Annotated in this window: 40 protein-coding genes and 1 tRNA gene; 20 read left to right on the top strand and 21 right to left on the bottom strand. The window is 70.8% G+C overall.

Annotated features, from left to right (window positions below):
* The 6 genes from MU407_RS07635 to MU407_RS07610 form a co-directional block, all read left to right on the top strand.
* On the top strand, positions 1–947 hold a 947-nt coding region (locus MU407_RS07635; RefSeq protein WP_246956546.1), incomplete at its 5' end, for an HNH endonuclease signature motif containing protein.
* Positions 948–1,035: 88 nt separating this feature from the next.
* Entirely contained in the window at positions 1,036–2,748 is a 1,713-nt protein-coding gene (locus MU407_RS07630) for an inorganic phosphate transporter (RefSeq protein ID WP_246956544.1), read from the top strand.
* A gap of 273 nt (positions 2,749–3,021) precedes the next feature.
* Positions 3,022–4,638 carry an inorganic phosphate transporter gene (locus MU407_RS07625; RefSeq protein ID WP_246956542.1) on the top strand — a complete coding sequence of 539 codons (1,617 nt, stop codon included), beginning with the start codon at positions 3,022–3,024 and terminating at the stop codon, positions 4,636–4,638.
* An 81-nt stretch (positions 4,639–4,719) separates the two neighbouring features.
* Entirely contained in the window at positions 4,720–5,769 is a 1,050-nt protein-coding gene (locus MU407_RS07620) for a ribonuclease HI family protein (protein WP_246956540.1), read from the top strand.
* Entirely contained in the window at positions 5,766–6,548 is a 783-nt protein-coding gene (locus MU407_RS07615) for a hypothetical protein (protein ID WP_246956537.1), read from the top strand. The genes MU407_RS07620 and MU407_RS07615 overlap by 4 nt, the downstream gene beginning before the upstream one ends.
* Positions 6,549–6,753: 205 nt before the next feature.
* Positions 6,754–7,353 carry a DUF4031 domain-containing protein gene (locus MU407_RS07610; protein WP_246956535.1) on the top strand — a complete coding sequence of 200 codons (600 nt, stop codon included), beginning with the start codon at positions 6,754–6,756 and terminating at the stop codon, positions 7,351–7,353.
* Here the strand turns inward: MU407_RS07610 and MU407_RS07605 are convergent.
* The 5 genes from MU407_RS07605 to MU407_RS07585 form a co-directional block, all read right to left on the bottom strand.
* Positions 7,295–8,887, bottom strand: a complete 1,593-nt coding sequence (locus tag MU407_RS07605; protein ID WP_102236142.1) for a HAMP domain-containing sensor histidine kinase — start codon at positions 8,885–8,887, stop codon at positions 7,295–7,297. The genes MU407_RS07610 and MU407_RS07605 overlap by 59 nt on opposite strands.
* Positions 8,888–8,891: 4 nt before the next feature.
* Positions 8,892–9,611: a response regulator transcription factor gene (locus MU407_RS07600; protein ID WP_102236141.1), complete on the bottom strand. Its 720-nt coding sequence runs from the start codon at positions 9,609–9,611 to the stop codon at positions 8,892–8,894.
* 73 nt (positions 9,612–9,684) lie between these two features.
* Positions 9,685–10,143: a lipopolysaccharide assembly protein LapA domain-containing protein gene (locus MU407_RS07595; RefSeq protein ID WP_246956533.1), complete on the bottom strand. Its 459-nt coding sequence runs from the start codon at positions 10,141–10,143 to the stop codon at positions 9,685–9,687.
* An 81-nt stretch (positions 10,144–10,224) separates the two neighbouring features.
* Positions 10,225–11,886, bottom strand: coding sequence for a DNA repair helicase XPB (locus MU407_RS07590; RefSeq protein ID WP_246956531.1), 1,662 nt, complete (start codon positions 11,884–11,886; stop codon positions 10,225–10,227).
* A gap of 4 nt (positions 11,887–11,890) precedes the next feature.
* Positions 11,891–12,658, bottom strand: a complete 768-nt coding sequence (locus MU407_RS07585) for a hypothetical protein (protein ID WP_146007727.1) — start codon at positions 12,656–12,658, stop codon at positions 11,891–11,893.
* A gap of 162 nt (positions 12,659–12,820) precedes the next feature.
* Here MU407_RS07585 and gndA point away from each other — a divergent pair, with 162 nt between their 5' ends.
* Complete coding sequence (gene gndA / locus MU407_RS07580; protein ID WP_246956529.1) at positions 12,821–14,365, top strand: NADP-dependent phosphogluconate dehydrogenase; 1,545 nt, start codon at positions 12,821–12,823, stop codon at positions 14,363–14,365.
* A 72-nt stretch (positions 14,366–14,437) separates the two neighbouring features.
* Here gndA and MU407_RS07575 read toward each other — a convergent pair whose 3' ends face one another.
* Together MU407_RS07575 and MU407_RS07570 are read right to left on the bottom strand one after the other, a co-directional pair.
* Positions 14,438–14,707, bottom strand: a complete 270-nt coding sequence (locus tag MU407_RS07575; RefSeq protein ID WP_102236136.1) for a hypothetical protein — start codon at positions 14,705–14,707, stop codon at positions 14,438–14,440.
* A gap of 150 nt (positions 14,708–14,857) precedes the next feature.
* A complete protein-coding gene (locus MU407_RS07570) occupies positions 14,858–17,017 on the bottom strand; it encodes a helicase-associated domain-containing protein (protein WP_246956527.1) in 2,160 nt (719 codons plus the stop codon).
* A 61-nt stretch (positions 17,018–17,078) separates the two neighbouring features.
* Here MU407_RS07570 and MU407_RS07565 point away from each other — a divergent pair.
* From MU407_RS07565 to MU407_RS07555, 3 genes are all read left to right on the top strand, one after another.
* A tRNA-Leu gene (locus tag MU407_RS07565) sits at positions 17,079–17,152 on the top strand.
* A 68-nt stretch (positions 17,153–17,220) separates the two neighbouring features.
* Entirely contained in the window at positions 17,221–17,964 is a 744-nt protein-coding gene (locus MU407_RS07560) for a YggS family pyridoxal phosphate-dependent enzyme (RefSeq protein WP_246956525.1), read from the top strand.
* A gap of 109 nt (positions 17,965–18,073) precedes the next feature.
* Positions 18,074–18,961, top strand: coding sequence for a Bax inhibitor-1/YccA family protein (locus MU407_RS07555; RefSeq protein ID WP_102236132.1), 888 nt, complete (start codon positions 18,074–18,076; stop codon positions 18,959–18,961).
* A 38-nt stretch (positions 18,962–18,999) separates the two neighbouring features.
* On the opposite strand, the gene MU407_RS07550 is transcribed toward MU407_RS07555, so the two are convergent.
* On the bottom strand, positions 19,000–19,812 hold the full coding sequence (locus MU407_RS07550) for a hypothetical protein (RefSeq protein WP_102236131.1): 813 nt from the start codon (positions 19,810–19,812) through the stop codon (positions 19,000–19,002).
* 30 nt (positions 19,813–19,842) lie between these two features.
* Complete coding sequence (locus tag MU407_RS07545; protein ID WP_233190727.1) at positions 19,843–20,736, bottom strand: hypothetical protein; 894 nt, start codon at positions 20,734–20,736, stop codon at positions 19,843–19,845.
* 134 nt (positions 20,737–20,870) lie between these two features.
* On the opposite strand from MU407_RS07545, the gene MU407_RS07540 reads away from it, so the two are divergent.
* On the top strand, positions 20,871–21,749 hold the full coding sequence (locus MU407_RS07540; protein ID WP_102236130.1) for a hydroxymethylpyrimidine/phosphomethylpyrimidine kinase: 879 nt from the start codon (positions 20,871–20,873) through the stop codon (positions 21,747–21,749).
* A 3-nt stretch (positions 21,750–21,752) separates the two neighbouring features.
* Here MU407_RS07540 and MU407_RS07535 read toward each other — a convergent pair whose 3' ends face one another.
* Positions 21,753–22,967 (bottom strand): glycoside hydrolase family 3 N-terminal domain-containing protein, encoded by a 1,215-nt coding sequence (locus MU407_RS07535; RefSeq protein ID WP_102236129.1) that lies wholly within the window; start codon positions 22,965–22,967, stop codon positions 21,753–21,755.
* A gap of 54 nt (positions 22,968–23,021) precedes the next feature.
* On the opposite strand from MU407_RS07535, the gene MU407_RS07530 reads away from it, so the two are divergent.
* The 3 genes from MU407_RS07530 to MU407_RS07520 are packed head-to-tail and all read left to right on the top strand — an operon-like array spanning position 23,022 to position 27,165.
* Entirely contained in the window at positions 23,022–23,591 is a 570-nt protein-coding gene (locus MU407_RS07530; protein WP_102236128.1) for a hypothetical protein, read from the top strand.
* Positions 23,588–25,741 carry a prolyl oligopeptidase family serine peptidase gene (locus tag MU407_RS07525; RefSeq protein ID WP_246956523.1) on the top strand — a complete coding sequence of 718 codons (2,154 nt, stop codon included), beginning with the start codon at positions 23,588–23,590 and terminating at the stop codon, positions 25,739–25,741. Before MU407_RS07530 ends, MU407_RS07525 begins: the two co-directional genes overlap by 4 nt.
* Positions 25,741–27,165: an alpha/beta fold hydrolase gene (locus MU407_RS07520; RefSeq protein ID WP_246956521.1), complete on the top strand. Its 1,425-nt coding sequence runs from the start codon at positions 25,741–25,743 to the stop codon at positions 27,163–27,165. The genes MU407_RS07525 and MU407_RS07520 overlap by 1 nt, the downstream gene beginning before the upstream one ends.
* A gap of 21 nt (positions 27,166–27,186) precedes the next feature.
* Here the strand turns inward: MU407_RS07520 and MU407_RS07515 are convergent, their stop codons facing one another.
* The 9 genes from MU407_RS07515 to MU407_RS07475 all read right to left on the bottom strand — a co-directional run bounded on the left by MU407_RS07515 (position 27,187) and on the right by MU407_RS07475 (position 36,050).
* The gene (locus MU407_RS07515; RefSeq protein ID WP_246956519.1) at positions 27,187–28,605 is read right to left on the bottom strand and encodes a DUF2079 domain-containing protein; all 1,419 of its coding nucleotides are present in this window, start codon (positions 28,603–28,605) and stop codon (positions 27,187–27,189) included.
* Positions 28,606–28,610: 5 nt separating this feature from the next.
* Positions 28,611–29,771, bottom strand: a complete 1,161-nt coding sequence (locus MU407_RS07510) for a sialidase family protein (protein WP_246956517.1) — start codon at positions 29,769–29,771, stop codon at positions 28,611–28,613.
* 74 nt (positions 29,772–29,845) lie between these two features.
* Positions 29,846–30,553, bottom strand: a complete 708-nt coding sequence (gene msrA / locus MU407_RS07505; RefSeq protein ID WP_246956515.1) for a peptide-methionine (S)-S-oxide reductase MsrA — start codon at positions 30,551–30,553, stop codon at positions 29,846–29,848.
* 36 nt (positions 30,554–30,589) lie between these two features.
* Complete coding sequence (locus MU407_RS07500; protein WP_246956513.1) at positions 30,590–31,150, bottom strand: hypothetical protein; 561 nt, start codon at positions 31,148–31,150, stop codon at positions 30,590–30,592.
* The gene (locus MU407_RS07495; protein WP_158239407.1) at positions 31,150–32,454 is read right to left on the bottom strand and encodes a DUF58 domain-containing protein; all 1,305 of its coding nucleotides are present in this window, start codon (positions 32,452–32,454) and stop codon (positions 31,150–31,152) included. Before MU407_RS07495 ends, MU407_RS07500 begins: the two co-directional genes overlap by 1 nt.
* Before the next feature lie 36 nt (positions 32,455–32,490).
* A complete protein-coding gene (locus tag MU407_RS07490) occupies positions 32,491–33,528 on the bottom strand; it encodes a MoxR family ATPase (protein WP_246956511.1) in 1,038 nt (345 codons plus the stop codon).
* Positions 33,525–34,034: a hypothetical protein gene (locus MU407_RS07485; protein ID WP_102236121.1), complete on the bottom strand. Its 510-nt coding sequence runs from the start codon at positions 34,032–34,034 to the stop codon at positions 33,525–33,527. The genes MU407_RS07490 and MU407_RS07485 overlap by 4 nt, the downstream gene beginning before the upstream one ends.
* Positions 34,031–34,774, bottom strand: a complete 744-nt coding sequence (locus MU407_RS07480) for a DUF4129 domain-containing protein (RefSeq protein WP_246956509.1) — start codon at positions 34,772–34,774, stop codon at positions 34,031–34,033. The genes MU407_RS07485 and MU407_RS07480 overlap by 4 nt, the downstream gene beginning before the upstream one ends.
* Positions 34,775–34,787: 13 nt before the next feature.
* Positions 34,788–36,050: an SAM-dependent methyltransferase gene (locus MU407_RS07475; protein ID WP_246956507.1), complete on the bottom strand. Its 1,263-nt coding sequence runs from the start codon at positions 36,048–36,050 to the stop codon at positions 34,788–34,790.
* 101 nt (positions 36,051–36,151) lie between these two features.
* Here MU407_RS07475 and MU407_RS07470 point away from each other — a divergent pair, with 101 nt between their 5' ends.
* Positions 36,152–37,372, top strand: coding sequence for a molybdopterin molybdotransferase MoeA (locus MU407_RS07470; protein WP_246956505.1), 1,221 nt, complete (start codon positions 36,152–36,154; stop codon positions 37,370–37,372).
* Positions 37,373–37,397: 25 nt separating this feature from the next.
* Here MU407_RS07470 and MU407_RS07465 read toward each other — a convergent pair whose 3' ends face one another.
* Positions 37,398–37,697: a hypothetical protein gene (locus tag MU407_RS07465; RefSeq protein ID WP_102236117.1), complete on the bottom strand. Its 300-nt coding sequence runs from the start codon at positions 37,695–37,697 to the stop codon at positions 37,398–37,400.
* A 141-nt stretch (positions 37,698–37,838) separates the two neighbouring features.
* Here MU407_RS07465 and MU407_RS07460 point away from each other — a divergent pair, with 141 nt between their 5' ends.
* The 5 genes from MU407_RS07460 to MU407_RS07440 all read left to right on the top strand — a co-directional run bounded on the left by MU407_RS07460 (position 37,839) and on the right by MU407_RS07440 (position 44,998).
* Positions 37,839–38,831 (top strand): ABC transporter permease, encoded by a 993-nt coding sequence (locus tag MU407_RS07460; RefSeq protein WP_233190723.1) that lies wholly within the window; start codon positions 37,839–37,841, stop codon positions 38,829–38,831.
* 4 nt (positions 38,832–38,835) lie between these two features.
* A complete protein-coding gene (locus MU407_RS07455; protein ID WP_233190721.1) occupies positions 38,836–39,927 on the top strand; it encodes an ABC transporter permease in 1,092 nt (363 codons plus the stop codon).
* 8 nt (positions 39,928–39,935) lie between these two features.
* Entirely contained in the window at positions 39,936–41,999 is a 2,064-nt protein-coding gene (locus MU407_RS07450) for an ABC transporter ATP-binding protein (RefSeq protein WP_102236116.1), read from the top strand.
* Between the two features lie 44 nt (positions 42,000–42,043).
* Positions 42,044–43,774 carry an ABC transporter family substrate-binding protein gene (locus MU407_RS07445; RefSeq protein WP_102236115.1) on the top strand — a complete coding sequence of 577 codons (1,731 nt, stop codon included), beginning with the start codon at positions 42,044–42,046 and terminating at the stop codon, positions 43,772–43,774.
* 123 nt (positions 43,775–43,897) lie between these two features.
* A complete protein-coding gene (locus tag MU407_RS07440) occupies positions 43,898–44,998 on the top strand; it encodes a ThiF family adenylyltransferase (RefSeq protein WP_246956503.1) in 1,101 nt (366 codons plus the stop codon).
* Positions 44,999–45,047: 49 nt separating this feature from the next.
* On the opposite strand, the gene MU407_RS07435 is transcribed toward MU407_RS07440, so the two are convergent.
* Positions 45,048–45,334 (bottom strand): MoaD/ThiS family protein (locus tag MU407_RS07435; RefSeq protein ID WP_281507763.1); only part of this gene is annotated, 287 nt, incomplete at its 5' end.

Genomic DNA, 45,334 nt, shown 5'->3' with positions numbered 1-45,334 from the left:
TGTTCACCTCCCCAGACATGGACGGCACCGCGTGCCTGCAGGTCACCGGCCCCGTCCCGGAGATCACCGCGCTCGGCCACCGACTCGACGCCGCCGCGAGGGCCGTCCAGATGGCGCAGCGCCAGGCCCTGGCCGCGGACGAATCTGACCTCCCGTTCGATGTGTTCGGCACCGTTGCGGAGACCGGCAGGCCTATGAGTCTCGCGGCGCTGCGTTACGCGATCCTGACCCGGACCGCGTTCGGGACCGAGGGTATTGAGGTGCCGGAGTCGGGGTTCCGTATCAACGTGACCGTGCCCGTGATGACGCTGCTCGGTCAGTCCGAGGCTCCGGGTGAGGTGGATGGGGCGCATCCGATCCCGCCCGCCATGGCCCGGGATCTCGTGGTGAACGCCCCGGTGTTCCACCGGGTGCTGACCGATCCCGTGGACGGTTCGTTCCTGCCGCGGGCAGCGAAGACCTATCAGGTGAGTCGGTCGATGCAGGAGTTGCTGCGGCAGATCGACCCGATCTGCGCAGTCCCCGGCTGCAGCACCATCGTCACCACCAGCGGCGAAAGTGACCACATCGAAGAATTCGACCACCAGCATCCAGACCGGGGTGGCCCCACGAGCCCCCAGAACCTCCACCGGCTCTGCTACAGCCACCACCGGCTCAAAACCCTCGGGCTCATCGACCCGATCCGCGACCCCAACACCGGAGTGACCACGTGGACTGCCCGAACCCGCGGACGCAGCCGCCCCTTGACCGAGACCACACGCAACACCGACCTCGTCACCCGCGAGCTCGGCGACCACCTGCGCGTCGCCTGGAACTCCTACCTCGAACGCGAGGAAGACGCCCACCGCCGAGCACGGGGTGAAGCGTTAGACGAAGAGAGCGAGCCAGCCGCAGACCCACCCAGCCCCGCCGCCACGCTCTACGACCCCGAGAATCCGCCCTACTGACGGTTCCTCCCGGGCGCCGCGCGCAACACCCAGTCGGCTTATTCGCCTCACATTCACCGGCGCGCCACCCGGCGCTAAGGTGTTCCTCGTGTCTGCCTCCGCACCGCCCGAGCACACGTCCGCCACCGCGTCCGAGGACCCGGCCCCGTCCGGAGCTGTATCGGACCGGACCTGGCATCTCACCTTCGCAGTCCTGCTCGCGGTCAGCGTCATCGCCTTCACCCTGTGGGCCCACGGCCAGCTGCCCGGGTCGGCACCTCGGGTGGTCCTCCTCCTCACCGTCGTGTTCGGCCTGTTCATGGCCTTCAACATCGGCGGCAACGACGTCGCCAACTCCTTCGGCACCTCTGTCGGCGCCGGCACCCTCACCATGAAGCAGGCGCTGCTGGTCGCCGCCGTCTTCGAGGTCGGCGGCGCGGTCATCGCCGGGGGCGCTGTCACCGAGACGGTCCGCAGCGGCATCGTCAACCTCGAGGTCCTCCACCTGTCCGCGCCGGACTTCGCCATCATCATGATGTCCGCGCTGCTCGGCGCCGCCATCTGGCTGCTCATCGCCACCCGCCGCGGCTGGCCCGTCTCCACCACCCACTCGATCGTCGGCGGCATCGTCGGCGGTTCCCTGTCCCTCGGATTCCTGACCGGTCAGGGCGGTCTCGAGATGGTGCAGTGGGGGAAGATCGGCCAGATCGTCAGCTCCTGGTTCCTCTCCCCGCTGCTCGGCGGGATCATCGCCTATCTCCTCTACACCGTCATCAAGCGCGGGATCCTGCGCTACGACGCGATGGCGGAGGAGAACCTCGACGCGATCGGCCGCGAACGCAAGAACGGAGCCCAGGGTCCCCGGCCCGCCTTCGAGCGCCTCGGCGAGATCCAGCACCGCACCTCCTCGGCGACCCGCGCCGACCTCATCGAAGATGAGACGCTCTCCGTCTCCGGGGACGCGAACGCGCCAGCCACCGCCGTCGACCCCACCGCGGCGCCCGCCACCAGCATGGACTCCGCTGCCGCATCCGCCGCCCTCGCGACCAGCACCCTGGATGACGAGCAGTCGGCCTCACCGACCTCCGCGACAGCCCCGGTCGACGCCGCTGCGCACCGGGCCCTCGAGCTGTGGGTGCCCCTGCTGGCTGCCCTCGGCGCGGTCGTCATCACCGCGATGATGCTGTTCAAGGGCCTGTCCAACATCGGTCTCGAGCTCGAGGCCGCGCCCGGCATCACCCTCATGGTCATGATCGCCGCGGGTGTGTGGATGGCCGTGTTCATGCTGGCCCGTACGCTGCGCCGCACCTCCCCGGCCCGCTCCACATTCTTCCTGTTCAGCTGGATGCAGGTGTTCACCGCTTGCGCCTTCGCCTTCAGCCACGGTGCCAACGACATCGCTAATGCCGTGGGACCGTTCGCCGCTGTGTTCGACGTCCTGCGCACCGGCGAGATCGCCGACGAGGCCGTGATCCCCGCGCCGCTGCTCATCGCCGCGGGCGTCGCCCTCGTCGCGGGACTGTGGTTCGTGGGTCGGCGCGTCATCACCACCGTCGGCTCCGGACTCACCCGCATCCACCCCGCCAGCGGATTCGCCGCCGAGCTGTCCGCCGCCGCCGTGGTGCTGGCCGCTTCCGTGCTGGGCCTGCCGGTCTCCTCCACACACATCCTCATCGGCGCCGTGCTGGGAGTGGGGCTCGTCAACCGAGCCGCGAACTGGAAGCTCATGAAGCCGATCGCGATGGCCTGGGTGATCACCGTGCCCGCCGCCGCGGTCATCGGCGCCCTCGGGGTGCTGGTGCTGCGGGCCGTGCTGGGGTGACACTCCCCGCGGCCGTCATCGCCCGGCGCGCAGAGGATCCAACCACGAAAGGGACTCAGATGACCGGGCGCGTGCATAGTGCAGGCGGCCGGTCATCTGAGTGCCGTTCGTGGAACGGGGGGCCGACTCGACCCCGGTCCCTCGACTTGACCCCGGCCCCTCGTCGACGCGTCACCTGAACGTCACCTGAGGGTAAACTGGCGGGGCGACGGTAGCGGGGTCCGTCCACCACCACCCTGCTGAGCAGGGTCGGCCGCCGCCGGAGGTGACCTCATGTCCGCACCCGCCCCGTCAACCGCCCCGCCCGTCCAGGGAGCCCCAGGTACCTCGAACGACATCTGGTGGCACGTCGTGTTCGGCTCACTGCTGCTGGCCGCCCTCGTGGGATTCGGCTTCTGGGCCATAGGCGAGCTGCCGGCCACGGCGCCGCTGGGCATCCTCACGGTGACCGTCCTGTTCGGCATGTTCATGGCCTTCAACATCGGCGGCAACGATGTCGCCAACTCCTTCGGCACCTCCGTCGGCGCCGGCACCCTCACCATGAAACAGGCGCTGCTGGTCGCCGCCGTGTTCGAGGTGGGTGGCGCGGTCATCGCCGGTGGTGAGGTGACCGAGACCGTGCGCAGCGGCATCGTGGACCTCGAGGCCATGCACCTGGAGCCGATGGACTTCGCGTTCATCATGATGGCCGCGCTGTTGGGCGCCGCGGTCTGGCTGCTGATCGCCACCCAGCGCGGCTGGCCGGTCTCCACCACCCACTCCATCGTCGGCGGCATCGTGGGCGGGTCGCTCGCACTCGGCTTCACCACCGGCCAGGGCGGGTGGAACGTGGTCCAGTGGGGCGAGATCGGCCAGATCGTCATCTCCTGGTTCCTGTCCCCGCTGCTCGGCGGCATCCTTGCCTATCTGCTGTTCGGCGCCATCAAACGCGGGATCCTGCGCTACAACGAGGAGGCCGACCAGCAGCTGCGGGATCTCAAGCGCCAGCGGATCGAGCACCGCGACCGCCACAAGGCCGCCTTCGAGCGGCTCGATGAGCTCCAGCAGATCGCGTACACCAACGCCATGGCGCGGGACGCCGTGGTGGTCAGCTCCGAGGACGGCTTTGACCGCGACGAGCTGGAGAGCGACTACTACCGCGAGCTCTACGAGATCCAGGACCGGCGCGACGAGGTCGATGCGCACCGCGCCCTCGAGGTGTGGGTGCCGCTGCTGGCCGCCTTCGGTGCTGTGGTCATCACCTCGATGCTGCTGTTCAAGGGTCTGTCCAACATGGGGCTGGACTTCACGCCCGTCTCCTCCGTGCTGCTGATGCTGATGATCGGCGCGGCCGTGTGGCTGGCCGTGTTCATCATCGCCAAGACCCTCAAGCGCACCGCCCTGTCGCGGTCCACCTTCCTGCTGTTCAGCTGGATGCAGGTGTTCACCGCCTGCGCCTTCGCCTTCAGCCACGGCTCCAACGACATCGCCAACGCAGTGGGACCGTTCGCCGCCGTGTTCGACGTCCTGCGCACCGAAACGATCAACGCCGAGGCGGCAGTTCCGGCACCGCTGATGCTCGCCTCCGGCATCGCGCTCGTGTGCGGGCTGTGGTTCGTGGGCCGCAAGGTCATCGCGACCGTCGGCACCGGCCTCACGTCGATGCATCCCGCCAGCGGATTCGCGGCCGAACTCTCCGCTGCGGCGGTCGTCATGACCGCCTCTGTGCTGGGCCTGCCCGTCTCCTCCACGCACATCCTCATCGGCGCGGTGCTGGGTGTCGGGCTTGTCAACCGGGCCGCGAACTGGAACCTCATGAAGCCGATCGCCATGGCTTGGGTGATCACCGTGCCCGCCGCCGCGGTTATCGGCGCTGTCGGGGTGCTGGTGCTGCGCGCCGTGCTGGGGTGACATTGCTGGCGCAGCCGGGATCCCCCGTGGTCGCGACCACTGCGAATCCGGTGCCGACCTCGCAGATGACATGATCTCTGCATGAGCATCACCGCAGCGGCCGACGGCTCCGCCCTCGGCAACCCCGGACCCGCCGGCTGGGCCTGGTACATCGACGAGGACACTTGGCGCGCCGGCGGCTGGCCCCACGGCACCAACAACATGGGCGAGCTGAAAGCCGTGCTGGACCTGCTCGAAGCCACCGCGGTCGATGCCGACCAGCACCTGCTGATCCTGTGCGATAGCCAGTACGTCATCAACTCGGTCACGAAGTGGATGCCGGGCTGGAAGCGCAAGGGCTGGCGCAAGAAGGACGGCAAGCCCGTGCTGAACCGCGAGCTGCTGCAGGCGATCGACCGGGCGCTCTCGGGCCGCAGCGTCGAGTTCGAGTGGGTCAAGGGCCACGCTGGGCACGCCATGAATGAAGCTGCGGACCGCCGTGCGCTTGCTGCCGCGACCGCGTACTCCAAGGGCCAGGACCCGCAGGTGGGGCCCGGGTATCGGGGGAGCGGAGCGGCTGGAGAGGGGCCGACGGGGGCCGCGGACGCGTCCCGCGCCGAGACCTCGCCCCGCACCATGACCGCCCCCCGCGCTGCTGCGGATGAGGCCGACGACCTGCTGTCCCTCCTCGCTGCGCCGGAGGACGACCCCGCCCCCGCCACCTGCTCGACCGCCGTGGAGGAGACGGAATGGGTGGCCGATGCCCCCGGCGCGAGCGCCCTCGAGCAGGTCACCACGCGTGAGCTCGCGCTGCTCTCCGATGCCCTGCGCGCTGACCCGCCGAGCGCCGCGGAGCTGCTGCACCCCAAGGCCACCAACATCGGAGCGAACGGCCGCGTCGCGGATCGCGAGGAGATCCTCGCGGCTCTCGCCCCCGTCCTGGGCCTGGAGGCACACGGCCTCGTGGCCGACGAGATCGCCCCCGGCGTGATCCTGCTGCGATACACCACGACCTGCCCGTCGGGCCGCAGCGAGCGCTCCTCGATCTGGGTCCGCCACCGCGGCCGCTGGCTGCTGCGCCACCACCAGGGCACGCCCGTCGGCCCCGGGCGCGTGGGAAGCACCGGGCGCGAGGGAGGCGACGCCCGATGACACGCCGCCCCACCCCCGCGAGTGCACCGAAACGTGCCGGAATCGCCACGAATCGGCGCACTCGGCGGACGCGATCGGCGTGGCGCGCGGGAGATACGGACAGGCTGCACGCCCGCTCGACGTTGCTCCTGCTCGGCGGCTGCCTCGGGATCCTCGCCCTCGCCCTGTTCACGGCGGCCTCGAGCCCCGTGGCTCTGCTGGTGATCTGGGCGGCGCTCGGCTGGTACCGGCACGGCCGCATCGGCCCGCCGCTGGTGGAATTCCCGCCCGAGGAGATCTCCGCGCAGTTGCGCGAGCGCCTGCGGCTGATCGGGCTCGAGCACGCCGCTGTGCTCGGCACCCTCGTGCTCACGGGCGTGATCACGATGCTGCGCGGCATCGAGATGACCCACCCCGCCGGGCTGCTCGGACTCTCTGCCGACCCGGGCGAGCCGCCGTGGCGCGTGCTGCTGCTCAGCGTGCTGTTCACCGGCGCGAACCTCGTGCTCACCGCGCTCACCGTGGGCGGGGACTGCACGGTCCGGCGCCCCGCCGGCAGCATGGCGCTGCTGAGCATCCTCGCGACCGCTCTGTGGGGCATCGCGCTGGCCGCGGTGCTGCTGCTCCCGGTGCTGCTGATCGACGAACCGGTGGCAGGCACGGTGCCGATCCTGCTCGCCGCCGCCGCGTTCACAATCACGCTCGCTCTGCTGCCCGCATGGGCCAGAAGCTGGACACGCGAAACCCGCACTGAGCGCGATCTGGAGCTCGAACTGCAGCGGGCGTTGAAGCACCCGTGACCCGACGCAGCCACGACACGCCGACCCAGCCTGGCGAGTGCACCGAAACGTGCCGGAATCGCCACGAATCGGTGCACTCGGCGGGCATGATCGGCGTGGCGTGTGGGGGCGCGGGGGCACGGGGCGCTGCGTCGGCCAAGGGCGCTGCGTCGGCCAAGGGCGCTGCGCGGGCACGGGGTGCTGCGACGTCGAGGGGTGATCACCCATGACCGTCTACGCCGACACCCCGCGCTGGCCCCGCTACGGCACCGTGTGGGGGCACCTCATCTCGGATACCTCCCTCGCGGAGCTGCATGAGGCCGCCGCCCGCGCGGGGCTGCCTCCGCGCGCCTTCGACCTGGACCACTACGACTGGCCCCTCGAGCGCCGCGCCGACCTCGAGGCCGCGGGCGTCACGTTCGTCGGAGACCGGGAGCTGACTCGCCTGCTGCTCGCTTCCCCCCTGCGGATCCGCGGCCGGGACCGCCCCGCGGCGCGCGCCACCCGCTCCGCTGAGCACGCTGCTGACCTGGGGCTGCACCCGGTGCCGACGGACCTCATTGTCGGGCCCTACGGTCACGTGGACCCGCTGCCGCCCCAGGACACAGCCCCGCCCGGCGCTTTCCGCCTCACCCGCGATGACCCCGCCGCGCCGCCGCGCCTCGAGCACCATGACCACGCCGGGCGCACCGCCGCGCTCGCTTTCCTCGAGCACCTGGATACCCTCTCCCGCGAGCGCGGTCAGGCGGGCTTCATCGGCCAGGTGCTCAGCGTGCCTCGGGACTCGTCGGGCCCGACGTGGGGGAGGCGGGCCGACGGGGCGTGATCGCCCGGATCTGATCGGGCACCACCCGCTCGCCCGTCGGCACCTCGCAGCCCATCAGCTCCACCCAGAACGTCGCCCCGCCGCCCGGTGTTTCCGAGACGCCGATCCGCCCCTTGTGCTGGGCCACGATCGTCGCCGCGATCGACAGCCCCAGCCCCGCGCCGCCGCCCTGCGAGGCCGAGCGGGCCCGTGAGGAATCGGTGCGGTAGAAGCGCTCGAACACCTTCTTCCGCTGGTCATCGTCGATTCCCGCACCGTGGTCGCGGATCTCGATGCGCACCTTCTCCGGGGAGGTGTAGCCCACCGCGATCTCCACCGGCGAACCCTTGGGGGTGTGGCGGTTCGCATTGCCCACCAGGTTCAGGATCACCTGCCGCAGCGAAGCCTCATCGCCGTGCACCCCGATCGCCACATGCGGCTGCACCGTCAGCGGCGTGCCCGACAGCGACACCACCATCACCTGCCGCTCCGGATCCAGGGCCCGCAGATCCTGCGCGGCGTCGAACAGCGCATCGGTCAGATCCACCGGCCGCAGCTCCAGATCCGGGTTCTCATCCAGTCGGGCGAGCCGCAGCAGGTTCTCCACTAGCGAGCCCATCCGCCGCGCCTCATCTTCGATGCGCCGCATCGCCGAGGCGACATCCTCCTCGGTGCGCAGCGCCCCCATCCGATGCAGTTCCCCGAAGCCCCGGATCGCCGCGAGCGGGGTGCGCAGCTCATGGGACGCATCGCCCACGAAGCGTCGCATCCGCGCCTCGGACCGGGTGGCGTGCTCCTCGGAGGCGGACTGCGCGGCGAAGGCCTGCTCGATCCGCAGCAGCATCTCGTTGAGGCTGAGCGCCAGGTCATGCACCTCAGCGCTCGTGTCTGTGACGGGCACGCGACGTGAGAGATCTCCTGCGGCGATCTGGCTGGCGGTCGCCTCCACATCCAGCAGCGGCTCGAGCGCCCGATGCGTCACCCAGCCGCCGAGCCCCATCCCCACGAGTACCACCAGTGTGCCGACCAGCACGATCACCAGCGCCATCTCACGCATCGTGCGATCCACGCCATCCAGCGGCAGTGCGACATAGACGCTGCCCTTCTGCGGTCCCGAGTTGAGCATCGCGACCACGCGCCAGCGGTTCTCCGCCGAATCCACCACCGTGAACGGTCGGCCCGCTCGGTCCAGGATCTGCTCATCGGACATCTGCGGGAACGGGATCGTCACAAAGCCGGGCCCGTAGTGCACCACAAGCTTCTCGATGCTGCGGCCCTGCGCATCGCGGATCTCCACCGCATACTCCACCGGCGTGCGGGGGCTGGTCTGCAGGACCTGGTCCTCATCGGCCAGCTCTGCCTGCGCCAGCGCTAGCATCTCGCCCATCCCGGCCTGCAGGCTGTTGTCCACCGACTGGATCAGGGTGCGGTTGAGCAGGAACAGCGACAAGCTGCCCGTGAGCACCGTCCCCAGCACCAGCAGCGCCGAGATCAGCGCGACGATCCGGGTCCACAGGGAGACCGGTCGCGCGCTGCGCAGGGTGGGCAGTGCCACCGCCTCAGGAGCCCTCGGCGGCGCGCAGCACGTAGCCGATGCCGCGCTTGGTGTGGATCATCGGCTCGCCCAGCACGTCCACCTTGCGCCGCAGGTAGGAGATGTAGGACTCGACGATCCCCACCTCGCCGGACCAGTCGTAGTCCCACACATGGTCGAGGATCTGCGTCTTGGAGACGACGCGGCCGGCATTGAGCATGAGGTAGCGCAGGAGCTTGAACTCGGTGGGGGACAGCTCGATGTTCACATCCCCCCGATGCACCTCATGCGAATCCTCATCCAGCCGCAGATCGCCCACCACGAGCGCGGAGTCTCCGGTGGCCTCCTGTCCGCCGTGGGTGCGGCGCAGCACCGCGCGGATCCGCGCCACGACCTCCTCGAGGCTGAAGGGCTTGGTGACGTAGTCATCGCCGCCGACGGTCAGACCCGCCACCTTGTCCTGTGTCTCGTCCTTGGCGGTGAGGAACAGGATGGGGTACTGCTCGCCGCGGTCGCGCAGGCGGCGTGTGACGGTGAAACCGTCCATGTCCGGGAGCATCACATCGAGGACGACGAGGTCCGGTTGCTGCTCGGTGGCCTGCTTGATCGCCTCATTGCCGGTGGCTGCGGTGAACACCTCGAACCCGGCGAAGCGCAGGGAGGTGGCCAGCAGGTCGCGGATGTTCGGTTCGTCGTCGACGACGAGGAGACGGGCCTCGTAGTCCTGGGTGCTCTCGGTGCTCATGGCACCACCGTCCTCTGCTTGGATGGGAATCGGCTGAACGTCACCTGGATGCGCGTGACGGCTGGGGGAGTGCTCAGCGGATGGTGCGCTGAATCTTCTCCTGCTGCTTGCGCAGCTTGCGGATGGTCCAGCTCATCTGCACCATCCGCACCGAGCCCACGAGCGCCATGACCAGCGCGCCCGCGATCGCCGCCAGCAGCATCGCCACCCCGAGCGGAAGATCGAACTGGGCGCCGAAGTACTCGAAGTTCGCTGTGACGTTGTTCTGGATCACGAAGATCAGCAGCAGGATGAGGATGATCGCGCCCAGGATCAGGCCGATCCACATCCCCGCGGTGCGGCCACCGCTGGCGGGCACCTCGGAGACGGGCTCATGGCGCTCATCGCGCGCACGGTCCTCGCGCGCACGGTCCGACGGGCGCTCGTCCCGCGCACGGTCCGACGGGCGGTCATCGCGCGGACGGTCATCACCCCGCGGGCGCTCCTCACGCGGAGGATCAGCGGGCCGGGTGCGGTCATCGGAAGAGGTCATCGCGCGCTCCTGAGGTGCGAGGGGGACGCCGCCGACGCGGCCGGGATGCTGGGGCCACTGTAGTGCGGGCCGGGCAGCAGGTCAGCGAGCGGGGCCGTTCGAGCCCGCCTCCAGGTCCTCCGCATCCACGATCGAGTACGCGTACCCCTGCTCGGCGAGGAAGCGCTGGCGGTGGGCGGCGAAGTCCTGATCCTGGGTGTCGCGCATGACCACCGTGTAGAAGTGGGCGCCGCGCCCATCGGCCTTGGGACGCAGCAGACGCCCCAGCCGCTGCGCCTCCTCCTGGCGCGAGCCGAACGTCCCGGAGACCTGCACCGCCACCGACGCCTCCGGCAGATCGATCGAGAAGTTCGCGACCTTCGAGACCACCAGGCGCGTGATCGTCCCGGCACGGAACGCCGCGAACAGCTCCTGACGGCGCCTCACCGGGGTCTTGCCCGTGATGAGGTCTGCGCCCAGGCGCTCGGCGATCTCCTCCAGCTGATCGAGGTACTGGCCGATCACGAGCAGCGGCTCCCCGGCATGCCGGGCCGCGATGCGCTCCACCACGTGGATCTTCGCCCCATGCGCAGCGCCCAGGCGCGCCCGATCGCTCGGCTCAGCCATCGCGTAGGCCATCCGATCAGCGGCCGGCAGATCCACCCGCACCTCGGTGCACGCCGCGGGGGCGATGTATCCCTGCGCCTCGAGGTCCTTCCACGGCGCGTCATACCGTTTGGGGCCGATCAGGGAGAACACCTCACCTTCCCGGCCGTCCTCCCGCACCAGCGTGGCGGTCAGCCCCAGGCGCCGACGGGCCTGCAGGTCCGCGGTCATGCGGAACACCGGGGCGGGCAGCAGATGCACCTCGTCGTAGATGATCAGCCCCCAGTCCCGGGCACTGATCAGCTCCAGGTGCGGGTGGACGCCGCGGCGCTTCATCGTCAGCACCTGGTAGGTCGCGATCGTCACCGGCCGCAGCTCCTTGCGGTCCCCCGAGTACTCGCCGATCTCCGCCTCCGTCAGCGAGGTGCGCGCCAGCAGCTCATCGCGCCACTGCCGGGCGGAGACCGTCGAGGTGGCGAGGATCAGGGTGGTGCGCCCGAGTGCCGCCATCGCGCCGGCGCCGACGAGGGTCTTGCCAGCCCCGCAGGGGAGGACCACCACGCCGGAGCCGCCGTGGGTGAAGCCGTCCACGGCCTCGCGCTGATAGGGCCGCAGCTGCCAGTCCTGCTCATCCAGCGTGATCGGGTGCGCAGCGCCATCGACGTACCCGGCCAGGTCCTCCACGGGCCGCGAGAGCTTCAACAGCGCCTGCTTCAGGGCGCCCCGCTGCGACGGTGCCACCCGCACCCGCCGCGCATCCAGGCGTGCGCCGAGCAGCTCGGCGACCTTCCGTGCCCGCCGCACCTCCTCGAGGTCCGCCGGCTCGGCGGCCTCCAGCACGAGGCCCTCGCGCGGGGTGGACACCAGACGCAGCCGACCGTAGCGCGCCATCGTCTCGGCCACATCCAGCAGCAAGGCATGCGGCACCGGGTAGCGGGAATGATCCACGAGCGCCGCGACCACGGTCTCCGCGTCATACCCTGCAGCCCGGGCATTCCACAGCCCCAGATCCGTGATCCGGTAGGTGTGCACATGCTCCGGGGCTCGCTCCAGCTCCGCGAAGGCCGCGATCGCCAGGCGCGCCGCATGGGCGCGCGGATGATCCACCTCCAGCAGCAGCGACTTATCGCTCTGGACGATCAGGGGGCCGTCGGACATCAGATCAGGCCGCCGCGAGGTCCGGCAGCTCCCGGCCCTGCAGACGCTCGTACAGCCCCAGCATCAGCAGCATCCCGAAGGGCACCACCACCAGGGCCCCGATCAACGTCATCGAGGCAACGGACATCGCCACGGAGTAGATGAGATACCCCAGGAGCGTGATCCCCAGGTTCTGCTTCACCAGGGTGAAGGACTCCTTCAGCGCCGCACCCACGGAGGCGCCGCGCAGCGCGGCGGGGATCGCGTAGAAGGTCAGCACCGCCGCGATGATGCCCGGCAGGTACAGCAGGATCGACCCCAGGACCACCAGCAGCGTCACCACCAGACTGGTGGCGATCACCCGCCCGGGGCCCGCGAGGCCCTGCCGGATGGTGGGCCTGTGGCCATCGGCCAGGACGGCGGACACGCGGGCCGCCCCGGACATCCACAGCATCGACACCAGACTCGAGAGCACAATCATCACCAGGGACCCCAGGAGGATGACGACCACCTCAACGGCGCCGGGCTCGCCGCCCCCGGAGCTCTCGACCATGGCGATGACCACCGCCATCAGCGCGACGAACGACCCGCCGATCACCAGGAACAGCAGGACCATGTGCACTACGGCGGGCACCAGGAACGCGGCGGCGCCGCGCAGCAGACCCCGGCCGGTGAAGCGCAGGGCCGCGCCGAGATCAGCGCTCAGATCGGTGCCCGGGGCGGGGCCGGGCTGCGGCGGCGCCGCGGGCTGCGAATGCGGGGCGGGGACGTGCGGTCCAGCAGGTGAGGTCACGGAGGCTCCAGGGGTCGCGGACATAGCCGTCCCTCAGCGTACGGGCGTGCGCGGCAATCGAAGGCACGCCCGGGCCAGGTGTGACACAGCCTGCCTAGGATGGCACCGACGGACCGGCCCGGACCCCGCGCCGGCACGAGACCCCCACGACGAGGAGAAACCATGGCCACCTTCGCTCCCTCCCCCGCCGATGCGGCGGACATCGGCGTCACCGGTATGGCGGTGATGGGCTCGAACCTCGCCCGCAACCTGGCGCGCAACGGCTTCAAGGTCGCGATCCACAACCGTTCCGTGGGCAAGACCGAGCACGTCATCGACACCTACGGCTCCGAGGGCGAGTTCTTCCCGTCCGAGTCGATCGCCGACTTCGTGGCCTCCCTGCAGAAGCCTCGCGTGGCGATCATCATGGTCAAGGCCGGTGCCGCGACCGACGCCGTGATCGACGAGCTCGCCTCCCACATGGAGACCGGCGACATCATCGTCGACGCCGGCAACGCGCTGTTCACCGACACCCGTCGGCGGGAGGCCGCGCTCAAGGAGAAGGGCCTGCACTTCGTGGGCACCGGTGTCTCCGGCGGTGAGGAGGGAGCCCTGAACGGCCCCTCGATCATGCCCGGCGGCACGAAGGAGTCCTACGACCGCCTGGGCCCCATGTTCGAGAAGATCTCCGCGCACGTCAACGGCGAGCCGTGCTGCACCCATGTGGGAGCCGACGGGGCCGGGCACTTCGTGAAGATGGTGCACAACGGCATCGAATACGCCGACATGCAGGTGATCTCCGAGGCCTACGACCTCATGCGCAAGGCGCTGAACATGGAGGCCGCCGAGATCGGCAAGGTCTTCGAGGAGTGGAACCGCGGGGACCTGGAGTCCTTCCTCATCGAGATCACCGGTGAGGTGCTCGCCCACGTCGATGAGTCCACCGGCCATCCGCTGGTGGACGTGATCCTGGACCAGGCCGCCCAGAAGGGCACCGGCGCCTGGACTGTGCAGACCGCCCTGGACCTGGGGGTTCCGGTGACCGGCATCGCCGAGGCCACCTTCGCCCGCTCCACCTCCGGTGCCGCCCAGGAGCGCGCCGCCGGCCGCGAGGTCCTGCCCGGTCACGCCGAGGACGTGCCCGTCGAGGACCGCGAGCAGTTCATCGACGACCTGCAGAAGGCGCTGTACGCCGCGAAGCTGGTCTCCTACTCGCAGGGTTTCGAGGAGATCGCCAAGGGCGCCCGGGAGTACGACTGGGACATCACCCTGGGGGACATGGCGAAGATCTGGCGCGGCGGCTGCATCATCCGGGCGAAGTTCCTGGACCGCATCACCGAGGCCTACGAGCGCAACACCGAGCTGCCGCTGCTGCTGGCCGATGAGTACTTCACCCGCGAGATCTCCGCGTGCATCCCCGCGTGGCGCCGCGTGGTGGCCTACGCCGCTCGCGCCGGGTTCCCCGCCCCGGTGTTCGCCTCCACCCTCGCGTACTACGACGCGATCCGGGCTGAGCGTCTGCCCGCCGCCCTGGTCCAGGCGCAGCGTGACTTCTTCGGTGCCCACACCTACAAGCGCGTGGACCGCGACGGCAGCTACCACGTGGAGTGGACCGGGGACCGCACCGAGGTGCGCACCGACGCCGACGCCGATAAGAGCGGCGTGACCCACGGCGCCGTGGATCGGGAGGCCGGGGAGGAGACCCAGGCCGCCTCGACCGAGAGCTGATCACCCCACGCAGAAGGCCCCGGACCAGGAGGTCCGGGGCCTTCGCGCTGCGGTGCTGTGCGCAGGGGTGGATCAGTAGGTGGTCGTCGTGCCGATCAGCACGCCGACGAACACGACGTACAGAATGATGCCGAGGATCGTGAGGACCCACATGATCGCGAAGGCGATCCAGGCCCACTTGGTGAACTTCTTGGCGGTCTCCGGCTCGGTATCGGCCTTCAGGTAGCCGAGTAGGCCAAGCACACCCGGGATCGCGCCGCCGCAGAGGAAGCCGACGATCGTCGCAATGAGCGCATTCTTCTTGATGGCTTCGACGTCGAAGCCGGAGTTCGGAACAGTCATGGTCTTCCCCTCGTGGTCCTGTGGTCAGATCATCCGCCGGCGCGGATGCCGACGGCGTTCGTCCAGGACGGAGCGTTCAGTGACCGTTCCTGGCGGCTGAAATTGTAGCCCGAAATTCGCTGCGCTGAGCAAAGGGGCCACTCAGCGCGTTCATCCCAAAGTCACGCGATGCACCAGGACGCTCAGCTCCGTGCCATCGGCCTGCCGGGCTCGCAGCCGTCCGCCCTCCAGGGACAGCGGCACCACCTGGTGCGTCTCGATGCCGCCGCGACCATCCACCACGCCCAGGCGCAGCTCGCGGCCCTCCGCAATCGCCTCCAGCAGCCGGTCGGTGAGGGACTTCTCCTGCTCACCGGCATCGGCTGCACGGATGCGGGCCACCGCCTCCGCAGCCGGGATCCGCAGCTCCGGGCCCTCCACAGTGACCAGGTCCGGTTCCACCGGGCCGCCGCGCAGAGAATGCGTGAGGGCCTCGGGAGCGGGCGCGCCGTCGGGCCCGACGGCCTGCGGGGCGAGGCCCGCCTCCCGCGCCACCTGCAGAGCGAACCCCGGATCGGTGAGAGTGACCGCGACCGTAGGGGCCAGGCGTCGCAGCTGCAGGGCCGTGGCCTCCGGGGATGCCTGCAGCAGATCCAGCACCTCCGCCTCGGCCGTCAGCACGGTGGAGGCGCGCCCCACCCGAATCCGGCCGTGACGGCGCTGCTCATCGCGCAGCAGATATGTCAGGGCCTGCGGGATGGGGGAGCGGGAGGCCTTCTCCAGTAGGGCCAGCAGCGCATCGGCGTCCCGACCCTCACCGATCGCGCGGCGCACCGCGGCGGGGGTAAAACGCAGGGTCAGTGCACCACCGCGGGAGATGACCTCCGTCCAGTCCAGCAGCACCAGCAGCTCCGGGGCGGGCCGACCCGGCACCACCGCGGTGAGATCCGCATCCAGCAGCACCTCGGTGACCGGCGGCGGTGCGAGCTGCAGCAGGCACGCCGCGAGGCGCTCATGGGCCGTCGGGGCGGGCTCCTCGAGCACCGCCACGAGCTCCTGCCCGAGCGCCGTGAGGGCCCCGTCCTCGATCACGCCGAGCACCCGGCCCTCGGTCAGCAGCGCCGCGGTCTCCTCCCGGATCACCTCGGCGGGCACCCGCGGGAACGCCCAGGCGAGGCTGCGGGCGAGCGACTCCTCGGTCGCGCTGAGAGACGGGGTGGTCTGCAGGGCGCGCAGCAGGGCGCCGCGGCGCGTGCGCACGCCTTCACGGCGGGTCTGATCCGACAGCAGCGGCCGCGGCGCCCCCGTCGGATCCGCGGTGCCCGCGAGGGAAGCCACATGGTGGCCGCGTGCCCAGGCCAGCACCAGTTCCGCCCAGCGCTGCTCGGCGGGCAGCAGCGCATGCTCGTCCCAGTCGCGCGTGGGATGCCACTCCTGCCCGTCATGGCCGATCAGCCCCGCCTGCCAGGCGGCCTGCAGGATTGTGGCGAGCGTCGAGACGGGGGTGCCCGCCCGCTCGGCGAGGCGCCGCAGATCCCGCTGCGGCAGGCCGCCGCGGCGCAGCACCCCCGGCGGGTCATCGTCGAAGGAGCGCACGGTCGCGGCCAGACGCAGCGCCTCGAAGGCCAGCTCGACCGCCTGCGCAGTGCGGGACCCCGGCACCGTCTCGATGAGTGCCTCTCCCTCCGGCAGGGGCCGACGAGCATGGTGGGCGGCGTGGACCCGGCCACCGCGCAACGCCAGCTGCACAGGGCGGGGAATCCGCAGCTGACCGTCGTCCCCGGCGACCACGATGCCGCGGGCGATGAGCTGGGTGGCGAGCTTCCCGCTGCCCGCCACCGCGGAAGGCCCCCAGGCGAGGGTCTCCAGGACGGAGCTGAGATCCTCGCGGGAGCGCTCGATGATCTGCGCGGCCTCTTCCGGGGCCGGATCGGCGGGATCCGGGGCGGCGAGCCCCGCCGGGGTGCGCAGCCCCTCGCGCAGCGGCCGGATCAGGTGCAGCTCATCCTCGCCCCACACCAGTGCGAGGGTGATCACGCGCTCGAGCGCCCCGGTGATCTCCTCGGGACCGGCGCCGACGGCGGCGGCCAACTGCGCGGGGGAGGAGCCATCGGGGATCACCGCGAGCGCCTCGATGAGATGCAGCTCCGGCAGGGTGAGGGCGTCCAGGGCCCGTCGGGCCGAGGTGGGGCCGGCGGCGCGAGCGGCGAGCGGTCCCACTCCCCGCGGTGGTGGCGAGGCGAGGTCCGGCCGGGCGACGAGCAGCGCCTCAAGGCGATCGTCGCCGAACCGTCGCAGGGAGTCCGCGAGGGACCGGATCACAGCCGTCATGGTGCGTTCCAGCATAAGGTGAGCCCCTGCGAGAAGGCCGGGGACGCGCATCCCGGTACGCGCCCCCATAGCCCAATCGGCAGAGGCGACCGACTTAAAATCGGCACAGTCCGGGTTCGAGTCCCGGTGGGGGCACCGCGGTGGGCCGACGGGCGCGGCGGCGAGGGAGCCGGCGCGCTGGCGGGATCGGCCACAATGGGGCCATGACCCCCCAGCAGACCATCCCTGATCAGCCCGACCAGCTCGTCGACCGCCTCGATGGCGTGCTCGAGCGCATCGACGCCGCGGCCCGCCGGGTGGGCCGCGACCCGCAGGAGATCACGCTGCTGCTGGCCACGAAGCTGCGCACCCCCGCCCAGATCGCCGAGGTAATCGAACTGCTGCGGCAGCGCGAGCGCCGCATCGCGGTGGGGGAGAACCGCGCCCAGGAGATCGCCAAGCATGCCGACCCGCTGCTCGCGGACAACGGCGTGCCCCGGCACTTCATCGGCCGCCTGCAGACCAACAAAGCCCGGGACGTGGTGGCCTTCGCGCAGATGGTCCACAGCGTGGATCGGCCCGATATCGCCGATGCCCTCGAGCGCCGCGCCCAGATGGCCGAGAAGACCCTCGAGGTGCTCGTGCAGGTCAACACCTCCGGGGAGGAGTCCAAGGGCGGATTCGCCCCCGAGCTCGAGGCGGTCACCGGCATCCTGGAGCGGCTGCGGGAATCGCCCGTGCTGCGGCCCGTCGGCCTCATGACCATCGGCGCGAACACCACTGACCTCGAGGTCGTGCGGGCCTCCCTGCGGTCCCTGCGTGAGCTGCGCGATGCCGCGCGGGCGGCCACCGGCATCGACGGACTCACCGAGCTGTCGATGGGCATGAGTGGCGACCTCGAGATCGCGGTCGAGGAGGGCGCGACCATCGTGCGCGTGGGCTCGGCGATCTTCGGTCCGCGGCCCTGAGGGAGCAGGTCACCGTTCGCTCACGGCACAGCGTGCGCCCAGGCGGCACGGCGGGCCCCTCGGTACAGTGGACCTGTCTGATCGGTGCATGCCCTAGCTAAGGAGCCCCATGGCACGCCACAACATCGTCTTTGGCCGCGACCAGTCCGTGCAGTCCGGCGCGCAGTACCGTGCGCCCCAGTTTGGCCAGTCCCCGCAGGGTGGGCCCGGCACGCAGTGGTCCTCGGACTTCGGTCAGCAGGCGAGCACTGAGAACCTCGAAGCGATGTATGCGCGGCCTGCCGCGAGCGGCTACGACACCGGCCGTATGACTCTGCGGGATGCTCTCAACGCGATCACCGCGTCCCTGGGCTTGGTCATCGTGATCGGCGGTGGCATCACCCTGCTGCCCCACGCCTTCGGCCTGGTCGCCGGGGAGGAGGGGCAGGCCCTCGGTGCCGGGATCGGCATGCTGGCCCTGGTGGTCGGTCTCCTCGGCGCCCTTGTCGTGGGGCTGGTCAATGCCTTCCGGCGCAAGCCCTCCGCGATCCTGACCCTGCTGTATGCCGGGTTCGAGGGCCTGCTTCTGGGCGGCCTCTCCGCCGGCATGGAGATCATCTACCCGGGTATCGCCTTGCAGGCTGTCACCGGCACCCTCATCGTGGCCGGCACCGTCCTGGTGCTGTTCCGGGTGGGCGTGCTGCGCACCTCCCCGCGCCTGAACAAGATCTTCTTCGTCGCGATGATCGCCTATCTGCTCTTCGGCCTGGTGAACATCGTGCTTCTGATCGCCACCGGGCAGAGCCTGCGCGACGGCATGCTGGGCCTGGCGATCGGCGGCCTCGCCGTGGCGATGGCCTCCTACTCCCTCGTCATGGACTTCGAGGACATCCAGAATGCGGCCGCCGCCGGGGTGCCGCGGCCCTACGCCTGGCGCGTGGCCTTCGGTGTCACCGTGACCATGGTCTGGATGTACGTCGAGGTTCTGCGCATCCTCGCGATCCTGCGCGGCGACTGATCATCCCGTCTCCTGACCATCCCGCTGCCCGGTGATGGTCAGGAGACGCCGGTCAGCGAATCGTAGGCGTCCTCGATCGCCTTCTCATGGGACGCGATCCCCACCGCGGTGTCCGCGCCGAACATGCTCGGTCCCTCCGGGGTGTCCACCACAACCACCATGAGATCCACGGCCTGGATCTTCTCCAGCTTCGAAGACTCCCAATTCAGACGCGCCGTGGTGCGGTAGCCGGACATGCCGGAGATCGTCACCGGCTCGGTGACCTTGTCATCCAGGGAGCGCCCCGACGTGCTCTCCCAGAGATACGAGGTGCGGAACAGGCAGTCCACGATCCGCTCCGAGGCTGCCTCCGCCCCCGGATACTCCACCCCCGGCTGCCACTCGACCGCCCCGACCCAGACCGTCGAGACCCACGTCCCCTCCGCGGCCGCATTGACCCCCTGGGCGTCGTTGAGGAACGGCACGCCCGGGGGCAGGTCACGCCCGTCGTAGGTGGCCGGCGGGATGAACTGCAAGCCGCCGCCGCGCAGCATCCCCGAGGGGTTCGTGGAGGTGCGCTCGGTGCGGGGGGAGGACCAGCAGCGCTCCTCCTCGGCCGGCGGGGGCGCAGTCTCGCTCGACGAGGGCTCGTCCTCGGATGGGCTCTCCGCGATCGAGGAGGTCTCCGGGGAGGTGGGGCCACCCGCACCGCCCTGTCCCCCGCCGCGCAGCACGAGGTACACCACGGTGCCGCCGACGATCAGCAGGAACACCAGCGCGAAAGCGAGCCCGCCCACCAGCAGCGCCCCGCCCCCGGGCCGCTGCGGAGGCTGCTGTTGCGTGGTCGGGCTGAACTGCGGTGAGGTATGCACGGTGTCTCCTAGTGCGGAATGGATCGCGGCTCAGGCCACGACGGTGAGGCTCGCGATGATGTCCTCGAGGTTCTGAACGTGATCGGGCTGGTCGGCAGCGACATCGCTGGCCACAGCACTGGGCCCGGCGGGGGTCTCCACCACGATCGCGGTGACGATCGAGGCGGAGGTGGTCTCGAGCATCTCCGGGTCTTCGAAATGGTACGTGGCCTGGACGATCCAGGCCGCGTGACCATCGACCGTCATGGGTTCCGAGCGGTAGTCGGTGACCTCAGGGGACTGCCCGAAGTGGGAGACCACGCCCGCTGTGGTGGCGTAGCACTGGAAGATCGCGACCGACGCCGCCTCCAGCCCCGGATAGCCGCCCTCATCCTCCGGGAACTCCACCGCCCCGAGGCTCACCACGCTGTACCAGCCGTCCTCGAGGTGACGCGCCTCCGCCCCGATCTGGGTCATGTACGGCAGCGAATGGGCGAACCAGTCGGACCCCCACTGGCTCGGCATCGTGTACTCCAGGTTCCCGCCGCGCACCTGATCGGGGCCCGAGGGCGGCTGCGCATCCGTGTACCCGGGCACCGTGCACGCGGTGGTGGGCTTCTGCGTGAAGATCGGCGGGGGCGGGGCGATGTCCGGGTCGTTCGGATCCGGGACGTACTCCGACTGCCCTGAGGCGGTGCGCGGTGCGGTGTCGTAGGTCTTCTCGGGCCCGTCGGCCAGCACGGGCCGGAACACCGTCTGCGAGAGCACCAGGGCCACCACGCCCAGCACCACGAGAGCCCCGATGATCACCGCGAGCATGGTGGTGCGGGTGCGGCCGCGCGCCCGCTCCGACGGTTCGCCGAGGGTCGCGGGCCCGGTGCTCGCGGCGCTACGCGCTGACAGATCTGGCAGTCCCTCGTCCTGCTGCGACTCCTGGCCCATCATCGCCTCCCCACGGTGCCGTGCTCCCCGCCCGATTCTCGCACGAGGTGGCGTCGCAGGCATGATCGGTACACTCCGGGCCACCAGGCGCCCCGCAGGGCGGCGCCGCCGACCGTTCGCCGAAAGGTGGAGACCGTATGCGTCCGCCCCTCGTCCTGACCATCGCCGACTCCCAGTCCGACGGCGCGGCCGGGATCCAGGCCGACCTCAAGACCTTCACGGCACTGGGGGTCTACGGCGCCTCCGCGGTCAGCATGATCACGGCGGTCAGCACGCGGGGCGTGCGCGAGAGCCGTCCCCTGCCCGGCCCGCTGCTGCGCACCCAGATCGACGCCGTCGCCGAGGATCTGTGGATCGACGCGACCAAGATCGGTGCCCTGGGCAGCGCCGAGAACGTCGACGCCCTTGCGCAGGCGCTCACCGCCCACCGCTCGCGCCTGGGCCGCATCGTGCTGGATCCGGTGATGGTCGCGGCCGACGGGACCGCGCTCATCACCGCCGAGGGCGCCCGCGCGATCGGCGAGCAGCTGCTGCAGATGGTGGACGTCCTCACGCTCACCATGGCCGAGGCCGCGCAGCTGCTGGGCGAGGCCGTCGCCCCCTCGATCGAGCAGATGCGTGAGCATGCGCTCGCGCTGCAGGCCCGCGGCCCCGCCACCGTGCTGATCACCGGCGGTTTGCTGGAGGGCGAGGACGTGGTGGATGTGCTGGTCCACCCCGGCGGCACCGACCTGCTGCGGGCACAGCGCGTGCCCGGCCGACGCGTCCGCGGCGCCGGGACGACCCTGTCGGCCGCGATCGCCGCGCAGCTGGCCCGCATCGCGGAATTCGACCGCGCCGGGGAGCTTGAGGAGATCGGCGAACCCGGCACCGACGACGACATGATCACGATCATCGCCTCCGCCCGCGAATTCCTCGCCTCCGCCACGGAGAACGCCCGCGACTGGCAGATCTCCCGCAGCGCCGACGGTCACGGCCCCGTGAACCACCTGATCACGCTCGACAACGCCGACTGAGCCTCACAGCAGGCCCCGCGCCTGCTTCAGGGCGAGCATCCGCCCGGCGGACTCCCGCACCCGCTCCGCCTGCTCGGGGGTCTCCTCCGCCCACTGCTGGATCGCATCGACCAGCTGGCCGGCGAGGGATGGATCTGCCGTGAGCACCGCATCCCCACCCGCGTCCAGCAGACGCGTGGCCCGCTCCGCGACCGGCACCGACTGCACCGCCTTGGCGGCGCCGATGTCATCGGTCATCACCACGCCGGTGAACCCCAGTTGCTCGCGCAGCAGCTCGGTGACCACCACGGAGGAGAACATCGCCGGCACCTCCGGCTCGAGCTGCGGGTAGATCGCCGAGGACAGCATCACCGCCTCGGCGCGGGCCGCGATCCCCGCCGCGAAGGAGTCCAGGAACGGATCATCCAGGGTCGTCGTCGCATCCTCGATGCCTTCGGCGGAGAAGTCGGTGTTGCGCTCCACCCGCCCCAGGCCCGGGAAATGCTTGAGCGTCGAACCCACCCCCTGCTCGGCGAGAGCCTCGACGGCCGCCCTCACGCACTGGCCCACGTGCTCGGGATCGGTGCCGAAGCCGCGGTCCAATCCACCGACCGGCTCGTTTCTTCCGCCCAGCTGCGGATCGACCACATCGGCCACCGGGGCGAGATTCAGGTGGATGCCACGAGCGGCGAGATCCTCGCCGATCATCCCGTACGCCTCGCGCACCGCGTCGGGACCGGCGGCCCCGAGCACCTCGGCGGAGTCGGTGCGGCGGGCTGCCTCGCCGCGCAGCATCCGCACCTGCCCGCCCTCCTGGTCCACGGCGATCAGCGGCGGCAGATCCTCTCGCGACTGCTCACGGGCGGTGCTGATGACCGCATCCACCGCGGCGGCCTCCTGCCACACCTGCAGCAGGAAGAACCCGCCCACGTGATGCTCGGTCAGCAGCGCCGGATCAGGGGTGCTGCCGGCGGTGATGCCCACCAGCACCAGCTGCCCGGCGAGCTCACGGTCGGTGAGCTCCTCCAGCAGCTGCTCCGCGGCGCTCGGCGGAGTCGGGGAGGGGGAGGGCTCGGCGCCCCCGGCATCGGAGGAGCCACCGCTGTCGGAAGCACCGCCGGCATCGCTCGCACCGCCGCCATCGGAGGTTCCCGGACCGGTGGGCGGATCCGGCTCGGGTCCGGTGCAGGCGGCCAGCGCGGCCAGGGGAGGCAGGGCCAGCAGATGACGTCGGCGCATGCGGGCAGTCTTCCATGGCCCGCGCTTCCCTGCCCTGCGCCGTAGGCTGGGGTCATGAGCGTCGCGATCCCACCCGCTGAGCACCCGCACGCCGCCCGCATCGTCGCGGCCACGGGTACCCCACTGGCCACGTGGGTTCAGCGGCTCGATGATCTCGGGGCGCGCGAGCTCGACCACGCCGGGATCGCGCGGGCCCTCATCGAGGGATTCGAGATCACTGACTGGTGGGCGCAGGGCGTGACCGTCGCCTACGAGCAGGTGGTCGGTCGCCGCGTGGTGGGGCAGAGCTGCCGCGGGGACTTCTCCGCCTCCGCCTCCCGCACCCTGGCCGGCACGCCCGATGAGGTGCGCGAGAGCTGGGATGCCTTCATGACCGCTGCGCGCCGCGCCGAGCTCGGGATCCAGGATCCCTCCCTCACCGACACAGAGAAGTGGCGCTACTGGCGAGCGGGCCTCGTGGACGGCTCGCGCCTCAGCGTGAACATCACTGCCAAAGACGAAGGCCGTTCGACTCTCTCGATCGAGCACAAGGGACTTGATGACGCCGATGCGCGGGCCGTCTGGAAAGACGCCTGGAAGCGCACCCTGACCGACTTCACCACCACTCACCAGGAGAGCCGATGACCGCTGATCCCCGCACCCCGCAGCTGCCCGCCCCCGACGGCAGCACCGACCCGCACCTCTGGCTCGAGGACGTCACCGGAGACGAGGCCCTGGTCTGGGTGCGGGAGCGCAATGCGCGGGCCGAAGCGGAGCTGGATGCGGTCGCGGACCCGTCGGACCCCGAGGGTGCGCCGCTCGCGGAGACCCTGCAGCACCAGATCCGCGAGATCCTCGATGCGAAGGATCGCATCCCCGGCGTCACTGCCCGTGGCGAGCACCTCTACAACTATTGGACCGACGCCGAGCATGAGCGCGGCCTGTGGCGCCGCACCACCTGGGACTCCTACCGCACCGACGAGCCTGAGTGGGAGATCCTGCTGGACCTCGATGCGCTGAACGAGACCGAGGGTGAGGACTGGGTGTGGCACGGTGCTCAGTTGCTGCGCCCCGCTGAGGGTGAGCCCTACCGCCACGCCCTGATCTCTCTGTCCCACGGGGGGTCCGACGCGGACGTCACCCGCGAGTTCGACCTGAAGACCCGCGCGTTCGTCGATCCGGCCGATGGGGGTTTCGTGCGCCCCGAGTCCAAGGGCGGGGTCTCCTGGATCGACCGCGACACCCTGTGGGTCTCCACCGACTTCGGTGAGGACACCATGACCACCTCCGGCTACCCGCGCCAGGTGCGGCTGTGGCGGCGCGGCACCGCGCTCGCCGAGGCGCAGCTGGTCCACGAGGTGCCCGCCACGGACATGTCGGTGTTCATGGGCCATGACTCCACCCCGGGCTGGGAGCGGGACTGGATCATCGAGGCCCACGCCTTCTACGACACGACCGTGCACGTCGTGGACCGCGAGCAGGAGCCGCCCGCGCTGACCGCAGTGGACGTCCCCCGCGACCTCGAGGTGACCGCGCACCGGGACCTCGGCATCTTCTCGCCGCGCAGCGATTGGCAGGTGGGGGAGGACACCTACCCGTCGGGCTCCCTCGTGGTGGGGGACTTCGCCCGCTTCATGAACGGGGACCCCGAGCTGCACATGCTCTTCGAACCCACCGAGACGACGTCGCTCGCGGGCATGACGATCACCCGCACCGCGGTGGTACTCACGATCCTCGAGGACGTCGTGCATCGCCTGGAGGTCCACACCCGCGATGAGCACGGCGCCTGGGTGCGGCGGGACCTCTACCCGGAGCTGAACGGGTCGCTGTCCGTCGCCGCGGTGGACTCCGATGTCGATGACCGCATCTGGCTGACCGTCACCGATTTCATCCGCCCCACCACCCTGTACGTCGGCGACCTCGCCGGTGTGGCCGGCGGCGGCGAGCCCGGTGAGCTCGAGCAGATCAAGGCTGCGCCCGCCCGCTTCGACGCCGAGGGTCTCGAGGTCACCCAGCATTTCGCCACCAGCGTGGACGGCACCCGCATCCCGTACTTCGAGATCTCTCGCCCGCGCGAGAGCGGGGACGATGCACCTAGCCCCACCCTGCTGTACGGCTACGGCGGCTTCGAGGTGTCCCTGACCCCCGGCTACCTGGGCGCGATCGGCAAGGCCTGGCTCGAGCGCGGTGGCACCTACGTGCTGGCGAACATCCGCGGCGGCGGCGAGTACGGGCCGCGCTGGCACCGCGCCGCCCTCAAGCAGAACCGCCACAAGGCCTACGAGGACTTCTCCTCCGTGGCGAAGGACCTCATCGAGCGCGGCGTCACCGACCGCGAGCACCTCGCGGTGCGCGGCGGCTCCAACGGCGGGCTGCTCACCGGCAACATGCTCACCCAGTACCCGGAGCTGTTCGGCGCGGTCATCATCCAGGTGCCGCTGCTGGATATGAAGCGCTTCTCCCACCTGCTGGCCGGTGCCTCCTGGATGGCCGAGTACGGCGACCCCGATACCGAGGACTGGGAGTTCATCCGCACGTTCAGCCCCTACCACCTGCTGCGCGAGGACGTGGAGTACCCGCCCGCCTTCGTGCTCACCTCCACCCGGGATGACCGCGTCCACCCCGGTCACGCCCGCAAGCTCACCGCGGCCCTGGAGTCGCTGGGGGCCGATGTGCGCTCGTGGGAGAACATCGAGGGCGGCCACGGGGGCGCAGCGGACAACGGGCAGGCCGCCCGCATGAACGCGCTCATGTACACGTTCCTGTGGCGCACCCTCGGCGGGGCAGCGCAGTGATGATCGGGCGCAAGAAGCCCGGGGACCTCTTCGACCGCGTCACCCAGGACGATCTGCTGCAGCTGCGCAATGACCTCATGACGGTCTACCGCGAGATCGACTCCGCGCGCCCCGAGCTGTTCCCGCTGCGCTACGCCCGCACCACGCCCCGTCGGCGCCGGGAACACCCCCGGAGCGGGACCAGCGGGGCCAGGCCCGTCGGGCCACCCACCCCTGCCCCGCAGGTGCCCGTCCTGCTGCTGCCCGATGGGCCCTCGCGCGCCTCCGTCCTGCCCTATGACGTGCTGCGCCGCAGCCTCGCCGGGAGGGGCCTGGACGTCATCATGATGGAGCACCGTGGCGTGGGCTTCTCCCGCCTGGACGATCGTGGGCAGGACCTTCCCCTCGAGGCGATCTGCCTCGAGGAAGTGCTGCAGGATCTGCTGGCCGTGCTCGACCATGCCCGCGCCGAGCAGGTGGCGGTGGTGGGCACCGGCTACGGCGCCTACCTCGCGCAGCTGCTCGCGGCCCTGCACCCCGAGCGGGTGCACTCCCTCGTCCTGGACTCGCCGCTGACCTCCGCCAGTGATGAGGCGATCGCCCAGCGGGCCCTGCGGGCGCTCTACTGGGAGGGCACCGAGCCCGCGACCGCCCCGACCGCCCGGGCCCTGCGGCGCCTGGCCGAGGATGGCACGGTGGACATCGAGCGGGCCGGGGCCGTGGTGCTGGCCGTGCACGAGCACGGCGGGCCGGAGGCCGTCGCCGATCTGGTGGATCTGCTGGCCCGCGGCCGCGGCGGCCTCACCTGGTCCTCCGTGCGGCAGGTCCTCACCCAGGGCTGGCTGCAGTCCACCCCTTTCATCGCCGAGTTCGATCTCACCAGTCGTCTTCTGCACACCCAGCTGGGCAGCGGCGCCCACGCCGACGGTGGGCCGCTGGACCCGCTGATGCTGGCCGCCCAGCAGGCCCGTGCCGTCCCCGCTTTCACGCAGGAGCCGTATGACGTGCAGGAGCTCTCGCGTCGCATCACCGCGCCGACGCTCGTGCTCTCCGGCAGCCGGGACCTGATCTCCCCGCCGGTGATCGCCCGGCAGCTCGCGTCGCGGATTCCCGGCGCCCAGCTGATCCAGATCCCCGGCGCCGGGCATTCCCTGCTGGACACCCGTTCGCGGATCCTCCAGGTGGCCGCCCGCTGGAGCGCCTGCGGACGCGGGCACCTGCTGCCCGAGCGCGCTGCAGAGCTCGCCGATCTGCCGGCCTCGCCCACGGACCTCGCGCTCACCCGCGGTCTGCAGCTCGCGCTCGCCGCGGAGCGGTACTTGCCTTGGCGTCTGCGCTGGGAATCCGCGCGGGCTCGCCGGGAGCGCGAGCATCGCGAACGCGCCCTGACCAGTCCTCGGCCGGCCCGCCGACTTGACGCCATCGACCCCCGCGAGGCCGTCTGACCCGGTGCGCCCGTCGAGGGGCTAGCTCTCCCAGGTGACGCCTGGCAGGCACACGACCGCGAACCCGCCCTCGGAGTAGACCGTCTCGTAGGGCGTGCCCCAGCGTTCGGATGCCCACTGCACGGGGGAGCTCGGCGGCTTCCCTCCCCAGGAGAAGGCGTAGTGGTCCAGCAGCAGGCAGTCCGGGCGGCGCTGATTGGGGCCGTGCACCCACTGCACGTCATGGTCCGAGACCGCCTGGGCCATGAGCGTGATGTCCACCGCGAGCACCGTCCCATCGGGCACGGCCGCGAGCGCGCCCGCTGCCGGTGCGGCCCGCCACGTCGGCTCCCAGCGGTCCGGGCGCACCACATCGGCCACCGGCATCCGCGGACCGAGCGCGAGCGTCACCCCAGCCGCGAGCACCAGCGCGATGACCCGCACGGCGCGCGGGGGACGCGGCGCATCGGTGCGCAGCCAGGCTGCTGCCCGGCCGTCACGGCGATCACCGAGCGCATCCAGCAGCGCGGCGAGCGCGATCGGCATGAGCACCGCGTTGTAATGCCAGTACCAGTCCCAGTAGAACTCCACTGTCCCCGTGAAGCGCCACGCCAGGGTGGGGGCCATCAGCCAGATCAGCGGAGAGCGAGCGCCGATGAGCCCCGCGGCCAGCAGCAGCATTCCCGCGGTGACCCACTTCTGCAGCGGCCACAGCACCGCGAGCGGTGAGCCGAGATTGTCGGTGTAGTCGTACTGCCCACCCGTGTTCAGCGCCGGCAGGATCACGAAGGTTGCCAGCACGAACCACACTACGCCCCAGGCCACGAGCCCCAGCCCCAGGCGGCGGCGCGGGATATCGGAGCGGTAGCGCAGGGCGATGATCCCGCCGAGCAGCGCGACCGTGAGTCCCAGATCCTCCTTGACCAGTACCAGGGGAGCGGCCCACAGCGCGGCGGCGCGCACCTGATCGCGCAGCAGCGCCGTGAGCGCGAACGCCAGCAGCGGCACCGCGAGGGCGATCTCATGGAACTGGACCGCAGCCGCGGACTGCAGCCCGAAGGAGAAGACGTACGCAGCCCCGGCGATCGATCCCAGCCAGGGGCCCAGGCGGTCGATCGCCACCCGGGTCAGCGGGATCGCCGAGATGCCCAGCAGCAGCGCCTGGGTCCACAGCAGCGCCGCGGGATCCGGCCAGATCCACCACACCGGCGCGAGCAGCGCCAGCAGGGGGTGGAAGTGATCGCCCAGCAGGTTCACCTCATCGCCCTTGATCGGGACGATGGGGGCGCGCAGCTCCCCGTAGGCGCGCAGCAGCTGCGTGAAGATCCCCAGATCCCAGGACTGGGCGATGAGCAGGCGCAGCTGCTGGGTGCCCAGCAGCCCGTACGCGAGGGTGCCGAGCAGCGCCAGCAGCGGGGGCACCCAACGGCGGGTGGTCGCCCCGTGGCCAGGGGATGTCATGCGCGTCAGGCGCTGATCACCACGGGCTTGCCGGTGGTGATCGCCGCGTCGAGGTCCGCGGCCTCCATCCGGGTGAAACGGATCTCGCGGGACTCGACCTCCCACAGCACGCCCACTGCGCCGTCCTCGAGTCCCTGCACCACCGAGTAGTCCAGCGCCCCCGGCTCGAACACGAGGACGTCCTGCCAGGTCGCCCCGTCATCGGCCGAATGGGACAGGGTGCCGCGGCGGCGCTCAGCTCGGTCGCGGGCATTGGAGAACAGCAGCTCGCGAGCGCGTGGGTCCGCCGAGTCCGCATCCGGGAAGCGCCGCGCGAGCTGCGCATTGTTCCCCGGATCGACGAAGGTCTCATCGATCCCGCGGTCCTCCCAGCTCTGACCGCCGTCCCGAGAGACCGCCAAGCGGCGGTAGCCACGCCGATGATGGTCGCGGGAGTTCAGCAGGACCGCACCGTCGGAGAGTTCCACGATCGTGGTCTCGTCCATGTCCTCGCCCACCGGTTCGCCCCGCTGCCAGGTCTCGCCCTGATCATCGGAGAACAGGACATAGGAGCGCACCACCTGCTCATCGCCCACCTGCCCGTCCTTCCAGAACCAGCCGGCGTAGGGCTGCAGCCAGCGCCCCGCATGCGGGCCATGCCGCAGCACGATCGACGAGCCAGAGGTGGGGAAGGCGGTGCGCAGCAGCTCCGGCGGATTCGCCACCGCCGTCACCGAGCGGAAGTCCCAGGTGCGCCCGCCGTCATCGGACAGCCCCACCGCTGAACCCAGCACATCGCGGTCATCGTCATCGGTGCCGGCCACCGCATTCCACACCCCGCGGTCCTTGGCGTGGGTGTGGAACATCGCCAGGCGGCCCGTGCGCGGATCCCGCAGGAACGCCGGATCGCAGTACCACTGGCGACCCTCTCGGTCCGCATCGCGCAGGGTCTCGAAGTCTCCCCAGCTGCGGCCACCATCGAGGGAACGGCGCTGCACCAGGCCCGTCGGATCCGGGACATCCAAGCCGGTCTCGCGACCATCGAAAGCAGCGAGCAGCTCACCGCCGCCCAGATCCACGAGCGCGACGATGCGGTAGCGGGCCCAGGGGCCTTCATCGGCGCGGGCGAGGACGCTCACAGCGGGAGCGGAGGGGGCGGGCACAGGGGGCTGCGGAGTGCTGCTCATGGCTCCAGTCTGTCCGATCCACGCGCCGCACGCGAGCAGACGTCAGGCGAGTTATCCACAATCTCAGGCTCGCCTCAGCCCGCCCCTGAGCCCAGCGAGCACGCCACCCCGTTGAAGCCGTGATTGCAGTAGGCGCCTGGGTTGCGGGCCAGGAACTGCTGATGCTCCGCCTCGGCGGTGTAGTAGACGCCGCAGCCCGCCTCGGCGAGCGGCGAGAGCTCGGTGGTGATGGTGCCGCGACCGGCGGCATCCAGCGCCGCCTGGTAGAGGCGGGCGCTCTCGCGCACCACCTCGCCCTGCGCGGGGGAGGTCCAGTACACGGCTGAGCGATATTCGGTGCCCACATCGTTGCCCTGCCGATGCAGGGTGGTGGGGTCATGCTGCTGCCAGAACTGCTCGAGCAGCGCCCGCAGCACCGGCTCGCCGCCGGTGTAGATCACCCGCACCGCCTCTGCATGCCCGGTCAGGGCAGAGAACACTTCGTCATAGGTGGGGTGCGGGGTCCAGCCGCCTGCATAGCCTGCCGACGTGGTGTGCACCCCCTCCACCTGCCAGGCGATCCGTTCGATGCCCCAGAAGCAGCCGCCGGCCAGGATCAGCTCCTCGCTGCCATCCGGCCAGGGCGCCGGATCCTCCGGGGTATCCGGGCCCAGCATGTCGGTGCCCAGCACCAGGTGCTCCCGCAGCAGCGGGTACGGGTACGCGTCGCGCCCCGGCAGGGCGTCCTCGCGTGACACCATCCGCTTCTTGTGCCCGTACAGGAGCTCCATCATCTGCCACATGGGCCCCACGGTAGCGGCGCGGGCTCAGCCCGGCTCTCAGCCGTCCAGCGGGGCGCGCGGCAGCATCGCGACCAACAGCGCGAGCGCTGCGAGCACCGCGGGAAGCATCGCCCACGGCCCCAGCACGACGCCCATCGCCGCGGTGACCAGGGCGCTGCCCAGCACGGCAAGGCCGATCGCCGCTCCGGCGGCGCGCAGCAGCAGCGACCATCCGGAACGGTTCAGCACCCCGTGCACCGGGAACATCGCGGCCGCGGCGAAGGACATATGCGCCACCAGCAGCAGCAGACCCACCGCGGCAGCCAGCCACAGCGGCAGCTGCGGGCGTGCCATCACCGCGAGCACGATCGCGAGCGGACCCAGCAGCCCCAGCTCCGTATCCGGCCAGCGCATCTGCCCCAGCACCCCGATCACCACCAGCCCGGAGACCATCAGGGCCCCCAGGTTCGCGGAGAACTGCCCGGACAGCGCGAGCGTCAGCGCCGCGAGAGCGGCCGCTGCGCCGATCAGCCGCAGCAGCCACTGGTGGGAGGAGACCACCCGCAGCTGCAGCAGCTGTTCAGCGGTCGCATCGATGAACCTCGGCGGGCGCGGCATCAGGACCTCCTGCGGCGCGGAGCGGTGCGGGCGGCGGACAGGGACGTGAGGATGGGGGCCAGAGAGCTCGGCCCCTCCCAGGCGGTGACCGGCACCCCCGCCTGACGCAGCTCCGCGATCGTGCCCTGCCGCAGCAGGCGCCGCAGCGCCCACGCCTCCGGCCAGCAGCGCAGCGGGTCCACGCCCTCCGCCTGGACGGGTCGGCCGCGCAGCACCCCCACCTCCCCGATGCTCGGCGGCAGGGTGTCCACCACGATCACATCCCCGCCGAAAGCCACCAGTCGGCCGATCTGGGCGATGACCTCCTCACCCAGCAGCGGGGAGCACACCACCACGAGCGTTCCCGGGCGCACCGACCGGATGCGGTTGACCCGCCGCAGCAGACCATCCGCACGCCCCGCCTGGGCGAGCGCCGAGGTCAGCACCCGCAGCTGCCGCGGACCGGAGCCCACCGGCACCGGCCCGATCAGGTGCCCCAGATCCGTCAGCGCCACCCGGTCGCCCAGCGTCAGATAGTGGCGGGCGATCGCCGTGGTGGCCCGGATCGTCATATCCAGGCTCGTCGGCGCATCCCCCGCGGCCCAGGGCGCCGGGGCGATGTCCAGCGTGGTGTCGGTGACGATGAGGACATCGGTGTCCTGCTCGGTGAACGTCGCATTGGTGTGCAGAGTGCCGGTGCGGCTGGTCACCGGCCAGTTGATGCGATGCAGCCGGTCCCCGGAACGGAACGGACGCACCTCCGCGAGCGCGGTCCCGTCTCCGCGCCGACGGGACAGATGCACCCCGCTGATGCCCAGCGGCGTCGGCACCACCGCCGGGGCGTCGAGCACGACGGAGGTCGGCACCACCCGCACCTCCAGCTCCTGCAGCTGCTGCTGCGCCCGGAAGGCCCCGAAGGGATCGGCGATGAGCACATGGGTGGGACCCACCCGGATGCGGCCCCAGCGGCGCGCTGTGAGCCGCAGCGGCAGGTTGCCCTCTCCGGCGAGAGCTCCGCGCCGCGGCGCCAGGTCCGCCTGCGGGGGCGGCGGGATCGTTGCCGCGGTCAGCATGCCCCGGGGGCCGGGGACCGTGAGGGCAGCGGTGGCGCCCTCCTCGAGGTCCTGGCTGCTCACCCGCAGCCGAGGTGCTGCCAGCGCCGTGTCCTGCCCGCGCGCAAACCGCAGCGCGAGCGCGAGCACCGCCCACAGCACGAGCGGCAGCCCTACCAGCACCAGCTGCTCGCGGCCCAGCAGCACCGCGAGCAGCAGCGCCACGCCACCGGCTACCGCAGCCCGGCGCAGCGCCGGCGTCGGTCCGAGCATCATCACGTCGTATCCCGCCTCAGATCCGTCCCCGCCTTATGACGTGGCGGGCGGCTCGACCGCGGCCGGCACGGGAACCTGCCCCAGCACGGCCTCCACCACGCCGTGGCCGGTGATGTTCTGCAGCCACAGCTCCGGCTTGACCGTTACGCGATGGTCCAGCGCCGGGTGCGCGAGGGCCTTGATGTCCTCCGGCACCACGTAGGAGCGGCCGCGGATCAGCGCGAGCGCCCGCGCGCAGGTGATCAGCGCGAGAGTCCCGCGCGGAGACGCGCCGACGAGCGCATGCTGATGCTCGCGCGTCGCGGCCACCAGCTGAACGGCGTAATGGCCGACGCTGTCCTCTACATGCACCGTCTCCACCGCGGCCTGCACCGCCAGCAGCCCCGCGCCGTCCAGCACCTGGGTGACGCTCTGCTCCTCGCGGCGACGGCCGATGCGCCGCGCCACCACATCCCACTCCTGCTCCGCGGTGGGGTAGCCGAAGGACAGCCGCAGCAGGAAGCGGTCCAGCTGCGCCTCGGGCAGCGGGTAGGTGCCCTCATGCTCGATCGGGTTGGCGGTGGCGAGCACATGGAAGGGGCGGGGGAGAGGCCGGGTGGTGCCTTCGACCGACACCTGCCGCTCCTGCATCGCCTCCAGCAGCGCGGACTGCGTCTTCGGCGGGGTGCGGTTGATCTCATCGGCCAGCAGCAGACCGGTGAACACCGGGCCGGGCCGGAACACGAACTCACCGCTGCGCTGGTCGAACACCTCCGCACCGGTGAGATCCGCGGGCAGCAGATCCGGAGTGAACTGGGCGCGGGTGAACGGCAGCCCGAGCGCCTGCGCGAAGGAACGGGCGGCCAAGGTCTTGCCCAGGCCCGGCAGATCCTCCAACAGCACATGCCCGCCGGCGAGCACGCCGGTGAGCACCAGCTCGAGGGCCTCCCGCTTGCCCACCACCGCGGTCTCCACCGCATCCAGCACGGCGGTCGCGGCCTCGCCCGCCGCCTCGACGCTCAGCGTGGCGGGGGCGTCGGCGGTCCGCTGGCCGTCCGCCGGGTCATCGGGCTCATACATCGGCTCGGTCATCGGTCCCCTTCCTCGCCGGCGGCGAGCTCTCTGAGATAACGGTGCAGGGTACGGCGGTCCACGGGCCGCACGGGATGCTGCTGGGCATCGGCGTTGGCGGCGGAGTCGATCCAGGCGGTGAGGTCCGGGCTGAGCGGCGGGGCATCGGCCGGGCGCTGCGCGGCGATCCGCCCCAGCGTCATCGCCAGCCCTCGCTGTGTCATGCGCCGCCCGGGCAGGGCGCCGTGGACCAGATCCTCCAGGCGGCGCACCCGCTGATCCTGGCCATGCGGCAGGGCATAGTCGCCGTCCAGGTCATAGGCGGGGAAGTCGAGGCTGTCCGACGCTGCGGAGCCGCGGGAGAAGAGCCACCACAGGACCGCTGCGAGCACCGCGAACGTGACCAGATACGGCAGGGGGAACAGCAGCCCCACCATGCGGCCCACCGCGGCGGCCAGCGCGATGACCGCCGCGCAGATCAGCAGACGCAGACTCAGGGCGCGCAGGCTGCGGGGTGTCGATGTCATCGCGCACTCCTCTCCGCCACATCATCCAGCTGCCCCAGCAGCGTCTCCAGCAGCTGCAGCGCCCGGCGTCGGTCCGGCTCGGTCAGCGGCGCCGGATCGAACAGCGCCCGACGGTACAGGTGGGCGATCTCCTGCAGCGCCGCGCGCTCCAGCTCGACCGCCGCGAGCACCGCCACCACGAACTCGAGCGTGGTCTGGGAGGGGCGGCGCCGTACCCCTGCCGCGGCGATCGCCCGCTCCAGGGCCAGCCACGCCGCGATCACGGCATCGTGCGCATCCACCACCGCGGAGAGCCGTTCGCGCGCCTCCTCCAGAGCGCTGCGAGCCTGCTCCGTGCTCAGGGCGTCCTGTTCGAGGTCGGCATCGGCCATCCCCGCCTCATCGGGTGCCGGGGCGGACAGCGCCCGCATTCGCAGCCACACCCAGATGGCGAGCGCCACCAGTGCGAGTGCTCCTAGGCCCAGCAGAACCCGCAGCGCCACGCGACCGCCCGGACGCGGCTGAGGGGCCGGCGGGCTGCTCTGCTCCTGCTCGGGAGCGAGCTCCGGCAGGGACGGCTCCTCGATCTCGGGAGCCTCCCACGTCGGTCCCTCCCCGGTGCCGACGTACCGGACCCCCTCGCCGCGATCTGCGGCGGCGCCGAAGCCCACGACGACCAGCGCCCCCAGCGCGAGGGCGATCAGCAGCACGGCCAGCAGGCGGCGCTGTCCGGAGGCATGCGGCGTCGAGGATCTCTTCATGCGGCTGATCCCTTCATGCGGCGGGCTCCGGGGCAGCGGGGCTGGACGGCCGCGGATGCGGGGAGGTGATGATCACCGACTGCTCCCCGGCGATGCGGGTGAGGATCAGCGTGGCGCTCTCCTCCCCGAAACGGCGGGGCCGCAGGGAGCGGCGCAGCTGCTCGGGCTCCACCGCGGTGCCGCGCTTCTTGATCTCCAGCACCCCGATGCGGTGCTCGCGCAGGTACGAGGCCAGGCGCTTCATCCCAAAGGGCAGCACATCACGCACCGTGTACCCGGCGGCGAAGGGAGTGTGCACCAGACGGTCGCCGGTGAGATACGCGATCGAGGGGTCCAGGGTGCGGGCCTGAAGCTGCTGGGCGAGGGTGCCGATGAGGCCCGCGCGGATCACCGCCCCGTCGGGCTCATACAGGTGATCTCCCACCGGGCCCGGCACCGGATCCCCGGGGTTCCCGGCCTCCTCGCTCCCCAGATCCATCTGCCGCGCCCCGTCCCGTCCGATCACCAGGGCGCTCGAGCGCACCCCCGGGCGGGCGAGCGGCCCGGTCCACAGCGTCGCCTCGAGCACCTGGCCGTGGAAGGACAGCCACTGCACCTCGGCATCATCCGGCAGCGCCATGCGGTCGATCCCCGGGCCCAGCTTCGCGCCCAGCGGTCCATCCTGCGTGCCGCGCCCCAGGCGCCGCGCGAGATCCAGCACCGCGCTCAGCGGCGGCTGGTACTCCTCGGGATCGTGGAGCCGACGGTCGCGCCCGCGCTGCGGGGCCCGTCGCGCCGGATCCAGCCACACCGCCTCGGTGTCGGTGGGGTCGTGCCCCTCGGCGCGCCCCAGGTGCACACTCGCGCTCGGGAACGGCCGCAGGTTCACCGTCGCGACCGCCACCGTCGCCGGGTCGCGATCCACCGCCCGGACCGTGAGGCCCAGGCCCGCCAGCGCCATCGCATCTCCGCCGATGCCGCAGCCCAGATCGGCGACCGAGGTGACCTGGGCCTGCTGGAACCGGCGGGCGTGCAGCGCCGCCACCGGCAGCCGGGTGGCCTGCTCGAGCCCGGCCTGCGTGAACAGCATGCGCCCGGCGAACTCCCCGAACTTCTCCTGCGCCCGTGCCCGCAGCCGCGACTGCGTCATCACCGCGGAGACCAGCTCTGGGCTGTGCCCGGCCCGCCGCAGCGCCGTGGCTCGCGCGAGGGAATCCTGCTCCCGGTAGGGCGGCAGCGAGTTCAGCAGGGCCCAGCCATCAGGGGTGAGTACCGGCTCCAGCATGGTCTCGCGCATCCGTCGATCATGGCAGAGTCTGCCCGGTCCCCGCAGCGTCCGCTGCGCAGCGGTCCTCGCGCTGCCGCCGTGGATCGAGGGCTGCCGCCTAGGATCGAGGGATGGACGCATGGACCTGGCGCGCCGAGCTGCTGGACGCCCTCACCCCCCGGCCCCGCCCCGTCGCGCCGCTGCCCCCGCGCCAGGCCCGCGGTCTGCGTCTGGCCGCGGATCTGCACTCTCCGGAGCCGATTCCCGCGCTGCCGGTCGCTGCGATGGACGGCTTCGCGGTGCATGCTGCAGCGCTGCTCGCGCAGCTGCCCACCGGCGGTGAGGCCCGGCCGGAGCAGGTGACGGTGCCGGTCGACGGCGATATCCCCGCCTCGACGGCGGGCGTGCGCACGCTGCGGCCCGGCACCGCCGCCCGCATCATGACCGGTGCCCCCGTCCCCCAGGGGGCCGATGCCGTGGTGCCGGTCGAGCGCACCGATGCCCGCCCCGTCGGCCCCGCCCCCGCGCAGGTGCGGATCGACGTGGCCGCTCTCGAGGTGGGCCGACATGTGCGGGCGGCCGGTGAGGAGGTGGCCGACGGGGCGCTGCTGGCCCCGGCGGGGCAGCGGGTGGGTGCGGCGCTCGTGGGACTGGCGACCACGCTCGGGATCCGGAGCCTGCCGGTGCGCGAGCCGTGGCGGGTGGCGGTCGTGGTCACGGGCAATGAGCTGCTCAGCGGCGAGATGATCGCCGCGGACTCGGGGGCGGTGCGGGAGTCGAACTCGCTGATGCTCGCCGCCCAGCTTGATGCCCTGGGCTGCGCTGCCAGCACCCACCGCAGCAGCGACGATGTCGCGGACTTCCGGGCCGTGCTGAAGGCCGCAGCACGCGACGCCGACCTCGTGGTGACTACCGGCGGCATCGGCCACGGCGCCTATGACGTGGTCAAGTCCGCGCTGGAGGGCAGCAGCCGCTTCGCGCACCTGGATCTCAAGCCCGGCGGCCCCCAGGGCTGGGGCTGCCTTCCGTCCGACGCAGCGCCGGGGGAGGCGACGCCGCTGGTGCACCTGCCGGGCACCCCCGTCGGCGCCCTGGCCGGGTTCCACCTGTTCGTGCGGCCGCTGCTGGAGGGGGAGCGGGAGCTGCTACGCCTGCCGCTGCGCGGACAGCTGCCCACGTGGCGCGGCCGGGTCCCGCATCTGCGGGTGCTGCCCGGACGCCTCGGCCCCGACGGGGTTCATGTGGTGCCCGGTGCGCGGCTGATGCCCTACGGCACCGCAGAGGTGCTGATCCTGCTCGAGCGCGACCGGGCGCCCGAGGACCCGGTGCCCGTGGTGGATCTGCTGGCCTGAGCCTGCGGCGCGATGCTGGCGGGGTTCATAGCTCCAGCTGGCGTCGTCGGATCTGCGCGGCCCGTTCCCGTTCGCTGCGGCGTGCGCGACGGTGGGCGCTGACGCTGCGCACGAAGCCTGCGCCCACCACTGCCAGGTACCCCAGTCCCGTGCCGAGCGCGAAGGACACCACGGTCGCCGAGTACAGCAGCCCGCCCAGCAGGGCGAGAGCCAGCACCGCCAGACCCACCGGCCACTGACCGATCCCGCGTCGCCCCAGCAGGTCGCAGGCCAGCACGGCCAGCACGATCCCCGCTAGCAGGGCAATCCAATACAGAACGGTCACGGTCTCACTCTACGAGGGCCCGCGGGTGGACCAGGCCACATCAGCCGGTACAGTGACGAACTGACCTCGTGCGCGGCACCGTTGTGCGCGCACGCCCCCACGGAAGGACTGGACTATTGGCATCGGCGCTCGGGAGGGATCGTGGCTAGGTTCATCACGCTGCGGTTCCTGACGTATCTCGTCCTGACGTTCATCGCCACCAGCGGGGCATACCTCTTGGCCGCGGGCCTGCTGCACCCCGAAGAGGTGCTCTACCCGCCGCAGGCCACGGAGCCCGTGCCGGAAGCGACCGCGCAGCTGTACCTCAATGCGCGCAACGTCAACCCTGACACCCCGCTGATGGAGCGCTACGCCACCTGGCTCGGCGGCGTCGTGCGCGGAGACCTCGGCGTCACCACCGGCACCAACAAGGTGATGAACCCGGTGCTCGACGAGATGAAGGTGCGCGTGCCCATCTCGCTGCGGCTGATCATCCTGGGCACCTCGATCGGCGTGATCCTCGGGATCATCGTCGGCGCCTTCTCCGCCGTGCGCCGCCACAGCCTGAGCGACCGCGCCATCACCCTGCTGTCCTTCACCATCCTCTCCCTGCCCACGGTCGTGGTGATCCTCGTGGTGCAGCAGATCAACGAGATCGTCGGCAACGTCACCGGCTTCAAGCTTCCGGCGCTGAACCCGATCAATCCGCTGCTCGAGGAGGGTAGCTGGGACTCGATCGTCTACCAGGCGCAGGCCCTCGTGATGCCCACGATCGTGCTGGCCCTGTTCGGCATGGCCTCGTACTCGCGGTACATGAAAGTCACCACGCTGGACGTGCTCGGCTCGGACTATCTGCGCACCGCGCGCGCCAAGGGACTGTCGCGCCTGGGCGCGATGCGCCGCCACGGCCTGCGCATGGCACTGATCCCCATGGGCCAGTACCTCGCCTTCGCGGTCGGCTCGGCCTTCGGCGGCTCCCTGTTCGTGGAGCTGATGTTCAACTGGAACGGGATCGGCCGCTACTCCGTGCAGGCCATCCAGATCGCCGACGTCAACGGCACCGCTGCCGTCGCCCTGTACGGCGCGATCCTCACCCTGTTCTCCGCCACCCTCGCAGACATCCTGCAGGGCGCTCTCGACCCCAGGATCCGGTGATCCCGTGACCTCTTCGACCCCCAATATGAAGGACCCCGTCGAGGCCGGCGAGCTGAAGGAGCACCGCCCGGACGCCCTGGCGATGGAGTCCGCCCACAGCCCCGGCGCCGACGACGCCTACGTCGATGACGCCCTGGTGGACGCGGAGCTGGACGCCGAAGCGCCGGAGCGCATCGTCACCATGAGCCGCAGCCAGCTGCTGCGCCGCCGCTTCCTGCGCAACCCGGGCGCCTGGGTGGGCATGATCGGCTTCGGCACCCTGGTGCTGCTGGCGATCTTCGCGCCGATGTTCTACCACTACACGCCCAATGAGACGGACCTGCGCAATGTGCTCAGCGAGCCCAGCCAGTACCACTGGTTCGGGGTCAACGAGTTCGGGCACGACGTCTTCGCCCGCACCATGCAGGGACTGCGGATCTCGATCATCATCGGCCTGGGCACCGCGGTGCTCACCATGATCATCGCCGTCATCGTGGGGACGATCTCGGGATGGATGATCGGACGCGGCCGCCTGGGATCGTTCATCGACATCACGATCGTCAACCTCATCAACCTGTTCCTGGTGATCCCCTCCCTGCTGCTGCTGATGCTGTTCTCCACGCCGCTGCAGCAGTGGCTGGCTGAGCGTCAGGGCGGACTGAACAGCCTGCTGGGCACCACCTTCGAGCTGCGCTGGCTGGTGCTGATCCCACTGCTGGCCCTGTTCAGCTGGATGCTTGCCGCCCGTGTGCTGCGTGCGATGACCCAGCAGCTGGTGCGCACCGACTATGTGCAGGCCGCGCGCTTCATGGGCGTGAACCCCGTGGTGAACACCTGGCGGCACGTCCTGCCGAACGTCGCCAGCTGGATCATCATCGACACCACCCTCGGCGTCTCCGCGGCGATCCTCGGTGAGACCGGCCTGTCCTTCATCGGCTTCGGCATCCAGTACCCGCTGGTGTCGCTGGGGAAGGTGCTCAGCGAGTACAACATCGCGTTCCCGCACACGTGGGTGTGGCCCGCCCTGGTGCTGGGCATCCTCGTGATCTCGATCAATCTGATGGGCGAAGCGCTGCGCGACGCCCTCGACCCGACCAGCGGCTCCAGCCGCCTCTGAGGTATCCGATGACCACTCCTCTGCTCTCCGTCCGGGACCTCAGCGTCTCCTTCCCCTCGGAGGCCGGCATCGTCCGTGCCGTGCGCTCCCTCAGCTATGACGTCCACCGCGGCGAAGCGCTCGCGATCGTCGGCGAGTCCGGCTCGGGAAAGTCCGTCAGCTCCCTGGCGGTGATGGGCCTGCTGCCCGGTTCCGCCCGCGTCAGCGGTGAGATTCACTTCGACGGCGAGAACCTGCTGGCGATGAACGACAAGCAGCTCTCGGATCTGCGCGGCGGCCGCATCTCCATGGTGTTCCAGGACCCGCTGTCCGCCCTGACCCCGGTGTACACCGTCGGCCAGCAGATCGCCGAGGTGGTGCGCATTCACCACCCCGAGGTCAGCCGCGCCCAGGCCAATGAGCGCGCGATCGAGTTGCTGGAGGCCGTGGGGATCCCCAACCCGGCGCGTCGCGCCGGGCAGTACCCGCACGAGTACTCCGGCGGCATGCGGCAGCGCGCCATGATCGCCATCGCGATCGCCAACGAGCCGGACCTGATCATCGCCGATGAGCCCACCACGGCGCTGGATGTGACGATCCAGGCGCAGGTGATGGAGCTGCTCAAGACGGCGCAGGAGATGACCGGCGCCGCGACCATCCTCATCACCCACGACCTCGGCGTCGTGGCGGGCTTCGCCGACCGGGTGCTCGTGATGTACGCCGGCGAGGCTGTGGAGAGCGGCACCGCGCATGAGGTCTTCACCCGGCCCCGCATGCCCTACACCGTCGGCCTGCTCTCCTCCGTGCCGCGCGCCGATGTGGCCGTCAAGGAGCCGCTGATCTCCGTCAAGGGCAGCCCGCCCTCCCTGGTCGCGCTGCCCGACGGCTGCCCCTTCGCGCCGCGCTGCCCGATCGCCACCACGCGCTGCCAGCGTGAGGATCCCGAGCTGCTCCCGGCCCCGCAGGCCGCGGAGGATCACCTGGCCGCCTGCCATCACGCGGATCAGCTCGCCGAGAGCCTGGACATCTACCCGCGCCCCCAGATCGCCGACCCCGAGGTGACGCTGCCGCGCGAGCAGCGGGAGGTAGCGCTCCGCACCGACGGCCTGCTGCGCACCTTCCCGATCTCCAAGGGCGTGCTGGTCAAGCGCAAGCTGGGGGAGGTCCGGGCGGTCGATGAGGTGGATCTGGAGATCCGCCAGGGGGAATGCCTTGCACTGGTGGGAGAGTCCGGCTCCGGCAAGTCCACGACCATCCTCGAGGTCATGCAGCTGCAGAAGCCGCAGAGCGGCACGATCGAGATCGGGGGACTGGACACCTCATCGCTGAATCGCAAGCAGCGCGCCGCCATGCGCTCCGAGGTGGCGATCGTGTTCCAGGACCCGATGGCGTCCCTGGACCCCCGCCTGCCCATCGGCGACATCCTGCGCGAGCCGATGCGCGTGCAGGGCTACTCGGCCGAGAAGATGGACGAGCGGGTGGACTGGCTGCTGCGCACCGTCGGGCTGCTGCCCGAGCAGGCCTCGCGCTACCCCACGGAGTTCTCCGGCGGGCAGCGTCAGCGCGTGGGCATCGCCCGGGCACTGGCCTGCGAGCCCAAGCTCATCGTGCTGGACGAGCCGGTCTCCGCGCTCGACGTCTCGATCCAGGCCGGCGTTATCAATCTGCTCGATGACCTCAAGAATCGCCTGGGACTTAGTTATCTATTCGTGTCCCATGATCTGTCGGTCGTGAGCCACATCTCGGACCGCATCGCAGTAATGTACCTAGGCAAGATCGTGGAGATCGGAGACACCCGTGCAGTCTTCGAGAGCCCCCAGCATCCGTATACCAAGGCCCTGCTCTCCGCGGTGCCGGTGCCGGATCCGGAGGTCGAGAAGTCTCGGGCGCGGATCATCCTCGCCGGTGACGTTCCCTCTCCCGACAACATCCCCAGTGGATGCCGTTTCGCGGGGCGCTGCCCCGTGTATCGGGATCTCCTGTCCGAGGAGCAGCGCACCCGGTGCTCCTCCGAGCTACCTCAGCTCCATGGCGGAGCGGAAGCGGCTCACGCTGCGGCCTGTCACTTCACGGACATCGCGGCGAAACTCTGACCTGCTGGGACCCGCACCCAGCGCTCGATTAGGAGGAACACTCCATGCGTTTCACCCGACGCTCTGTCCTCGGCGCCTCCGCGGCGACCTCCCTGCTCGTCCTCGCCGCCTGCACGCGCGCCGATGAGGCCGACGGCGGCAACGGGGGCGGCTCCGGCGGCAGCGACGGCGGCGGCGAGTCGATCGCCTCGGACGCCAACGACATCAACGCCCAGGAGCGCAGCGCCCTCGGCGAGGGTGGCGTGCTGCGCCTGACCAACAACGCTTTCCCCGCGAACTGGAACACCTTCAGCTCGGACGGCAACGAGGCCAACACGATCAGGATCTCCGAGACCATGCAGCCGCTGCTGGTCATCTCCGACGCCGCCGGCGTGGTGTCCGCGAACCCCGACTACACCCAGAGCGTGGAGCTGACCGGCGAGGACCCGCAGGTCGTCGAGGTCAAGCTGAACCCGGACATGAAGTGGTCCGACGGCACCGCGCTGGACTGGAAGTCCGTCAAGAACGTCTTCGACGTCATGAGCGGCAAGGACGACGAGTACGCCATCGCCTCCTCCGAGGGCTACAGCAAGGTCGAGTCCGTCGAGCAGGGCGATGATGAGCTCACCGCCGTCATCACCTTCGCGGAGCCGTACGCGGACTGGATGGGCCTGATCTCCGCCATGCCGGATGAGCTGGCCGAGTCCCCCGAGACCTTCAACGAGGGCTGGACGAAGGAGCCCGGCGTGACCGCCGGTCCCTTCAAGATCGGCAAGATCGACGCCAACAACAAGACCGTCACCGTGGTGCCGGATGAGAACTGGTGGGGCGAGAAGCCGCTGCTGGAGCAGATCCTGTTCACCACCATCGAGGACCCGGCCGCGGCCGCGACCTCCTTCCAGAACGGCCAGCTGGACTCGATCGAGACCTCCGTGCCCGCCACCTACACGGTGCTCGAGCCGATGGTGGGCCAGGGGGCGACCCTGCGCACCGCCGCCGGCCCGAACTGGACCCACCTGACCCTCAACGGCGCCGCTGGCCGCCCGCTCGAGGACAAGCTCGTGCGGCAGGCGTTCTTCATGGCGATGGATCGCGAGGAGATCTTCCAGTCCGTCAACGCCGTGATGCCCTACCCCGAGGGCGCGGGCCGTCTGGACAACCACCTGCTGATGGCCAATCAGGAGGGCTACGTGGCCAACGCCGGCGAGCTCGGCGAGCAGGACCTCGAGGGCGCCAAGGCGAAGCTCGAGGAGGCCGGCTACGACGTCTCCGGCGAGTGGGCCACCAAGGATGGCAAGGAGCTGGCCATCACCTACACCTACAACGAGGGCTCGAAGACCAACGAGGCCGTCGCCCCCGTGGTGCAGGAGGCGCTCAAGGAGATCGGCATCAAGATGGACGTGCGCACCGTGCCGCCCACCGACCTGTTCTCCAAGTACGTCATTCCCGGCGACTTCGACATCACCCTGTTCGGCTGGAACGGCACGCCCTTCCTGTCCTCGGGCGATGCGATCTGGAAGACCGGCGGCGAGCAGAACTTCGGCAAGATCGGCGATGAGGAGACGGACAAGCTCATCGAGCAGGCCGCCGTTGAGACCGACCCGCAGGCCCGCCTGGATCTGATCAACGAGATCGACGTGCGCCTGTGGGATCTGGCCGGTGTGCTGCCGCTGTGGCAGGGCTACACCTTCATGATCCAGCACGACGACCTGGCCAACTTCGGCGCCTTCGGCTTCCAGACCCCGGACTGGAAGAACATCGGCTACATGGCCGACTCCGACAAGCTGAACGGCTGATCGGCGCGCAGCTCAGCTGAGCATCACCGAGCGCGGCGCGAGGGAGGAGCCCCCGCGCCGCGCCTCGTCGTGTGGACCCGGCGCGCTGATCCCCGACCTGCGACCGGGTGGGAGAATGGATCTGTGACCACGATCGATCCCGACCTCAGCCCCCGTCATGCCCGCCAGCTGCGCCTGCCCGGCTTCGGTCCCGCCGAGCAGCGGCGCCTGCGAGACGCCCGGGTGCTCGTGGTCGGAGCGGGCGGCCTGGGCGCCCCGGTGCTGTCCTACCTCACCGGGGTCGGCGTGGGGCACCTGACCGTCCTCGACGCCGACCGGGTGGACGAGTCGAACTTGCACCGTCAGGTCATCCACGCCACCGCGGAGATCGGCGAGCCGAAAGCGGAGTCCGCGGCCCGGCGGATGCGCGCCCTGGACCCTGCGGTCCAGGTCACGCCGCTCACGCAGACGCTGACGGTGGACAACGCCCTGGACATCATCGCGGGCCATGACCTGGTGCTGGACGGCACCGACAACTTCCCCACCCGCTACCTGGTCTCCGACGCCTGCGAGATCCTCGATGTGCCGCTCGTGTGGGGTTCGATCCTGGCCTATGCCGGGCAGGTCTCCGTGTTCGATGCCGCTGGTGGCAGCGGCGTCACCTACCGCGATGTCCACCCCGTCCCGCCACGCCCCGGAGAGGTGCCCTCCTGCGCAGAAGCCGGGGTGCTGGGCATGCTGTGCGGCGTCATCGGCTCCACCATGGCGCTCGAAGCGGTCAAGGTCCTCACCGGGGTGGGGGAGGACCTGCGCGGCAGGATCGCCCTGTTCGACGCTCTCACCATGACCTGGGCGCAGCTGCCGGTGCGGCGAGATCCCGCCCGTGCACCAGTGACCGAGCTTGAGGACCTGACGCTCACCTGCGGGCTACCCGGGGCGGATGCCGGGGACGCACGGGAGATCAGCGCGCGGGAAGCCCTCAAACGGCAGCGGGATGGCGCCTTGCTGGTGGATGTGCGCGAGGCGGAGGAGGTCGCCGGGGGCATGGTGGCCGGGGCGCGGCATCTGCCGCTGGGAGAGATCACCGAAGATCCCGCCGCGCAGCAGGAGCTGGCCGGGGCGATCCTCTACTGCGCCGCCGGGAAACGGTCGGCCGCCGCGCAGAAGATGCTGGCCGGGGTCGGGATCGAGGTGCTGTCCGTGGCCGATGGGTATCCGGCGTTGGTTGCGGCGGGCGCCGACTGACCCACAGGCCAGGGCGCTGCCCGGCAGGCGTCCGGTCGCATCCCGGGGCTCAGCCGCCCGCAAACGGCGGCAGCACGTCTAGGCGGTCCCCGTCGGCAAGCTCCCGCTCGCGGTCGGTGCAGGAGACCGCGTTCAGCAGCAGCGAGGAGCGCTCGACCACCTGGCGGGCACGATCGCTCGCGCCCTCCAGCAGGTTCTCCAGGGCCCCCTGGACCGTGGCGCCGGTGACCTGGGTCTGTGCGGTGCCGAGCTCCGCGGCGGCGGCGGCGAACAGGTGCACGCTGATCAGCGGCGCAGTGGTGGGGGCCTGGCTCCTAGTCACATCTGACCTGGCCG

Origin of the sequence: Brachybacterium sp. Marseille-Q7125 (genome assembly GCF_023062615.1) — a bacterium.
Classification (GTDB): Bacteria; Actinomycetota; Actinomycetes; order Actinomycetales; family Dermabacteraceae; genus Brachybacterium.
Note: the sequence above shows the minus strand (reverse complement) of the source record. Positions and strands in the feature narration are given on the sequence as shown.

Coding starts and splice junctions, on each gene's coding strand:
- MU407_RS07470 (WP_246956505.1), top strand. CDS start 36,152: ATGGACGCATGGACCTGGCGCGCCGAGCTGCTGGACGCCCTCACCCCC.
- MU407_RS07555 (WP_102236132.1), top strand. CDS start 18,074: ATGGCACGCCACAACATCGTCTTTGGCCGCGACCAGTCCGTGCAGTCC.
- MU407_RS07495 (WP_158239407.1), bottom strand. CDS start 32,454: ATGCTCGGACCGACGCCGGCGCTGCGCCGGGCTGCGGTAGCCGGTGGC.
- msrA (WP_246956515.1), bottom strand. CDS start 30,553: ATGTGGCAGATGATGGAGCTCCTGTACGGGCACAAGAAGCGGATGGTG.
- MU407_RS07525 (WP_246956523.1), top strand. CDS start 23,588: ATGACCGCTGATCCCCGCACCCCGCAGCTGCCCGCCCCCGACGGCAGC.
- MU407_RS07475 (WP_246956507.1), bottom strand. CDS start 36,050: ATGCGCGAGACCATGCTGGAGCCGGTACTCACCCCTGATGGCTGGGCC.
- MU407_RS07545 (WP_233190727.1), bottom strand. CDS start 20,736: ATGATGGGCCAGGAGTCGCAGCAGGACGAGGGACTGCCAGATCTGTCA.
- gndA (WP_246956529.1), top strand. CDS start 12,821: ATGGCCACCTTCGCTCCCTCCCCCGCCGATGCGGCGGACATCGGCGTC.
- MU407_RS07515 (WP_246956519.1), bottom strand. CDS start 28,605: ATGACATCCCCTGGCCACGGGGCGACCACCCGCCGTTGGGTGCCCCCG.
- MU407_RS07620 (WP_246956540.1), top strand. CDS start 4,720: ATGAGCATCACCGCAGCGGCCGACGGCTCCGCCCTCGGCAACCCCGGA.
- MU407_RS07590 (WP_246956531.1), bottom strand. CDS start 11,886: ATGTCCGACGGCCCCCTGATCGTCCAGAGCGATAAGTCGCTGCTGCTG.
- MU407_RS07520 (WP_246956521.1), top strand. CDS start 25,741: ATGATCGGGCGCAAGAAGCCCGGGGACCTCTTCGACCGCGTCACCCAG.
- MU407_RS07575 (WP_102236136.1), bottom strand. CDS start 14,707: ATGACTGTTCCGAACTCCGGCTTCGACGTCGAAGCCATCAAGAAGAAT.
- MU407_RS07560 (WP_246956525.1), top strand. CDS start 17,221: ATGACCCCCCAGCAGACCATCCCTGATCAGCCCGACCAGCTCGTCGAC.
- MU407_RS07535 (WP_102236129.1), bottom strand. CDS start 22,967: ATGCGCCGACGTCATCTGCTGGCCCTGCCTCCCCTGGCCGCGCTGGCC.
- MU407_RS07610 (WP_246956535.1), top strand. CDS start 6,754: ATGACCGTCTACGCCGACACCCCGCGCTGGCCCCGCTACGGCACCGTG.
- MU407_RS07540 (WP_102236130.1), top strand. CDS start 20,871: ATGCGTCCGCCCCTCGTCCTGACCATCGCCGACTCCCAGTCCGACGGC.
- MU407_RS07510 (WP_246956517.1), bottom strand. CDS start 29,771: ATGAGCAGCACTCCGCAGCCCCCTGTGCCCGCCCCCTCCGCTCCCGCT.
- MU407_RS07530 (WP_102236128.1), top strand. CDS start 23,022: ATGAGCGTCGCGATCCCACCCGCTGAGCACCCGCACGCCGCCCGCATC.
- MU407_RS07625 (WP_246956542.1), top strand. CDS start 3,022: ATGTCCGCACCCGCCCCGTCAACCGCCCCGCCCGTCCAGGGAGCCCCA.
- MU407_RS07490 (WP_246956511.1), bottom strand. CDS start 33,528: ATGACCGAGCCGATGTATGAGCCCGATGACCCGGCGGACGGCCAGCGG.
- MU407_RS07595 (WP_246956533.1), bottom strand. CDS start 10,143: ATGACCTCTTCCGATGACCGCACCCGGCCCGCTGATCCTCCGCGTGAG.
- MU407_RS07445 (WP_102236115.1), top strand. CDS start 42,044: ATGCGTTTCACCCGACGCTCTGTCCTCGGCGCCTCCGCGGCGACCTCC.
- MU407_RS07570 (WP_246956527.1), bottom strand. CDS start 17,017: ATGACGGCTGTGATCCGGTCCCTCGCGGACTCCCTGCGACGGTTCGGC.
- MU407_RS07600 (WP_102236141.1), bottom strand. CDS start 9,611: ATGAGCACCGAGAGCACCCAGGACTACGAGGCCCGTCTCCTCGTCGTC.
- MU407_RS07615 (WP_246956537.1), top strand. CDS start 5,766: ATGACACGCCGCCCCACCCCCGCGAGTGCACCGAAACGTGCCGGAATC.
- MU407_RS07485 (WP_102236121.1), bottom strand. CDS start 34,034: ATGACATCGACACCCCGCAGCCTGCGCGCCCTGAGTCTGCGTCTGCTG.
- MU407_RS07450 (WP_102236116.1), top strand. CDS start 39,936: ATGACCACTCCTCTGCTCTCCGTCCGGGACCTCAGCGTCTCCTTCCCC.
- MU407_RS07500 (WP_246956513.1), bottom strand. CDS start 31,150: ATGCCGCGCCCGCCGAGGTTCATCGATGCGACCGCTGAACAGCTGCTG.
- MU407_RS07480 (WP_246956509.1), bottom strand. CDS start 34,774: ATGAAGAGATCCTCGACGCCGCATGCCTCCGGACAGCGCCGCCTGCTG.